Annotated in this window: 38 protein-coding genes, 3 tRNA genes and 3 pseudogenes; 21 read left to right on the top strand and 23 right to left on the bottom strand. The window is 35.4% G+C overall.

The genetic code is table 11. The features are described 5' to 3' along the window. From SK642_RS09685 to SK642_RS09610, 16 genes are all read right to left on the bottom strand, one after another. Nucleotides 1–394: sigma-70 family RNA polymerase sigma factor (locus SK642_RS09685; protein ID WP_033684587.1), on the bottom strand; the 394-nt coding region annotated here is incomplete at its 3' end. Between the two features lie 120 nt (nt 395–514). Then, nucleotides 515–2,473, bottom strand: a complete 1,959-nt coding sequence (gene ftsH, locus SK642_RS09680; protein ID WP_033684586.1) for an ATP-dependent zinc metalloprotease FtsH — start codon at nt 2,471–2,473, stop codon at nt 515–517. A gap of 15 nt (nt 2,474–2,488) precedes the next feature. Next, nucleotides 2,489–3,031, bottom strand: a complete 543-nt coding sequence (gene hpt / locus SK642_RS09675; protein ID WP_033684585.1) for a hypoxanthine phosphoribosyltransferase — start codon at nt 3,029–3,031, stop codon at nt 2,489–2,491. Nucleotides 3,032–3,035: 4 nt separating this feature from the next. Then, nucleotides 3,036–4,313, bottom strand: a complete 1,278-nt coding sequence (gene tilS / locus SK642_RS09670; protein WP_033684584.1) for a tRNA lysidine(34) synthetase TilS — start codon at nt 4,311–4,313, stop codon at nt 3,036–3,038. Beyond that, nucleotides 4,310–5,578 carry a serine hydrolase gene (locus SK642_RS09665; protein ID WP_033684583.1) on the bottom strand — a complete coding sequence of 423 codons (1,269 nt, stop codon included), beginning with the start codon at nt 5,576–5,578 and terminating at the stop codon, nt 4,310–4,312. Before SK642_RS09665 ends, tilS begins: the two co-directional genes overlap by 4 nt. After that, nucleotides 5,571–5,693, bottom strand: a complete 123-nt coding sequence (locus SK642_RS11075) for an SP_0009 family protein (RefSeq protein WP_000429334.1) — start codon at nt 5,691–5,693, stop codon at nt 5,571–5,573. Before SK642_RS11075 ends, SK642_RS09665 begins: the two co-directional genes overlap by 8 nt. Before the next feature lie 4 nt (nt 5,694–5,697). Then, entirely contained in the window at nt 5,698–6,066 is a 369-nt protein-coding gene (locus tag SK642_RS09655; protein ID WP_033684582.1) for a septum formation initiator family protein, read from the bottom strand. Beyond that, nucleotides 6,059–6,325: an RNA-binding S4 domain-containing protein gene (locus SK642_RS09650; protein ID WP_001234978.1), complete on the bottom strand. Its 267-nt coding sequence runs from the start codon at nt 6,323–6,325 to the stop codon at nt 6,059–6,061. Before SK642_RS09650 ends, SK642_RS09655 begins: the two co-directional genes overlap by 8 nt. Before the next feature lie 56 nt (nt 6,326–6,381). Further along, a complete protein-coding gene (mfd, locus tag SK642_RS09645; RefSeq protein WP_033684581.1) occupies nt 6,382–9,885 on the bottom strand; it encodes a transcription-repair coupling factor in 3,504 nt (1,167 codons plus the stop codon). Beyond that, on the bottom strand, nt 9,886–10,455 hold the full coding sequence (pth, locus tag SK642_RS09640) for an aminoacyl-tRNA hydrolase (protein WP_033684580.1): 570 nt from the start codon (nt 10,453–10,455) through the stop codon (nt 9,886–9,888). It lies immediately after the preceding gene. Between the two features lie 72 nt (nt 10,456–10,527). Next, entirely contained in the window at nt 10,528–11,643 is a 1,116-nt protein-coding gene (ychF, locus tag SK642_RS09635) for a redox-regulated ATPase YchF (RefSeq protein ID WP_033684579.1), read from the bottom strand. 84 nt (nt 11,644–11,727) lie between these two features. Further along, nucleotides 11,728–11,922: a DUF951 domain-containing protein gene (locus SK642_RS09630; protein WP_000285186.1), complete on the bottom strand. Its 195-nt coding sequence runs from the start codon at nt 11,920–11,922 to the stop codon at nt 11,728–11,730. Nucleotides 11,923–11,987: 65 nt separating this feature from the next. After that, a complete protein-coding gene (gene dnaN, locus SK642_RS09625) occupies nt 11,988–13,124 on the bottom strand; it encodes a DNA polymerase III subunit beta (RefSeq protein WP_033684578.1) in 1,137 nt (378 codons plus the stop codon). A gap of 158 nt (nt 13,125–13,282) precedes the next feature. Then, entirely contained in the window at nt 13,283–14,644 is a 1,362-nt protein-coding gene (gene dnaA, locus SK642_RS09620) for a chromosomal replication initiator protein DnaA (RefSeq protein WP_033684577.1), read from the bottom strand. Nucleotides 14,645–14,860: 216 nt separating this feature from the next. Next, complete coding sequence (locus SK642_RS09615; protein ID WP_033684576.1) at nt 14,861–15,619, bottom strand: ParB/RepB/Spo0J family partition protein; 759 nt, start codon at nt 15,617–15,619, stop codon at nt 14,861–14,863. 57 nt (nt 15,620–15,676) lie between these two features. Next, nucleotides 15,677–16,858, bottom strand: coding sequence for a S1C family serine protease (locus SK642_RS09610; protein WP_033684575.1), 1,182 nt, complete (start codon nt 16,856–16,858; stop codon nt 15,677–15,679). 184 nt (nt 16,859–17,042) lie between these two features. On the opposite strand from SK642_RS09610, the gene rlmH reads away from it, so the two are divergent. The 7 genes from rlmH to SK642_RS09575 all read left to right on the top strand — a co-directional run bounded on the left by rlmH (nt 17,043) and on the right by SK642_RS09575 (nt 20,215). Further along, nucleotides 17,043–17,522, top strand: coding sequence for a 23S rRNA (pseudouridine(1915)-N(3))-methyltransferase RlmH (rlmH, locus tag SK642_RS09605; protein WP_033684574.1), 480 nt, complete (start codon nt 17,043–17,045; stop codon nt 17,520–17,522). A 43-nt stretch (nt 17,523–17,565) separates the two neighbouring features. Then, a tRNA-Arg gene (locus SK642_RS09600) sits at nt 17,566–17,639 on the top strand. A gap of 164 nt (nt 17,640–17,803) precedes the next feature. Further along, nucleotides 17,804–17,926, top strand: a complete 123-nt coding sequence (comC, locus tag SK642_RS09595; protein WP_033684573.1) for a competence-stimulating peptide ComC — start codon at nt 17,804–17,806, stop codon at nt 17,924–17,926. Nucleotides 17,927–17,938: 12 nt separating this feature from the next. Beyond that, on the top strand, nt 17,939–19,264 hold the full coding sequence (gene comD / locus SK642_RS09590; protein WP_033684572.1) for a competence system sensor histidine kinase ComD: 1,326 nt from the start codon (nt 17,939–17,941) through the stop codon (nt 19,262–19,264). After that, a complete protein-coding gene (comE, locus tag SK642_RS09585; RefSeq protein ID WP_033684571.1) occupies nt 19,261–20,013 on the top strand; it encodes a competence system response regulator transcription factor ComE in 753 nt (250 codons plus the stop codon). Before comD ends, comE begins: the two co-directional genes overlap by 4 nt. Before the next feature lie 51 nt (nt 20,014–20,064). Beyond that, nucleotides 20,065–20,136: transfer RNA gene (locus SK642_RS09580), tRNA-Glu, on the top strand. Nucleotides 20,137–20,141: 5 nt separating this feature from the next. Then, nucleotides 20,142–20,215, top strand: a tRNA-Asn gene (locus SK642_RS09575). A 41-nt stretch (nt 20,216–20,256) separates the two neighbouring features. Here SK642_RS09575 and SK642_RS09570 read toward each other — a convergent pair. Continuing rightward, nucleotides 20,257–20,799 carry a TetR/AcrR family transcriptional regulator gene (locus SK642_RS09570; RefSeq protein WP_033684570.1) on the bottom strand — a complete coding sequence of 181 codons (543 nt, stop codon included), beginning with the start codon at nt 20,797–20,799 and terminating at the stop codon, nt 20,257–20,259. Nucleotides 20,800–20,926: 127 nt separating this feature from the next. Here SK642_RS09570 and SK642_RS09565 point away from each other — a divergent pair, with 127 nt between their 5' ends. Next, nucleotides 20,927–23,569 carry a YhgE/Pip domain-containing protein gene (locus SK642_RS09565; protein WP_033684569.1) on the top strand — a complete coding sequence of 881 codons (2,643 nt, stop codon included), beginning with the start codon at nt 20,927–20,929 and terminating at the stop codon, nt 23,567–23,569. Here SK642_RS09565 and SK642_RS11230 read toward each other — a convergent pair. Next, nucleotides 23,534–23,735, bottom strand: a pseudogene (locus SK642_RS11230) (hypothetical protein). The gene SK642_RS09565 and the pseudogene SK642_RS11230 sit on opposite strands and share 36 nt — an antisense overlap. On the opposite strand from SK642_RS11230, the pseudogene SK642_RS10655 reads away from it, so the two are divergent. Beyond that, nucleotides 23,702–25,222 (top strand): annotated as a pseudogene (locus SK642_RS10655) (IS1182 family transposase). The pseudogenes SK642_RS11230 and SK642_RS10655 sit on opposite strands and share 34 nt — an antisense overlap. Before the next feature lie 71 nt (nt 25,223–25,293). Here the strand turns inward: SK642_RS10655 and SK642_RS09545 are convergent. Continuing rightward, the gene (locus SK642_RS09545) at nt 25,294–27,837 is read right to left on the bottom strand and encodes a YfhO family protein (protein ID WP_033684568.1); all 2,544 of its coding nucleotides are present in this window, start codon (nt 27,835–27,837) and stop codon (nt 25,294–25,296) included. Between the two features lie 61 nt (nt 27,838–27,898). Next, nucleotides 27,899–29,521, bottom strand: a complete 1,623-nt coding sequence (locus tag SK642_RS09540) for an ATP-binding cassette domain-containing protein (protein WP_033684567.1) — start codon at nt 29,519–29,521, stop codon at nt 27,899–27,901. Between the two features lie 205 nt (nt 29,522–29,726). On the opposite strand from SK642_RS09540, the gene trpS reads away from it, so the two are divergent. Both trpS and guaB read left to right on the top strand, forming a co-directional pair. Continuing rightward, on the top strand, nt 29,727–30,752 hold the full coding sequence (trpS, locus tag SK642_RS09535) for a tryptophan--tRNA ligase (RefSeq protein ID WP_000165457.1): 1,026 nt from the start codon (nt 29,727–29,729) through the stop codon (nt 30,750–30,752). Nucleotides 30,753–30,904: 152 nt separating this feature from the next. Further along, nucleotides 30,905–32,383, top strand: coding sequence for an IMP dehydrogenase (gene guaB / locus SK642_RS09530; RefSeq protein ID WP_033684566.1), 1,479 nt, complete (start codon nt 30,905–30,907; stop codon nt 32,381–32,383). A 48-nt stretch (nt 32,384–32,431) separates the two neighbouring features. Here guaB and recF read toward each other — a convergent pair whose 3' ends face one another. Together recF and yaaA are read right to left on the bottom strand one after the other, a co-directional pair. Continuing rightward, nucleotides 32,432–33,529, bottom strand: a complete 1,098-nt coding sequence (gene recF, locus SK642_RS09525; protein ID WP_033684565.1) for a DNA replication/repair protein RecF — start codon at nt 33,527–33,529, stop codon at nt 32,432–32,434. A gap of 2 nt (nt 33,530–33,531) precedes the next feature. Beyond that, on the bottom strand, nt 33,532–33,900 hold the full coding sequence (gene yaaA, locus SK642_RS09520; protein ID WP_033684564.1) for a S4 domain-containing protein YaaA: 369 nt from the start codon (nt 33,898–33,900) through the stop codon (nt 33,532–33,534). Nucleotides 33,901–34,058: 158 nt separating this feature from the next. Here yaaA and yfmF point away from each other — a divergent pair, with 158 nt between their 5' ends. The 10 genes from yfmF to pcsB all read left to right on the top strand — a co-directional run bounded on the left by yfmF (nt 34,059) and on the right by pcsB (nt 43,082). Then, on the top strand, nt 34,059–35,309 hold the full coding sequence (yfmF, locus tag SK642_RS09515) for an EF-P 5-aminopentanol modification-associated protein YfmF (RefSeq protein ID WP_033684563.1): 1,251 nt from the start codon (nt 34,059–34,061) through the stop codon (nt 35,307–35,309). Beyond that, nucleotides 35,306–36,589, top strand: coding sequence for an EF-P 5-aminopentanol modification-associated protein YfmH (gene yfmH, locus SK642_RS09510; protein WP_033684562.1), 1,284 nt, complete (start codon nt 35,306–35,308; stop codon nt 36,587–36,589). Before yfmF ends, yfmH begins: the two co-directional genes overlap by 4 nt. Nucleotides 36,590–36,630: 41 nt before the next feature. After that, nucleotides 36,631–37,443, top strand: coding sequence for a cytoskeleton protein RodZ (rodZ, locus tag SK642_RS09505; protein WP_033684561.1), 813 nt, complete (start codon nt 36,631–36,633; stop codon nt 37,441–37,443). A 10-nt stretch (nt 37,444–37,453) separates the two neighbouring features. Next, on the top strand, nt 37,454–37,999 hold the full coding sequence (pgsA, locus tag SK642_RS09500; RefSeq protein ID WP_020900979.1) for a CDP-diacylglycerol--glycerol-3-phosphate 3-phosphatidyltransferase: 546 nt from the start codon (nt 37,454–37,456) through the stop codon (nt 37,997–37,999). Next, nucleotides 37,996–38,823: an energy-coupling factor ABC transporter ATP-binding protein gene (locus SK642_RS09495; protein ID WP_033684560.1), complete on the top strand. Its 828-nt coding sequence runs from the start codon at nt 37,996–37,998 to the stop codon at nt 38,821–38,823. Before pgsA ends, SK642_RS09495 begins: the two co-directional genes overlap by 4 nt. Beyond that, the gene (locus tag SK642_RS09490; RefSeq protein ID WP_033684559.1) at nt 38,808–39,647 is read left to right on the top strand and encodes an energy-coupling factor transporter ATPase; all 840 of its coding nucleotides are present in this window, start codon (nt 38,808–38,810) and stop codon (nt 39,645–39,647) included. The genes SK642_RS09495 and SK642_RS09490 overlap by 16 nt, the downstream gene beginning before the upstream one ends. Then, entirely contained in the window at nt 39,640–40,434 is a 795-nt protein-coding gene (locus tag SK642_RS09485) for an energy-coupling factor transporter transmembrane component T family protein (RefSeq protein WP_033684558.1), read from the top strand. The genes SK642_RS09490 and SK642_RS09485 overlap by 8 nt, the downstream gene beginning before the upstream one ends. A 57-nt stretch (nt 40,435–40,491) precedes the next feature. Further along, nucleotides 40,492–41,310, top strand: a complete 819-nt coding sequence (gene mreC / locus SK642_RS09480; protein ID WP_033684557.1) for a rod shape-determining protein MreC — start codon at nt 40,492–40,494, stop codon at nt 41,308–41,310. Next, nucleotides 41,310–41,804, top strand: a complete 495-nt coding sequence (gene mreD / locus SK642_RS09475; RefSeq protein WP_033684556.1) for a rod shape-determining protein MreD — start codon at nt 41,310–41,312, stop codon at nt 41,802–41,804. The genes mreC and mreD overlap by 1 nt, the downstream gene beginning before the upstream one ends. 93 nt (nt 41,805–41,897) lie before the next feature. Beyond that, nucleotides 41,898–43,082 carry a peptidoglycan hydrolase PcsB gene (gene pcsB / locus SK642_RS09470; RefSeq protein WP_033684555.1) on the top strand — a complete coding sequence of 395 codons (1,185 nt, stop codon included), beginning with the start codon at nt 41,898–41,900 and terminating at the stop codon, nt 43,080–43,082. Between the two features lie 45 nt (nt 43,083–43,127). Here the strand turns inward: pcsB and SK642_RS09465 are convergent. Then, nucleotides 43,128–43,452, bottom strand: a pseudogene (locus SK642_RS09465) (ISL3 family transposase); the annotation flags it as partial.

Raw genomic sequence — 43,452 nt, 5'->3', positions numbered from 1 at the left:
AAACGCGATCTAACTCTTCTTGGTGCTCTTTAGTTTGTTTGTTTCTATAATCTCTTAGCGTTTCATGAAAGAGATAATAATCGTCTAGCCAGAGACCTCCCTCGCTTATACGATGACTAATCTCGCCCACTTCTTCATAGGGTTCTTTATCATATCTACGCTTCTGACTTTCTTGTTTACGGAGATAGTCTAGAATTCGATTTCGAAACTTGGTTTTGAAATATTTACGTAAGCGTGGAATATCTTCTATTAATCCTTCTTCTTTACTAATCAATTCATGTAGACATATCATTCCCTCTTGATCCCAATCCGATAGCTCCCACAAATGAAGGTAATATTCATTTCTACACTTATACACAATTCCCTGGACTTCTTCATACAATTCTTTAAGCATAATCTTCCCCTTTCTGTGTACAGTCTAACAGATTCAGAAACACTTTTGGCACATTTCATCCATTCTGCACCCTTTAGCTCCTCAACTGCACAAAAAAGAGAGGGCTTGCCTCTCTTTGGGTTATTTCTCATCATTCATTTTTGACTTTACTTCATCATAGGATAATGCATGAGATTCCTCCTCGACTGTTTCAGGCATCTTTCCTGTTTCGTAAAGAGATTTAATTTGTGTACTATCCAATGTTTCGTATTTCAATAATGATTCTGCAATCAACTTGTGAGTTTCACGATTTGACTGAATAATTTCAGCGGCTTTATTTCGTGCCTCATTCAATAATGAACGAACCTCTTCGTCAATTTCATAAGCTGTTTGTTCTGAAATTGATTTTTGAGGGCTTTGTGCACCAAACATAGCATGATTTCCTTCATATTGTACTGGGCCAAGTTTTTCACTCATACCGTACTCTGTAACCATTGCACGCGCCATTTGAGTCGCTTGTTCAAAGTCGTTTGAAGCTCCTGTAGTCTGGACATTAAAGATAATTTCTTCAGCTACACGTCCCCCCATCAAGCCAGCCAATTGCTCTTTCATATCTTCTTTAGATAGAAGCATTTGATCCTCTTTAGGAAGTGCAATCATATAACCACCTGCACGACCACGTGGTACAATTGTGACCTTATGGACAACACGGGCATTCGACAAGACTAGACCAACAATAGTATGACCTGCCTCATGGTAGGCAACCAATTCACGTTCTTTTTGTGAAACTGTCTTATCTTTCTTAGAAGGTCCAGCAATAACTCTATCTTCTGCTTCATCAATATCTGAGGCATCAATGATTGATTTATTGCGACGAGCAGCAACTAGAGCCGCTTCATTCAATACATTCTCTAAATCAGCACCAACAAAACCTGGAGTTTGTTGAGCAACTAATTTCAAATCAACATCTTCTGCTAAAGGCTTATTCTTAGCATGAACTTTCAAGATTGCTTCGCGACCCTTAACATCAGGGCGGCCAACCAATACTTTTCTATCAAAACGTCCTGGACGCAGAAGGGCAGGGTCTAGTACATCTGAACGGTTCGTTGCAGCAATGACAATAATTCCTTCATTTCCCTCAAAACCATCCATCTCAATCAAGAGTTGGTTCAAGGTTTGTTCACGTTCGTCATTACCTCCGCCAAGACCGACTCCACGTTGACGTCCAACAGCATCAATTTCATCGATAAAGATGATAGCTGGTGCTGCTTTTTTGGCATCCTCAAAAAGAGAACGAACACGACTAGCTCCAACTCCGACAAACATTTCTACAAAGTCAGAACCTGAGATACTAAAGAATGGAACACCTGCTTCTCCGGCTACTGCCTTAGCAAGCAAAGTTTTACCTGTTCCTGGAGGTCCCTCCAAAAGAACACCTGCTGGAATACGGGCTCCAAGTTTTGTAAATCGTTTTGGATCTTTTAAGAATTCAACAACTTCAACTAGTTCTTGTTTTTCTTCCTCAGCTCCAGCAACATCTGAAAATCTTACTTTAATATCTTCTTTATTTGCGGCTTTAGCCTTACTACGTCCAAAACTCATTGGGTTACGGCTATTATTTCCTCCCATATTTCCCATCATAGAGAATAGGAAGAAGAAAAGAATACCGAATGGCACAATGGATACAAGAATATTAATCCACATACCACTTGAACTTTCATGCTTAACAGTTACTTCCGCTTTATGGTCAGAAGCAAGTTTTTGCAATTCGGATACTGTAGTATCTGAAGGAAGAATAATACTTGAAAATTTCTCTACTGTTGTGGCAGAAGGAGAAAAGAACTGGATACCTGTTTCTTCTTTACTTGTTTTAGGATTTTTATAAACACCTGAAACTTCGATAACACTGCCATTTGGTTGGTAAGTTAATTTTTTTACATTGTCATCAGTAATTTCTTTTACCAATTCTGTATAATTAATTTGCTCACTTTTCCCTGCAACACTACCTGTACTAAAATACTGATAACCTGTAACTAGGAGAAAAATAAGTAATAACCATAGAAAAGGATTTTTAATTAAACCATTATTTTGTTTTTTCATTAAAAATTGTTCTTTCTAATTTGAATACACTTCTTCTTTCAATACTCCAACATAAGGAAGGTTACGATAATTTTCTTTGTAATCTAAACCATAACCTACTACAAACTCATTTGGAATAGTAAAGCAGGTATAGTCTGCCTCAATTTCTACAATACGTCCCTCTGGTTTATCCAACAAGGTGGCAATTTTAACAGAAGCAGCTTCTCTTTCAATAAACATATCTCGCAAATTCTTCAAAGTTTGGCCTGTATCAATAATATCTTCTACAAATAGAATATGTCTTCCTTTAATGTCTTGAGTCACATCTTGTTTAATATTAATGACACCGCTACTTGCTGTTCCACCATGATAGCTAGAAACCATCATGAAGTCCATTTCAATATGTGTGTCGATATGTTTAATCAATTCAGCCATAAAAGGAATAGATCCTTTTAAAATCCCAACTAAAATTAGATTTTTTCCTGCATAGTCTTTAGTGAGTTGAGCACCTAATTTTTTAGCAGCTTCTGTAATTTCATCGTGTGAAACGAGGATTTTTTTGATATCGTTTTCTAACATTTTTTTACCTATCTATTTTTTCTATATAAAGTACAGTGTTCATTATATCATTTTTCGTGTTTTTACTCAAATTACTGGTCGCAATTCCCAAAATTGAGACAATTTCACCAAATTGCTCAATAATCAGAGCAGATTTTCTCTTTTCCATAGGGATTTTCAAATCAATAAATAGACGTCTGAGTTTTTTTCTATGCCCATTTTGAATCAAAACATCTCCTGTTTTTCGATGACGAATGTATATAGATGTTTCGCGTGAAACAGGTATTTGTTGAATTGATTCACCTTCTAATGGAATTCCAAAGGAAAATGTGTATCCTTGATAAGCTACCTGATTTTGATAGTGTAACACAAGTTCATCTTCCTTTTCATCAGCCTGCGGACCGATTTTACAAATCTGAAACTGTTGGTACTCTTTTATCAATTTATAGCCATTTTTAAGCGGATGACGATACTGGCTTTTAGATTTTAAAATCTGCCGAACTTCATCAAACTGAGCTTTTGTAAGATTCAAATCTGGAAAATGATTCAGATAAGTTTGAAGTAAAACTCTTTGTGTCGACTCAGAATAAGACAATAGCTGCTGTAAATTTTCTACATCAATATTGTTAGATAATTCAGCTATAGCTAAGTCATAATCTAAAATTTCATTTCCGATACTTAAGATTGCATCTCTAAATCTAGGATTTTCTTTTTCTAATTCTGGTAAATAAGAATTTCGAATACGATTACGAAAATAATGATTTTCCTTATTTGATGTATCTTCAAAGTGGAAAATTGGTGGAAAATCTTTTTTCTGAAAATGCAAGAAGGGTCGAATCATTTCTATATCCCCAACTACTTGCTTCTCCTTAATTCCTGATAGATAGCGCAAGCGAGTACCTCGAATCAAGCGCATCAAAATCGTTTCCACCTGGTCATCCGCATGGTGAGCAGTGACTAAAGCTGACGCACCTGTCTTTTTCATGACCTCTTGAAAAAAATCATAACGAAAATGTCGAGCACGCGCTTCTGAAAATTCTCCTGAAAAATTGCTGACATAAATAGGAAGCTCTGCTTCAGCAGCCAACTTCCTTAATTCTTTTTCTTCCCAATCTGATTCAATTCTCTGCTTATGATTCACATGAGCCAGAATCAATTCAATTTCTAACTCTTTTTGATAAGTAGACAATACCTTAAATAGAAACATAGAATCTAATCCACCAGAAAGAGCTAGTAATACCTTTGCATGTTTTTTGAAATATCTCTTCTTGAGAAAATGATTTAAAAAATCCTGTTCCCTCATTTTAGAACCTCATAAACATCTTTAGCTATCTGAGAAATCGTATCATAATCAGAATTTTTAGTGAAAATAGAAAGAACAAATGGAGAATCTGCATAGACAACACCCGTATCATGCTCAAATTCGTCCGCATCCCCAATTTTATGAGCTACCTTCACAGAGACACCTTTGGCAATTCGCTGATTATCAAAATCTGTTTTAGTCAAAGATTCCAATACAAATCCATTTTGGTTATAAATAGCCTCCATGACTTTCCCAGCCATTTTAGAAGAAATCAATTTTTCTTTTAGATCCCAATTATCTCCCATAATAGCAGACATTTTGGATTTAAATGTTTCATCAGATTGGTTTGAAAGGTAATATCCCAATATGTTATGAGCTACATTATCAGATTCTTTTGATACTTTCGTAATTAAATCTTTTAGAGAATATTCTTTATTATCCTCTTTTTTAGGAAGACTCCCACTTCCCTCTGGTTTATAAGAACCTGAAAAATCATTAACTGCTGATACGTATTTTACAGTCGTATCTAACTGATAAAGACCCTCATTTATTTTTTCTTGCGTATAATAAAGATAAGGGAGTTTTAAAACACTGGCCGCATACATCTTTTCATCTTGATTGATACCAGCTTCTTTTCCAGTAGTCAGTTGCTTAACATAAATAGAGAAAGAATCTTTCTGATATTTTTCCGATAACATTTCTTGGACTTTACTCATCCGATTATCTTCTTCAGAAGTTGATTCTTTAGCTACCCATCCAGCCTGATTAATATGTAGAAATTCTCTTCCTTCTACAAACATGGTCTTATCAATTGACACCTGAGAATAAGCTGATAAGGATGATTTCACTTCTTTTAAATCATAAGGACTATTATACAGTTTAAAATCAGATTCTAACCATACTTTTTTTATTGTAGGAGTTACCTCTGACTGATCGTATAAAAATCGTTTGTCCGCAGCAATAAATTGATGGTTGGATAACTTAAATACTGGAATTCCTTGTTTATTTAAGCGCCACTCAGTTATTTGGAAACTTGTTTTTGGAGTTAATTTTCCAGATTCTACAACTAAATCTTCATTCGCATAAACAGGAACTTCTCCATAAACCATAGGAGAATTTAGCTTTTCTCTAAAATAAATACCAAAGTCAGATTGTGAAAGGTAATAAATTTCTTTCGAAGTATAGACGACTTCTTTTTCTGTGCTAACAACTTTTGAAATGGTCAAAAAACTCGGTAGCAACAAAATAATTAAGAATTTACGCATTCTTCCTTTCCTTTTCTTCTTGTAAACGCAATAATTGATTTTTATCAGCTAGCTCTTCCAGCTTTTCATCAGATAAACTCAAAAATTGCTCTATTACATCTAATAAATTTTCCATTTTATCACCTTGGGAGCAAGTCAGGAATCGTATAAACAGCTTCCCGATTCTTAGAATAATAATATTTTGCACGCATGTATTTAGCAGCGTAATCTTCATCTTTCAGCTTTGTTGCAAAAGCTGTCTCCTTATCCTTTTCATCACTCAAGGTTTGATACTGAGTTTGCAAGTCTGATAATTGTTGACGTCTTTGGAGTAATTGCTGATAGCTTTGAGCAAGATTATAAGTTGGTAAAATGAACAACAAAATCATCAAAATGAGAACCCAACCCATGAAACGATTACGTTTTTGCCTTTCCTTCATCAGATAGCGACGACGTTGGTGTTCATTTTGAATAAAAGAATTATTCAATTGTACGATATTTTTAGACATTTTCTTCTACCCGTGTTTCGCTGATAATTTCATACATGCCCGCTGCATCTTCTTTTTTTGTGCTATCTTTCATCTCCAGTACTTTTACAAGTAGCAACTTATTACCAAAACGAATTTCAACTTGGTCATTAACTTTCAAATCCGTTGAACTTTTGGCCAAGATCCCATTTACCTTGATTCTGCCTTTATCTGCTACTTCCTTTGCGACTGTACGACGCTTGATAATTCGTGATACTTTTAAATATTTGTCTAATCTCATCTTTATTACCTCAAATTATTATTGTACCATTTTTATCTATTTTATAGAAAAAAATGTTATAGGGAATTACCGTCTTTCAACTCTTTTATCTCTAATAAACTTTCTCCAAAAATCAGCAGACCTTCTAAAATTTCATAGTCTTTCTTATTTCGGACATAAAATACAAGCTCCATTAATCCTTCATTCTCAGCCATAGCTGCTTTTAAGTTTGTTGCCGATAAAGCTTTAAAATAATCTTGAGCCAAGAACAGTCGCTGAGTGACTTTTTCAAATTGAACTGTAATCTTGTTCTCTTTTCTTTCCACACGTTGAACAAATACCTTATCAAGATAAGACTTAACCAAACCAATCTCTAAAAGATAGGCAACAACATCTGGGTATTCTCCAAAGCGGTCCATCAACTCTTCTTGTAACTCTTCATAATTGACACAGTTGTCAATTTGACGAATTTTTTTATAAATTTCAATCTTATGTCGTTGGTCTGAAATATAAGTATCAGGAAGATAAGCATCAATTTGTAAAATCAACTCAGCATTTCCTTTGGTTCTTGTGTTAGCATTCCCGTTTCGTTTAGCAATAGCTTCCTCTAGTAACTGCGAATACAATTCAAAACCAACAGAATCAATGAAACCAGACTGGGATTTTCCTAGGAGATTTCCTGCTCCACGAATAGAAAGATCTCGCATAGCAATCTTAAATCCTGAGCCCAATTCTGTAAATCCTTTGATTGCTTCTAATCTCTTTTCAGAGACTTCACTAATTGATTTTTCTGGACGATACATGAGATAGGCATAAGCAATACGATTACTACGACCTACTCTTCCTCTTAATTGATACAAGGTTGACAAGCCCATATGGTCCGCATTTTCAATAAATAAGGTATTGGCATTTGGAATGTCCACCCCTGTCTCAATAATGGTAGTCGTCACCAAGATATCATACTGTCCCTCAATAAAGTCTAATAGAGTATTTTCCAACTGGATTTCACTCATGCGACCATGAACATAACCAATCGAAGCCTCTGGAATTAACTCCTGTAATTCTGAAACCTTCTGATCAATTGTGTCAACTTTGTTGTAAAGATAGTAAACTTGACCTCCACGCTCCATTTCACGCAAGACCGCATCACGAATAACACTACCATTCTTTTCTAAAACATAGGTTTGAACAGGATAGCGATTGGTTGGAGGAGTTTCAATAACAGATAAATCTCTTATTCCCAGCATAGACATATGAAGCGTACGAGGAATTGGCGTTGCTGTCAAGGTTAGGACATCCACTTGTTTTTTCAATTCTTTCAAGGTTTCCTTATGCTTGACACCAAATCGTTGTTCCTCATCAATAATCATCAAGCCCAAATCAGCAAACACAACATCTTTTGACAAAACCCGATGGGTTCCAATCAAAATATCAACTTGACCGTTTTTCAATTTTTCAAGTGTTTCAGTCTGCTCTTTTTTACTTCTAAAGCGACTCAACACATCAATATTAACAGCAAAATTTTGGAACCGTTCCTTAAAATTCGTGTAGTGCTGTTGCGCTAAAACTGTCGTAGGAACTAGAACGACCACCTGTTTGTGATCATTGACAGCCTTAAAGGCTGCACGCATTGCAACTTCAGTCTTTCCAAAACCAACATCCCCAACTAAAAGTCGATCCATTGGTTGAGAATTCTGCATATCTCTCTTGATTTCCTCGATACTACGAAGTTGATCATCTGTTTCAACATAAGGAAAAGCATCATCAAAAGCATCTTGCTCTTCATCATCAGCTGAAAAAGCATAACCTTTCAACTGACTACGCTCAGAATAGAGTTTGATTAAATCGTCTGCTATATCCTCTACCTGATTCTTAACTTTTTGCTTAGCCTTCTTAAAATGACCATCATTTAATTTATTAAGTTTTGGCGCTTTACCATCACTTGAAACATATTTAGACAGTAGATGAATCTGTTCTACTGGGATAGAGATTTGATCACCATTTTGATATTGAACACTGACATAATCGCGGTGAAGTCCCTTGATTTCAATTGTTTCAATCCCTAGATATTGACCAATTCCATGGATATGGTGAACAACGTAATCGCCTTTTTCAAGTTCATTATAATCTTTTAAGCGCTCCGCATTTGAAACATGTTGTCTTCGAAAACGACGTTTTAATTTCTTTTGAAAAATCTCATGTTCAGTTATAAATAAAATCTTTTCATCTACAAAATGAAAACCATGTCTGAGATTGCCCTCTATTAAGTTTACAGATTCTTTACAGATACTTGACTTATCTCTGGAATCCAATTTAATCTGGTAGTCCTCTAAAACATCCTCCAATGTTTTACTTCCCATTGAATTACTAGACTGCAAGATAATAGTGTAGTCCATTTTTTTATATCGTTCAATTTCTTCTTTTAGAAAAGAAAATTGATTGAAAAACTCTTGCATGGAATATTGATTAAATTGATAAATGTGATCAAACTTGAGATTTCCTAACCCCTTTTGCAGATTAGAGAAAAAGGTCACTGGACTTTGTTTTTTATAGATTTGCTCAGTATCTGCAAAATAGTGCATTTCAGAAAATGCTTTACTATTCTGTAACTCTTCTGTAAAGTATTGCGCTAATTCTCTTTCAAAGACTTCATACTGATTCATCAATTTTTGATAATCATCAAAGAATATTGGAGTATCTTTTTTAATATAATCAAAGACAGTCCATGTCTTGTCATAGCATAAAGATAAAAACTTCCTAGAATCTAAATGCACTTGTTTTTGATGAAAACTTGACAAAATTTCTTCTAGATAGGATTTTAAAATCGGTGATAGAGTCTTTGAAATTTGCTTTTCTAAAACTGACTGTCCTCGTTGATAATCCTTTTCTCTCAAAAACATATCACTAGCTGGAAAGATGGTAAATTCTGACTGATTTTCTTTTGATAATTGTGTTTCGACTTCAAAAGTACGAATTCCATCTACTTCATCACCAAAAAACTCAATTCGGCAAGGTTCTAACTGGAATATTTCAAAAATATCTAAAATATCTCCTCGAAGACTAAATTCTCCTTGAGTTTGTACTTGTGTAACCTTTCGATAACCGATTTCTTTTAACTGATGGATAAGTGCGTTTTGGTCATATTCTTCACCCACTGATATTTTTACAATACTATCTTTAAATACATTGGGAGAAGGTAAAAACAATCGACTTGCTGCAATATTACAAACTAAAATCCCTTTTTTAGATGGATCATTCAAAAAACGTAAGGCTTCAACCCGTGAGATAATTTTTTCTTGTGAAGACATCAAAAACTCTACCATAGGAGAATCATCTACCAAAAATGGATAGACAAGTTCCTCACCTAAGATAGAAATAAGATCACTAATAAGCCCTTCTGCTTCTCCATAAGTTGATGTCAATAAAACAATCTTATCTTCTTTCTTCAAACTACTGGCGATTGCTAAAGCTTTTGTAGAAGTTGACAAGCCTAACATTAATTGTCTTCTTTTATCTGTCAGATTTTGATGCCATTTTTTTATTTGATCATTTTCTGAGAATAAATCTAATAAGGTCACCATTTATCCGTTATACCTCTGCATAGTTTTTTCAAAATTTTTCTCTTGTAAATAGTAGTTTACAGAATCGTCAACTTTGTCAATAGACTGTAAAATACCAATATAATCATCCTTGTCAAAGGTACTCAAAACATGGTTAACAACTAACATGCCATTTTTAGGTCTTCCGATTCCAATCTTAACACGATTAAAGGTCTGAGTCCCTATATGTTGAATAATAGACTTGATACCATTATGACCACCTGCTGAGCCCTTTGCTCTTAAACGAATTTTCCCAACTTCCATGTCAAGGTCGTCGTAAATGACGAGTAAATCTTTAATATCCAAACCATAGTAAGCCAATAAAGCATGAACTGCTTTTCCACTTTCATTCATAAAGGTCGTTGGTTTGACTAGATAAATTTTTTCTCCATTGAAGAAAAAAGATGCTAGATCAGCTTGAAATATCTTATCATTTGTAAAAGTGACATTCTGTTTTTTCGCTAGTTGGTCAATCAACATAAAACCAACATTGTGTTTTGTTTCAAAATATTTATCACCTGGATTTCCCAAGCCTACAAGTAATTTGGTCATTTATTTTTCCTTTCAAAAGCCAAAAGGGCTGGAATTTTTTTCCAACCTAATTGATGCTATTCATTAAATTCTTTAAACATTAAAGCGGAATTCCATGATATCGCCATCTTGAACGATATATTCTTTTCCTTCTTCACGCAAGCGCCCAGCTTCTTTTACAGCCTTTTCAGATCCGTATTTCACTAGATCCTCATATGACATAGTTACTGCACGAATAAATCCTTTTTCAAAGTCTGAGTGGATAATACCAGCTGCTTGAGGAGCTTTTATACCACGTTTAAAGGTCCAAGCACGAACTTCTTTTTCACCAGCTGTGAAGTAAGTTCCAAGTCCAAGTAAGTGATAAGCTGCGCGAGTTAATTTGTCAACGCCTGATTCTGTCAACCCAAGTGCTTCAAGAAACTCTTGCTTATCTTCATCGTCTAACTCAGAAATTTCTTCCTCAGCACGCGCAGAAATAACTACCACTTCAGCATTTTCTGTCGCTGCAAATTCTCGAATTTGTTTGACATAGTCGATAGAATCTGGATCTGAAACTACATCCTCATCTACATTGGCAACATAAAGAACTGGTTTAGTTGTCAAAAGGAAGAGACCTTTGACAACTTTTTGTTCTTCATCTGTAAACTCGATTGTACGAGCTGATTTCCCATCTTCAAGAACAGGTTTAATCTTTTGAAGAACATTAAATTCTGCTACTGATTCTTTATCTTTTTGCGTACGTGCCATCTTTTCTACACGCGCGTAACGCTTATTGACTGATTCTAAGTCAGCAAGAATCAATTCCAGATTAATTGTATCAATATCTGCAAGTGGATCCACAAAGGCATCTTCACGTCCTTGCTCGCGCATCACATTTTCATCATCAAAAGCACGAACTACGTGAACGATCGCATCTACTTCACGAATATTGGCCAAGAATTTATTCCCTAGCCCTTCTCCTTTTGAAGCTCCTTTTACAATCCCTGCAATATCTGTAAATTCAAATGTTGTTGGCACTGTCTTTTTAGGTGTGATCATTTCCGTTAGTTTTTGTAGACGTTCATCTGGAACTTCCACCATTCCAACATTTGGATCAATAGTCGCAAATGGGTAGTTTGCTGCCTCTGCTCCTGCTTTTGTAATTGCATTAAATAGTGTTGATTTACCAACGTTTGGCAAACCAACGATACCTGCTGTTAAAGCCATATTTTCTTATTCTCCATTTTCATTTCAATCCCTAATATTATAACACAAAAAGGGAAAACTTGCTAACCCTCTAACTAAGGCTTCTTAGTCAATAATTTTATTCATTTTTCGATCAAAATCATAGCGCCCCATCATGACAACATGGTCACAATTACTACATTTGATTTTGATATCTGCTCCTACACGTGTAATTTCCCAACGATTAGCCTTTTTACCTGTTGACTTGATGGTACAAGCGTGTGGTTTTTTCATTTCAACAAAATTTCCAACTTGATACATAGCTACTCTCCTTTTCTTTTTCGATTATATCATAAAAGAGGCGAGCTAGGCTCAACCTCTTTCACTTAATTTGTACGAACTGGGGTGATAAGTTGCATGAAGTCCTCATCAGTATCTGCTGGCACAAGAGTAAATGGACGAACAGCTGAGATAAAACTAATGGTCACCTTTTCGCTATTTAAAGCCTTAAGAGAATCAATCAAATAAGTTGGGTTGAAACTAATAGTCAAATCTTCACCAGTCACCTGATCAGTATCGATTTCTTCGTTTACTTTACCAACTTCTGGAGAGTGAACATGAGCACTAACAACCCCACCTTTAATTTCAAGTTTCACAGTACCATTTTGAGTCGCACTTGATAAAAGACGAGCACGTTCCATTGACTGACGCAAGTTTACCACATCAAAAGTGATTGTAGTATTAAAGTCTGTTGGAATCAAGCGATCTGTATCAGGATAGTTACCTTCTAACAAACGAGTATAGAAGCTAATATTTTCACTTCTAAAGAGGATTTGATTGTTGGCAAAGAAAATCTCTACAGTTTCAATATCATCTGTAAATACCGCTGAAAATTCGCGTAGAGAACGACTAGGAATCACTACATCAAAATCATCACTATTTTTCTCAAGCGTTAATTTCTTCTGACTTAGACGATGAGAGTCTGTTGCAACTGTTTTTAACTCTTTGTGTTGGCTCAATACAAAATGAACACCTGTCAAAATTGGACGACTCTCTTGTGTACTTGCAGCAAAAGCTGTTTCATTGATAATTTTCTTGAGTAATTTTGTTTCAAGAATCAAAGGAGTGCTTGCTGAAATTTCTTGGATTCGTGGATATTGTTCGCTATCTTTTCCTTTTAGGGTAATTTCTGATTTGCCGCTAGTTAAAACAATTTGATTTTGTTCAATTTCTTTAAAATCAAGAGTCACATCTGGAAGACTAGATACAACATTGATAAAGAAAGAAGCTTCAAGAAGGATCGAACCTAAAGAAGTAATTAACAAACCAGCATCTTCATTTTTTTGAGAAATAAAATTTTCAATTGAAATTTGACCATTTGATCCAATTAAAGTAACACCTTCATTGGTCACGTCAATTTTAACAGTTGATAAAATAGGAATAGCATTTTTAGAACTAATAGCTCTCTTAGTAGTATTTAAGGCTTGTAGAAATAAATTTTTATTAATTGAAAAATGAATCATGGATTCTCCTTTATTTATTTTTAGTATTAGAAGGATAATAGTAATAATAGAGTCTGTGAAATCTGTGGAAAACAGACTAAAAGTAAGTTATAGCAAGTTTTTTGGCTTGTTTAAAAAATGTGGATAAAAAAGATAGAAAAGCGAAAGTTATCCACAAGTTATTTGATTTTCTTTCTGATTGATTCAATTTCTAAACGTAAATTATCGTCTTCATCAATCAAAGATTTAATTTTTGCATGGGCATGAATGACTGTTGTATGATCTTTTCCACCAAATTCTTTCCCAATTTTTGGAAGACTATTATCTGTTAGTTCTCTAGATAAATACATAGCTACTTGACGGGCTAAAACAATATTTTGAAGGCGCCTGCTTCCCTTCATTTCTTTGACACTAACTCCATAGAAGTTACCTACTTCAGCTTGAATTTTATCAATTGGAATGACGAGGATTTGGCTAACATCTTGTTTTCGAGCTCTAATAGCTTCTGCAGCAACATCAATCGTAATATCTTTGATTTTCTTTACTCTAGCAACTAAGGTGATGTCATTAATTGCTCCCTCAAGGTCTCGAACATTTGAATCAAATTGACCTGCTAAGTATTCTAAAGTATCGTTTTGGAAATTATAGCCTAAATGTTCTGTCTTACTTTGTAAAATGGCAATACGAGTTTCAAATTCAGGAGGTGTAATATGCTGGGTTAATCCCCAACTAAAGCGCGTGACAAGTCTTTCTTCAAGGCCTTCCAGATGTTTTGGACTTCTGTCACTGGTTAGAACAATTTGTTTTTGCTTGTCGTGAAGGGCATTAAAGGTATTAAAAAATTCTTCTTGTGTTGCGACTTTTTTACCACTTAAAGATTGAATATCATCAATCAGTAAAAGATCAAGGCTACGGTAAGTTTTTTTAAACTTTTCCATTTCTCCTAGTCTTAAGTGATCTAGGAAGTCGTTAATAAAGCTTTCAGCAGGGATATATTTAACACGCGCATCAGGAATGTTTTTTAGAATTTCATTACCAATAGCATTTAATAGGTGAGTCTTACCAAGGCCTGGTCCTCCATAGATAAAAAGAGGGTTATAGGTCAAAGCAAGATCCTCTGAAACAGCTAAAGCAGCAGATTTTGCCCAAACATTTCCATCTCCTTGGATAAAATTATCAAAGGTATACTTCTCTTTTAATCCAGTCTCCGAATAAGGAATAGATGCTAACTTTGGACTATAGTCATAAAGAGTTGAATTTGTAGCTTCTTCAACTTGTGAGATAGTCGTATCTTGAGGTTTAGTGAAAATATAGTGGGGAGTTATTTCAGCATCATAAATTTCAAAACCAGCTACTACAATAATATCTTTTAGTTGTTTTTCCCAGACCATTTCCATTTCAGATCGGGGTAAAAATATAGTAGCAACATTTTCTTCTACCTTGATGAGTTCAGCTTGAATAGCATAGAAATCATACATGGATCGAGTCAGTCTTTCTTGTGCAAATTCTAAGATACGATTCCAAAATTGTCTTTCTCTCAATCCGTTCTCCTCCTTTACTACTTGTTTAAAAGTTTAATACTAGACTTATTTTACCATAGATAGCAAGAATTTTCCACAAGCTGTGAAAAATAATCCACAATGTTATCAAGTTTTATCCACAAGTTGGGGATAAGATTAAAAACTATTGATTTATTAGGCTTTTTATTGAAAAAAATAGTGGATAACTTTGTGAGATAAAAAAATAAAAGAACAGCCTTATTTCAGGCTGTTGATAATTCTACTGTATTCTTCTTGATTTGAAAAAGAAATAATGATTTTTCCACTGTCTTTTTTAGACAGTTTGATTTCTACATCTAATCCGAGTAGTTTTTTTAACTGTTCTTCTTCATTTTGTATGAAATGATCATTTTTTTGCAGTTTCTTTTGTTTTTTCTCTGTCAGAAGAGCTTCTAACTTCCTTACAGAAATATCTTCCTCCATAATTCGTTGAAAGAAATAGTCTTGTTGTTCCTTATTCAACCCAACTAGCGAACGCGCATGGGCTTGTGATAGTTTGCCATTTTCTACTTCTGAGATAATCTGTTCTGGTAAGGAAAGCAAACGAATCGAGTTGCTGATATAAGGACGAGACTTGCCCATTTTATCTGCAATTTCAGTATGGGTAAATCCTTTCTCTACAAGAGATTCATAGGCGCGTGCTTCTTCTATTGGATTTAAATTTTCTCTCTGTAAATTTTCAATGATGGACTGGACCATCATCTCCTGGTCTGAAAGTTGTTTAACAACAGCTGGGATAGACGTCAGACCAGCTAAAAGTGAAGCACGATAGCGTCTCTCTCCTGCAAGGATTTCATAACCAATCACAGGAGATTGACGAACAATAATCGGTTGAATGACTCCATTTTCTTTGATAGACTGTGCTAGTTCATGTAGTTTTTCTCTATCAAATTCTTTTCGAGGTTGATAGGGATTTTTTTGTATATCTGTGATAGAAATTATTTCAAATTTTTCCATGATTCTACACTAACACATCTTTTCTCTTATGTAAAGTTTTCTTTACATAGATGTCAATTAAGATTCTAAATCACCTGAACTCTTGTCAAGTTTAATAGATGTAGTTTCTTCTTTACCGTTACGATAGTAAGTTATCTTAATGGTGTCTCCGATAGAATGATTGTAAAGAGCACTTTGTAAGTCTGTTGATGAAGCAATCTCTTTGTCATCTACTTTTGTAATAACATCGTATTTTTCAAGGTGACCATTGGCAGGCATATTACTTTGTACAGAACGAACAACTACACCAGATGTTACACTGCTTGGAATATTGAGTCTTCTAATATCACTTGTATTAATATTTGAGAGATTGACCATTTGAATGCCCAAAGCTGGACGCGTCACTTTTCCGTTCTTTTCCAACTGTTCAATAATATTGATAGCGTCATTTGCAGGAATTGCGAAACCAAGACCTTCTACAGAGGTTCCTCCATTTGTGGCAATTTTGCTTGATGTAATTCCTATAACCTGTCCTTGGATATTGATCAGTGGGCCGCCAGAGTTACCTGGGTTAATAGCAGTATCAGTTTGGATGGCTTTTGTAGAAATGGCTTGTCCATCTTCAGATTTTAAGGATACATTTCGATTGAGACTAGATACAATACCTTGAGTGACAGTATTTGCATATTCAGAACCTAGCGGGCTACCAATAGCAATAGCAGTTTCTCCTACATTTAACTTACTAGAATCACCAAACTCAGCTACTGTTGTCACTTTTTCTGAAGAGATTTTGACGACAGCAATATCAGAGAAAGTATCAGCTCCGACGATTTCTCCAGGTACTTTAGTTCCATCTGACAAACGAATATCTACTTTGCTGGCGCCATTTATAACGTGATTGTTGGTGACAATGTAAGCTTCTTTGTCATTTTTTTTATAAATGACTCCAGATCCTTCACTAGAAATTTGCTGAGAATCTGTATTAGTATCATCATTACCAAATACGCTATTTTGTCTATTTGCTGAATAAGTAATAACAGAAACAACAGCATCTTTTACTTTGTTAACAGCCTGAGTTGTTGAATTTTCGTTTTTATAGGCTGTCTGTGTGATAGTGCTATTGTTGTTGGAGTTACTTACACCACTTTTTTGAGTTAGTTGAGTTATTGAAAAACTACCCAAAGCCCCACTAAAAAAGCTAATGACGATAACGATTAATAATTGAAACCATTTTTTATAAAATGTTTTTAAATGTTTCATATTTGCCTCCATATGTTTGAAATTACTGAAAGTATAAACTGACTAACTTAATTATAACTTAAACACAAAAGTTTTTCACAGATTGTGGATAACTTTTGAAAATCTGTGGTTTTCTAGGTGAAAATTAACTTTTTGTTTTGTGAATAAGATGTGAAAAAAATCGAGAATATGTTAGAATAGAGTCATGAAAATTAAAGTTGTAACAGTTGGGAAACTGAAAGAAAAGTATTTAAAAGATGGTATCGCAGAGTATTCAAAACGAATTTCTCGATTTGCTAAGCTTGAAATGATTGAGCTGGCAGATGAAAAAACACCAGATAGGGCTAGTGAGTCAGAAAATCAAAAGATTTTAGAAATAGAAGGTCAGAGAATTTTATCAAAAGTTGGTGATCGTGATTTTGTTATTGTGTTGGCTATAGAAGGGAAAACTTTCTCCTCGGAAGAATTTAGTAAGCAGTTAGAAGAAGCTTCTATAAAAGGATTTTCTACTCTTACCTTTATTATTGGGGGGAGTTTAGGATTAGCACAGGATGTAAAAAAGAGAGCTAATCTTTCTGTTAGTTTTGGCCGTCTAACTTTACCACATCAGTTAATGAGACTAGTCCTTGTTGAACAAATCTATCGCGCTTTTACGATTCAGCAGGGCTCCCCCTATCATAAATAGAAAATTGACTTTTAATTGAATTTTTGGTAGAATGATTGTGTTAGGTCTCATAGCTCAGCTGGATAGAGCATTCGCCTTCTAAGCGAACGGTCGCAGGTTCGAATCCTGCTGGGATCAATATAGTAGCAAAGCTGGGAATTTTCCCGGCTTTTTTCTTAAAAAAGTACACTTGGGGAGAAAAAAATGACAGTTGAGAGAATTTTATCTAAAACGAAATTCCATTTTGTATAATGGTTTTTGTAAGTTAGCTTACAAGAAAAAAACATTGAGGAGATTTTATTATGAAAAACACAGTTAAATTGGAACAGTTTGTAGCCTTGAAGGAAAAAGACTTGCAAAAAATTCAAGGTGGGGAGATGAGGAGAATAGATAAAATGTTCATTAATTTTCTTAAAAGAAGATAAGGGAGTGTTAGAATGAATTTTTTCTTAGTAGTAGATTTTATATTATATTTTTTTATTATTAGTCACAGTTACAGTTTAATTTGCAAAGGTAAAATAAAAACAAAGGAACTATACGTTTTTGGTGCTTATACATTACTAGTAGAAATAGTACTTAGCCTTCCCTTTTATCTTCTACATTTAGATGAATTAGGGATTGTAACATTTTTATTTCCTTTGATGCTATATTCCTATTTTAAATGGATTAAACAGTATGAGAGGGATAGAGGACTATTCCTAAGTTTACTACTATCTCTTTTATATGAGAGCACTCATACCTTTCTGTCTGTAACTTTTTCCTCTATAACAGGAGACAATTTTGTTTTACAATATTATGACCTATTCTTTTTAGTTGTAACGGTGTTGACTTATGTCGTTATCGTAACAATCATTCGTTATTTCCATTTAGAACTAACCTATTTTGACAAGGACTATCTCTATCCTTTCTTGAAAAAAGTATTTTTTGCCTTACTACTGCTACATATTGCATCTTTTGTTTCAGATATGGTAAGTACGATTAAACATTTGAATAGTTTTGGAAGTATTTTGTCATCTATCGTCTTTATCTCTCTATTTTTGACATTATTTGCAATGAATTCTTATAAAGAACAAAAGGAGAAAGAGATTGCTTTGAAGCAGAAGAAATTTGAACAGAAACATTTACAAAATTACACAGATGAAATTGTCGGACTGTATAATGAAATTCGTGGTTTTCGACATGACTATGCTGGAATGCTTGTCAGCATGCAGATGGCAATTGACAGTGGTGATTTACAGGAAATTGACAGAGTTTACAATGAAGTTTTGGTTAAAGCTAATCATAAACTGCGTTCAGATAAGTACACTTACTTTGATTTGAACAACATAGAAGATTCAGCTTTACGAAGTTTGATTGCTCAGTCCATTGTCTATGCTCGAAATAATGGTGTAGAGTTTACATTGGAAGTAAAAGATACTATTACTAAGCTCCCAATTGAACTATTGGATTTGGTTCGTATCATGAGCGTTTTATTGAACAATGCTGTCGAAGGATCGGCTGATAGCTATAAAAAGCAAATGGAAGTAGCAGTTATTAAGATGGAAACTGAAACAGTTATTGTGATTCAGAATTCATGTAAAATGACGATGGCTCCTTCAGGAGATCTATTTGCTTTAGGATTCTCCACTAAGGGAAGAAATCGCGGAGTAGGATTAAATAATGTGAAAGAACTACTAGATAAGTACAACAATATTATTTTAGAAACAGAGATGGAAGGCAGTACATTTAGACAAATCATTAGATTTAAGAGGGAATTTGAATGAAAGTTTTAATTTTAGAGGATGTTATTGAACATCAAGTGAGACTAGAGAGAATATTGGATGAAATTTCGAAAGAATCGAATATTCCAATATCATACAAGACAACGGGAAAAGTCCGTGAATTTGAAGAATACATTGAAAACGATGAAGTAAATCAGCTTTATTTTCTAGATATCGATATTCATGGAATTGAGAAAAAGGGATTTGAAGTGGCTCAACTCATTCGTCATTACAATCCTTACGCTATTATCGTCTTTATCACCAGTCGATCAGAGTTTGCGACTCTGACCTATAAATACCAGGTATCAGCCCTAGATTTTGTTGATAAGGATATCAATGATGAGATGTTTAAGAAGAGAATTGAGCAAAATATCTTCTACACGAAGAGTATGTTACTTGAAAATGAAGATGTTGTAGATTATTTTGATTACAATTACAAGGGAAATGATTTAAAAATTCCTTACCATGATATTTTGTATATTGAAACGACAGGTGTCTCTCATAAATTACGCATTATTGGTAAGAATTTTGCCAAAGAGTTTTATGGTACCATGACAGATATTCAGGAAAAGGACAAACATACCCAACGATTTTATTCTCCTCATAAGTCATTTTTGGTAAATATAGGCAATATCAGAGAAATTGACCGAAAGAATCTAGAAGTCGTTTTCTATGAAGACCATCGCTGTCCTATTTCAAGGTTAAAAATTAGAAAATTGAAAGATATTCTAGAGAAAAAATCTAAAAAGTGATTGACAATTAGTAAGAAATTGATATAATGGTTATATCTGCTACAGATAGAAGGTCCGTTGGTCAAGGGGTTAAGACACCGCCTTTTCACGGCGGTAACACGGGTTCGAATCCCGTACGGACTATTTTATCCGCCATAGCTCAGTTGGTAGTAGCGCATGACTGTTAATCATGATGTCGTAGGTTCGAGTCCTACTGGCGGAGTATAGATAAAAGAGGAACACAACTGTGTTCCTCTTTTTATATCAATTTGCATCACCAAGCATCTTCATAAGGAAGTCTGTTATTTCTTGAGGACTTTCTTTTTTTCCATGTGCAATCCAAGTTTGACAGACACCAAAAAGTGCATGAGTTAGATAGATGCTACTATATTCTAATTCAGTGGTATTGAGATTTAGTTGCATAAAGCGTTTTTGTAAATCCGTACTAAGCATGATATGAAGTTTATTTCGTAAGAAATTTTGGATTTCTTTAGTCCCATTTTCAGAAAGAAGGGCAGCCAGAAGTGGTTCTGATTCTAGATATTCAAATACTTCTAAAATAGCGTCTCTTTTGTGATGAGCATGTTTTTGAAAAATATATTCAAATGTATGGAATAGCTTGCTTTGATAGTGCTCAATCATATCATACTTATCCTTATAGTGAGTATAGAAGCTGGAACGACTAATTCCGGCTTTGTCTGCTAACTTGACAGTAGAAATTTGATCAAATGGTTGTTCCATCAGTAGTTGTACCATAGCATTTTCAATAGTTCGCTTTGTTTTTAAGCGTTTGTTACTTTCTTGCATATTTCCTCCTTGTAAACAAATTAGACTATCTGTCTAAAAATGGATTTTTTATCTTGTAATTTAGATTTTTTAATGTATAATCTATTATATCAAAATTTTAGACAATATGTTTAAAAAAGGAGAAGATATGTTTAAAGAATGGAAAGCAATTTTTAAAAAACCAACCTTTATTATTGTTATGATAGGGATTTCTCTTATTCCAGCTCTGTACAATATCATATTTTTGTCATCAATGTGGGATCCATATGGTCAGTTATCTGATTTACCTGTGGCAGTTGTCAATCATGATAAAGAAGCTTCCTATAACGGTAATACCATGGCTATAGGAAAAGACATGGTGTCCAATTTAAAAGAAAATAAAACCTTGGATTTTCATTTTGTAGATGAAGAGGAAGGAAATAAGGGATTGGAAGATGGCGATTACTATATGGTAGTGACTTTACCAAGTGATTTATCTGAAAAAGCAGCTTCTATTTTAACGAATCATCCAGAGCAAATGCAAATCGATTATCAGACTTCAAGTGGTCATAGTTTTATTGCTAGCAAGATGAGCGATTCTGCGATGACACAATTAAAGCAGAATGTGTCTACAAATGTAACTGAGACCTATACTAAAGCTTTATTTAACAAGATGGTCGAATTAAAAGATGGTATGAGTCAAGCAGCTTCTGGTAGTAAAAAATTAACTGATGGAGCGAATCAATTAGTGACAGGAAGTCAAACATTAACTACCAACCTGCACTCTTTAGCAGATTCAAGTTTAACATTTTCAAATGGAACGGAGCAGTTTACTAAAGGATTATCTGCTTATGTTTCTGGTGTTGAACAACTTCATCTTGGCTTAGGGACTTTTAATAGTGGTTTGGTTACATATACTGGTGCAGTGAGTAAATTAGATAGCGGATTAGGTCAATTAGCTTCTAAAAGTCCTGAATTAGTAGGGGGAATCAATCAGTTATATACTGGTGTAGAGGCCTATACTGGAGGTGTTTCTCAGCTTAATACTGGTCTTAACCAATTTTCATCTGGTGTTAGTGCCTATACAAATGGAGTGGGAAATCTTGCAACAGGTGCGAATCAGTTATCTAGTCAATCAGCTACACTTCGAATGGGTGTGGAGCAATTAAGTGAAGGGATTCAACAACTTTCTAGTAAGTTAGATGCTTCATCTGGGCAAAAAGATCAAATTAATCAATTATCTTCTGGTCTAAATCAGTTAAATCAAGCTATTCAAAATATTGATGTTGGAGATACAAAACAATTGTCTTCTGTTTTATCAAGTATAGTTTCTCTTTCTAATCAAATGTTAGCAAGTGCTCAGTCTGAAAAAGCAACTACATTAGCCAATATTCAATCAACAGCAGTTTATCAATCATTGACAAGTGAGCAACAAGCTGAGATAAGCGCTTCTGTATCTCAAAATTCGACTGATAGTATTCAATCGGCTCAGTCAATTATAGCTTTAGTACAAGGTTTACAGGGAAGTTTAGAAAACTTACAAAATCAATCTTCAAATCTTTCGACGTTAAAAAATCAAGCTAATCAAGTATTACCTATTGCTTCTACTTCTTTGACAGAATTGTCAAGTGGATTAACAGAAATACAGGGAGCAGTGACGAGTAAATTAGTTCCTGCTAGTCAGTCGATTGCATCAGGTGTAAATGCATATACTGCAGGTGTTGATAAAGTTTCTCAGGGCGCAAGTCAACTAAGTGAAAAGAATTCCACCTTGACAGGTAGTTTGGATCAACTAGTTTCAGGCTCAAATACCTTGACACAAAAATCTTCTAGCTTGACAGCAGGAGTTGGTCAATTAGTTGAAAGAACTCCAGAATTAGTATCTGGTATTGAAAAATTATCAACTGGCTCTAACCAATTGAATCAAAAGAGTCAAGAATTAATGGCAGGAGTTGATAAATTACAATCAGGATCTGGTCAATTAGCAGACAAATCCAGTCAGTTAATTTCAGGTGCTTCTCAATTAGAAAGCGGAGCTAATAAATTGGCAGATGGAGCTGGGAAACTAGCAGAAGGTGGAACAAAGTTAACTTCTGGATTGGAAGGTTTACAGATAGGAGTTGTTTCTTTGGGACAAGGATTAAGTAATGCTAGTGATCAACTTAAATCAGCATCAACGGAATCTAAAAATGCAGAGATTTTGTCAAATCCACTCAATCTTTCCAAAACAGACAATGACCAAGTTTCTGTAAATGGAATCGCAATGGCTCCGTATATGATATCAGTTGCTCTTTTTGTTGCAGCAATATCAACGAATATGATCTTTGCGAAATTGCCTTCAGGACGTCATCCAGAGAGCCGTTGGGCTTGGTTGAAGTCTCGAGCTGAAATAAATGGTATTATAGCTGTTTTAGCAGGAATTTTGGTATATGGAGGAGTTCATCTTATTGGTTTAACTGCTAATCATGAAATGAGAACATTTATTCTCATTATCCTAACAAGTTTAGCATTCATGTCCATGGTGACCGCTTTAACAACATGGAATAGCCGTATAGGAGCTTTCTTCTCTCTTATTTTGCTTTTATTACAGTTAGCATCAAGTGCTGGTACTTATCCACTTGCCTTGACAAATGATTTCTTTAGAGCTATTAATCCTTGGTTGCCAATGAGTTATTCAGTTTCTGGATTACGACAAACAATCTCTATGACAGGAAATATTCATCATCAAGTCATTTTCCTAGCTGTGATATTAGCCCTATTTACTGGTTTAGGTATGCTAGCCTATCAACCTAAGAAAATGGAAGAAGATTAAAAGAGTCTGGGACAATAGTCCCTTATCTCCAAAAAAAAGCAACGGATTTGCCGTTGCTTTTTTGCATGGTTACGATAGTCTTGGTAAAATAGAATTGCTTAATAAACCATTTAGAAAGGCTATCTCATACATATTCACTATAACACAAATCAAACAACTTTACCACTAGAAATCAGTTCTTTCTTGCCACAAGACCATCTCGTCTTTACTATTGAAAAAGTGGTGAATACCTTGGAGGATTGTCATTTCCACGCCTTCTATCATGCCTTTGGTCGCCCGTCTTATCACCCTAAAATGCTTGTATCTGCTCTTCTATTTGCCTATTCACAAGGGATTTTCTCTGGTCGAAAAATTGAAAAAATGATGGTTGAAAATCTGGCTATGCAGTACCTAACAGGACAGTTGGTTGTCAGCTACCGCACCATCAATCGTTTTCGTGTCGCTGAAGAGATGGAAGAACTCATTCGCAATCTTTTCATCGACCTCAATCTTCGTTTAAAAATGGAAGAGTTAGTGACCTTAGATTGCTTGTTTATTGATGGGACTAAGATTGAAGCCAATGCCAACAAGTATAGTTTCGTGTGGAAGAAAGCAACGGACAAGTTTTCTGTCAAACTTCAAGAACAGATACAGGTCTATTTTCAAGAAGAAATCACTCCCCTTATCCATCAAGCTATCGAACTGGATACACAAGAGCCTATCTCCTCAGAGCAGTTGCTTGAATTCGCTCAAGTCCTTGAAGAAGAATTGGAAAAACTGAACTAGGACATTGAGGAGACACCCGTTAAAGGAAAGGATAAACGTAAAACCCAACGTCGTAAACTCAAGAAAGTCTTGCGTAAAGTCAAGGAGGATTTTTCAGTACGTGCTGAAAAATATGAGAGTTATCAGGAGACATTTGAAGGTCGCAACAGCTTTTCCAAAACCGATCCAGATGCCACTTTTATGAGAATGAAAGAAGACCATATGAAAAATGGCCAACTCAAGGCTGCATATAATCTTCAGATCGCTACTGAAAACCAATTTGTTCTTCACTATGATGTCTTTGCAAATCCGACAGATACCAAGACTCTTCTGCCATTCCTTGAAACCTATCCGCATGACTTGAAGACAGTTGTCGCAGATGCTGGATATGGAAGTGAAGAGAACCTCCTTCGTTTAGATGAAAAGCAGGTAAACCATCTGATTAAATATGCCATGTTTGATAAGGAACAAAAGAGAGGGTATAAACAATCAGCTAAAAACTTAGCGAATTGGCACTATAATGACAAGGAGGATAGCTACACACATCCTAATGGTTGGTGCTATCGTTTTCACCATATCAAACATCAGAAAACACAGACGGACTTTCAACAGGAAATCAAGGTTTACTACGCAGATGAACCTGAATCAGCCCCTCAAAAGGGACTGTATATGAACGAACGCTATCAGCACTTAAAAACGAAAGAATGCCAGGCGCTTTTATCTCCCGAGGGTAGACAGATTTTCGCTCAACGCAAGATTGATGTGGAACCTGTCTTTGGGCAGATAAAGGCTTGTTTGGGGTACAAGAGATGTAATCTGAGAGGGAAGCGTCAAGTGAGAATTGACATGGGATTGGTACTTATGGCCAATAACCTCCTAAAATACAATAAGAGAACGACTCAAAATTAAAAAGCTAGAGTTCTGCTATTGGAAATCTCTAGCTTTTTTGTGGCTGAGAACTATTTTGTCCCAGGCTCTTTTTATGTCTTAGATGACTTTCGTTTGTGATTATAGATCCCAAATAGTAAAAGAGAAGTAAAGGAACAGATTGCTCCAACAACAAACCCATTAGGAATAAAGGAAAGTGTAATAGTTCCTTTTCCCTTAGGAACGTCAACTTTTATAAAACCAGTTTGAGCTTGTTTAATTTCTATTTTTTTACCATCTTGGTAGGCAGACCAGCCTTTGTCATAAGGAATGGTGAAGAAAATGGATGTATCTTGTTTGATATCATATGTAGCAAAGACCTTATTTTTAGAAGTTGATACTGTGACAGGTTGCTCTTTAATTTTTTGAATTGCCTCGGTGAAAGTTTTGGTATCTAAACGATAGAAGGTAGGAGATTCAAATGATACTTGTGAATTTCCAGGGAAACTAACATTAATATTGAAAGTTTTTTTCTCTTTTGTATAGCCTAGATTAAAGAAGGAGAAGACATTATCAGTTGTAAAAGTTTTCTTTTCCCCATTGACAAGGATGTCAACTTTCTTTTGTTTATCATTAGAAAAGTGAAGGTTTGTGAAAGAAAGATAAACTTGGCTGTTTTCTGGCACTTCAATTTGATATTGGATTGCTGCATCCTCATTTGAAGAACTTGTAACACTAGTTAAATCATCAGTATTCTCTGTTTTTTCATAGGGGATTGGAGAAAAATAATCAAAATTGACGTCAGCAAGTTGATTTAAAAACGAGGCCTGATTATCTAGAGTGTGTTCAGTGAACTTGACATCATTGTAAACAGATTGACTAGCAAAGGCAATCGGAAGAGAGTATTGATTTTCATATAGGGTGAGATTATCTTTTTGATATACATCTTGGAATCCATACTTATCAATAGGACTGTCTGAGATATTGTACTGGATACCAAATAAACTATCAGCCAAAATACTATTATTTGCATAGCGGAGATTGAGATTAGTCCCAGAGGATTTAAATCCAAGTTTATCCAAAGTAGAGCTTGCTGAACGATTTCGAACAGATGAAAATTGAGAGATTCCATTGTAGTTAAATTTCATACTGTCATTTCCTGTCTGAGTTTGTAGTTTCTCAGTACGAGTAAATGGATCCTCAATATATGTTGAGAAAGATTCCATAGCTGGGATATCTCTACTATATGCACTTCGAGAAGCAAATCCCCATTCCTTAGCAATTCCGTCTATTTGAGATGAAGCATTTAAACTTATTTCAACCATTATAAATAAAGAGATTAGAATGGCAAATAGATTTACAGAGATAAACTTTTTGATAACTGCAAGGAGTAAAAGAGAATAGACAATCAAAAATTCAAGAGTCAGTAGAATATTCAAATCTGTTAAAAAAGAATAATGTGATTTTAGATAGATGGTAGCTAAAAATCCTGTTACTATAAGAAGAAGCGAAACTAAAAAATTCCAGATTTTAATTTCTTTCAGACGATTTAAGACTTCAGCTGCTGTGTAAATTAACAAGGTAGAGAAAATCCAAGCATAGCGATGTAAAAACATGTTTGGAGTATGCATGCCTTGCCAAAATAAATCAAGCGCTTCTATATAAAAGCTTGCAATTAGAAATATAAAGAAGATTGCATAGATCAGTTTCACGTGAAACTTAATAGATTTCAGCGTAAAAAATAAAATGGTCAAAATAAAGGGAAGTAGTCCAACAAAAATCATTGGGATAGCCCCATACTTTGTTGTGTCAAAGGAACCAATGAATTGCTTAGCAAAGAGATCAAGATACCAGCTACTTTCAGTTTGAAACTTTGTAACTTCAGTTAATTTTTCCCCATGTGTCTGTAAATCAAACAGAGTGGGAAGAGTCACAATCAAGCTAGCTATACCAGCTAAAAAGGAGGTGATTATGAAATCAAGAAAAGATGATTTTCGAGTTTTAAAGTCCCAAGAAATTTGACAGATATACCAGAAAATAAGAAACAATGCTGTCATATAGCCAAAATAATAGTTTTGGATAAATAATATTGACAGGCTTGTAAAGTATAATGAGAATTTCTTTTCAGTTATAAGTAGGTGTAAACCAGTTATAATTAAAGGAATCAAGATAAAAACGTCTAGCCAGGTTTTTATCTCTAATTGACTGACAGTGAAACTCATCAGAGCGTAAGAAGTGGATAAGGCTAGTTTTAAAGGCTTAGGAATCGATTGAAATAATTTATTTAAACTAAAGTAAGTTGACAGACCAATCAATCCAAATTTTAAGAGAGTTGTCAGATAAACAGCATCAGGCATACTCGATAGATTAAAAAAGTAAACCAGAGGTGAAAGGAAACTACCCAAGTAATAACTAGATAGGGCATAGAAATTCAATCCGAGGCCACTTGTAAAGGTGTAAAACAAACTACCATTTCCATGTAGGATATTTCGTAAAGTTATATCAAAAATAACGTATTGATGAAAGCCATCTCCTAATAGAGGAGAGTTGTCACTATTCCAGTAGATACCTTGAGATAGGTATACTCCTGTCATAATCAATACAGGAATGATGAAAGAAACAAAATAGGTCCAATATGTTTTAAAAAATAATTTCATGTTACCTCATAAAATGTTAGAAAACTCAGCTGGTTAACCCAACTGAGTTTTGAAGTTTTATTTAGTCTTTCCAAAGTTCTTTAACTTTTGCTTGTACTTCTGCATTTTCTAGGAATTCATCATAGGTTTCATCGATACGGTCAATGACGCCATTTTTTGACAAGACAATGATATGGTTGGCTAGAGTTTGAATAAACTCGTGGTCATGGCTGGCAAAGATGATTGATTCTTTAAAGTTTTTCAATCCATCATTCAAGCTTGAGATAGATTCCAAGTCTAAGTGATTGGTTGGATCATCGAGGACAAGGACATTTGATTTCAAGAGCATGAGTTTTGAAAGCATGACACGGACTTTTTCTCCCCCTGACAAGACGTTGACAGGTTTGTTAACCTCATCTCCAGAGAAGAGCATACGGCCAAGGAAACCGCGTAGGAAAGTATTATCATCTTCTTCTTTACTTGCGAATTGACGCAACCAGTCAAGAATTGATTCTCCCCCTGCGAAATCAGCTGAGTTATCTTTTGGAAGGTAAGATTGACTAGTTGTAACTCCCCACTTGACAGTTCCTTCATAGTCAATATCTCCCATGATTGCACGAATTAATGCAGTCGTTTGGATGTCATTTTGTCCAATAAGAGCTGTCTTATCACCTGGACGCAAGATGAAACTGATATTATCTAAAATAGTTTCACCATCAATCTTTACAGTTAGATTTTCTACTGTCAAGAGATCATTACCAATTTCACGCTCAGCTTTAAAGTTGATAAATGGATATTTACGACTAGATGGTACAATCTCTTCTAGTTCAATCTTATCAAGCATTTTTTTACGTGATGTTGCTTGTCTTGACTTAGAAGCATTAGCAGAGAAACGAGCAACGAACTCTTGTAATTGTTTAATTTTTTCTTCTGCTTTGGCATTACGGTCTGCTAGCAATTTAGCAGCGAGTTCAGAAGATTCCTTCCAGAAGTCATAGTTTCCGACATAGAGTTTGATTTTTCCGAAGTCAAGGTCGGCCATGTGGGTACATACTTTATTCAAGAAGTGACGGTCGTGGGATACTACGATAACGGTGTTATCAAAATCAATCAAGAAGTCTTCTAGCCAAGTAATAGATTGGATATCCAAACCATTGGTCGGCTCGTCCAAAAGAAGAACATCTGGTTTACCAAAAAGTGCTTTGGCGAGGAGAACCTTTACTTTCTCACCATTAGCCAATTCGCTCATATTTTGGTAGTGGAATTCTTCTGGAATGTTTAGGTTTTGAAGTAGTTGAGAGGCTTCACTTTCTGCTTCCCAGCCTCCAAGCTCGGCAAACTCACCTTCAAGTTCGGCAGCACGCACTCCATCCTCATCTGAGAAATCTTCCTTCATGTAGATAGCATCTTTTTCCTTCATGATGCTATAAAGTTTTTCATTTCCCATGATAACGACATCAATAGCACGTTCATCTTCATAGTCAAAGTGATTTTGACGAAGAACAGAGAGACGTTCATCTGGACCAAGAGAGATGTGACCAGTAGTAGGTTCGATATCTCCAGCTAAAATTTTTAAAAAGGTTGATTTTCCGGCACCATTAGCACCGATTAATCCATAGGTATTTCCTTCTGTAAATTTGATATTGACATCATCAAAAAGTTTGCGATCACTAAAACGTAGTGAAACATCAGATACTGTAAGCAATGTTTTTCTCCTATATGTGTAATATATTTATTCTACTAGAAAATACGGAAATATTCAAATTTTTATCTGTCAATTTTGTGTAAATTATATTTACAATTCCCTTTACACAAAAACATAAATAGCAAGGTCGATTTATTTTGATAAATTGCGGTTATTTCATTAAAAAAATGCTATAATTGAAGGGACTATATCGAAGGAGAACAAAATGACTAAACCCATTATTTTAACAGGAGACCGTCCAACAGGGAAGTTGCATATTGGACATTATGTTGGAAGTCTCAAAAATCGAGTATTATTACAGGAAGAGGATAAGTATGACATGTTTGTGTTCTTGGCTGACCAACAAGCCTTGACAGATCACGCCAAAGATCCTCAAACCATTGTAGAGTCTATTGGAAATGTGGCTTTGGATTACCTTGCAGTTGGATTGGACCCAAGTAAATCGACTATCTTTATTCAAAGCCAGATTCCAGAGCTGGCTGAACTATCTATGTACTATATGAATCTAGTTTCATTAGCACGTCTGGAGCGAAATCCAACTGTCAAGACAGAGATTGCTCAAAAAGGATTTGGAGAAAGCATTCCAACAGGATTTTTGGTTTATCCAATTGCACAAGCAGCTGACATCACAGCCTTTAAGGCCAATTATGTTCCTGTTGGGACAGATCAGAAACCAATGATTGAACAAACCCGTGAAATTGTTCGTTCTTTTAACAATGCATATAACTGTGATGTTTTGGTGGAACCAGAAGGTATTTATCCAGAAAATGAGAGAGCAGGGCGTTTGCCTGGTTTAGATGGAAATGCTAAAATGTCTAAATCACTTAATAACGGTATTTATTTAGCTGATGATGCGGATACTTTGCGTAAAAAAGTAATGAGTATGTATACAGATCCAGATCATATCCGCGTTGAGGATCCAGGTAAGATTGAAGGAAATATGGTTTTCCATTACCTAGATGTTTTTGGTCGTCCAGAAGATGCTCAAGAAATTGCTGACATGAAAGAACATTATCAACGAGGTGGTCTTGGTGATGTGAAAACCAAACGTTATCTACTTGAAATATTAGAACGTGAACTGGGTCCTATTCGTGAGCGCCGTATCGAATTCGCTAAGGATATGGGAGAAGTTTATAATATGCTTCAAAAAGGTAGTGAAAGAGCGCGTGAAGTTGCAGGTCAAACCCTATCTGAGGTTAAAGGAGCAATGGGACTTCATTACTTTAACTAAGTTTATTTTTACAAGAAACTATCATTTCTATCTCAAAGAAAAGATAGTTTTTTATTTACCCCTGTAACATTTGACAAATTTTTATAGAATGGTATGATAGATACAATATAAAAAGAGTCAAGCTCAAAAATAAAGAAAAGAGGAAACTTCGAATGTCTAATTGGGACACTAAATTTTTGAAAAAAGGTTTTACCTTTGATGATGTATTGCTTATTCCAGCTGAAAGTCATGTGTTGCCTAACGATGCAGATTTAACAACTAAATTGGCAGATAATTTGACTTTAAATATCCCAATTATTACCGCTGCTATGGACACAGTAACAGAGAGTCAAATGGCCATTGCTATTGCTCGTGCAGGCGGTCTCGGAGTTATCCATAAAAACATGCCAATTGCTCAACAAGCAGAAGAGGTTCGTAAGGTAAAACGTTCTGAAAATGGAGTTATTATTGATCCCTTCTTCTTGACGCCTGAACACACAATTGCTGAAGCAGATGAGCTTATGGGTCGTTACCGCATCAGTGGTGTTCCAGTTGTTGAAACACTTGAAAATCGTAAATTGGTTGGTATTTTGACAAACCGAGATCTTCGTTTTATTTCAGACTATAACCAACCAATCTCAAATCATATGACTAGTGAAAATCTTGTTACTGCTCCTGTGGGTACAGATCTTGCAACTGCTGAGAGTATTCTTCAAGAACACCGTATTGAAAAACTTCCTTTGGTAGATGAAGAAGGTCGTCTTTCTGGTTTGATTACTATAAAAGATATTGAAAAAGTTATTGAATTTCCAAATGCTGCTAAAGATGAGTTTGGTCGTCTTCTAGTTGCAGGTGCAGTAGGTGTTACTTCAGATACATTTGAACGTGCAGAGGCACTTTTTGAGGCAGGAGCGGATGCGATTGTTATTGATACTGCACATGGTCATTCTGCAGGTGTCTTGCGTAAAATTGCTGAGATTCGCGCTCACTTCCCAGATCGTACTTTGATTGCTGGAAATATTGCTACTGCTGAGGGAGCGCGCGCACTTTACGAAGCAGGCGTGGACGTTGTCAAGGTTGGGATTGGACCAGGTTCTATCTGTACTACTCGTGTGATTGCTGGTGTTGGTGTTCCACAAGTAACAGCTATCTATGATGCTGCAGCTGTTGCGCGTGAATATGGAAAAACAATCATTGCTGATGGTGGAATAAAGTATTCTGGAGATATTGTAAAAGCTCTTGCTGCTGGTGGAAATGCAGTTATGCTTGGATCAATGTTTGCTGGAACTGATGAAGCTCCAGGAGAAACTGAAATCTTCCAAGGACGTAAGTTCAAGACTTACCGTGGTATGGGATCAATCGCAGCAATGAAGAAAGGTTCAAGCGATCGTTACTTCCAAGGTTCTGTCAATGAAGCAAACAAACTCGTTCCAGAAGGAATTGAAGGTCGTGTTGCTTATAAAGGAGCGGCAGCTGATATTGTCTTCCAAATGATTGGTGGGATTCGCTCTGGTATGGGTTATTGTGGTGCAGCTAACCTTAAAGAGTTGCATGATAATGCTCAATTTATCGAAATGTCTGGTGCTGGTTTGAAAGAAAGTCATCCTCATGATGTACAAATTACTAATGAAGCACCAAATTATTCTATGTAAAAGAAATAAAAAGAACTCCTGAAAAACAGGAGTTCTTTTACAAAGTTGTCAAGTTTCATTTACAATAACTTGACCATCTTGAATAGTGAAAATACTTAGATTTTCTGGTAGATTTTGAAGATGATCTAAGCTTGTTGTTGTAATAAAAGTTTGGATTGAATGAGAAATCGTTTCTAATAATTTTAATTGTCTAGTGTTGTCAAGTTCACTCATAACATCGTCAAGCAATAATATCGGAGATTCTGTAGTAATACTTTCCATTAACTCGATTTCTGCTAATTTTATAGAGAGGACGAGACTACGATGTTGGCCTTGACTTCCAAAACTAGCGTCCATCCCATTTATATAAAAAGAAATATCATCTCGATGAGGACCGACGCCAGTGTTCTTTTTAAATAAATCTCTGGACCTACTTTTTTCTAAAGCAATTTTGAAAGATTCTGATAAGTCTTCTTTGTCAGTTATCTTGACAGAGGATTGATAGGATATTGATAACTCTTCAATCTGATTAGAGAGTTCAAAATGTTTCTTACGACCAAATGATTCTAGTTTTTTTATGAAATCTAAGCGGTGATTCATTACACGACATCCATAATCAATTAGCTGATCATCTAAGACTGAAAGGAAGGTTTCATCTATTTTTTGAGCTGATTTTAGATAAGTGTTTCTTTGTTTTAGGATGTGGTTATAATTGGTTAAGTCTGATAGATAGATGGGCTTCATTTGTCCAAGCTCCATATCAATGAATTTTCGTCTAACTGAAGGTGCTCCTTTAATTAGTTGTAAATCTTCAGGAGCAAATAAGACAACATTCATGTGTCCGACATAATCTGAAAGTCGTGCCTGTTTTAAATGATTAACTTTTGTAACACGGCCTTTTTGTGTTAGTTCGATTTCTAGGGGAATGGATCCAGTTTTTTTCTGAACGAGACCTGAAAGATGAAGTTGTTCCTCATCAAAATGAATGAGATTTTTATCTGTTCGAGTTCGATGACTACGCGTTAAGGCTAAAAAATAGATGGCCTCTAACATATTTGTTTTACCTTGTGCATTGCGTCCTAAAAAGACGTTTAATTTAGGATTGAAGTCTATTTTTGTTTCTTTATAATTACGAAAAGTTTTGAGAGATATGTTTTGTAGCCACATGATTATCTACCAGGGAATCGCGGAGCTTGTTTGTTTTTAGGTGCTGAAGTAGGTTTCGATTTGTCTTTTTTAACTTCCTTATTCATCTCTTTTACAAGTTTAGCGATTCGTTCTTTTTCAACTTTATCAGCTTTGTATTCCTCTTGTTCTTCAGAAGTAGGTTGTGTCAATAAGATGTCAATGTTCATGTCAGGTATGTCAATTTTATCACCAATGCGAAGTTTTTTACCACGACGACTCTCTAATTCCCCATTAAAGTAAACAGAATGTTCAGAGAGAAATGATTTGATAGCTCCTCCGCTATGTGTAATTCCAAGTTCTTTGAGTAGTGCTTGGAGGGTAATAAATTCTTCAAATAATTTGTATTCCATAATTCACCTCAATCTTTGGTATTATACCATATTTTCTTAAAAATAGTGAGAGAAACAGGGAGAAATGTAAGCGATTTTTATTTCAAAACTGTTACAGGGAACAAGAAAATTTCAGGTTTTCGTGATATAATAGAAGTCTGTATATAAGGAGGTAAATCATGGAGTTAGTGCATGGAATTTCAACACATTTTATCCAATCAAAGAAGTTTAAAACAAACAAAATCACCGTGCGTTTTACCGCTCCATTATCTCTTGATACGATTGCAGGTCGCATGTTGAGTGCGAGTATGCTAGAGACTGCTAACCAGATGTATCCTACTTCTCAAGCTTTGAGAAGACACTTGGCCAGTCTATACGGTACAGATATGTCAACCAATTGTTTCAGAAGAGGGCAAAGTCACATTGTAGAATTGACATTTACTTATGTTCGTGATGAGTTTTTAAGTAGGAAAAATGTGCTAACTTCTCAGGTTTTGGAACTTGTAAAAGAAACTCTTTTTTCACCCGTAGTAGTTGATAATGGCTTTGATTCGGCCTTATTTGAAATTGAGAAAAAACAATTGCTAGCAAGTTTAGCAGCTGATATGGATGATTCTTTTTATTTCGCACATAAAGAATTAGATAAATTATTTTTTCATGATGAACGTCTCCAATTGGAATACAGTGATTTACGAAATCGTATTTTAGCTGAAACTCCACAAAGTTCTTATTCTTGTTTCCAAGAATTTTTGGCCAATAATCGAATAGATTTCTTTTTCCTGGGTGATTTTAATGAGGTTGAAATTCTAAATGTATTAGAATCATTTGGTTTTATAGGTCGAGAAGGTAATGTGAAGGTTCAGTATTGTCAACCTTATTCCAATATCCTTCAGGAAGGCATGGTTCGGAAAAATGTGGGACAATCTATTTTAGAGTTGGGTTATCATTGCCCTTCTGAATATGGAGATGAGCAACATTTACCCATGATTGTAATGAATGGTTTACTTGGTGGATTTGCTCATTCTAAACTATTTACAAATGTCCGTGAAAATGCTGGATTAGCTTATACTATTTCAAGTCAGCTCGATTTATTTAGTGGATTCTTGAGGATGTATGCTGGTATCGATCGAGAAAATCGGAACCAGGCTCGTAAAATGATGAATAATCAACTGCTTGATTTAAAAAAAGGTTATTTTACAGAGCTTGAGTTAGAGCAGACCAAGGAAATGATTCGTCGGTCTTTGTTACTTTCTCAAGATAATCAAAGTTCATTGATTGAACGTGCTTATCAAAATGCCTTACTTGGAAAATCTTCAGCAGATTTTAAAAGTTGGATTGAAAAACTTGAACAAATTGACAAAGATGCTATTTGTAGAGCAGCTAATAATGTGAAACTACAGGCGATTTACTTTATGGAAGGAATAGAATGACAAAGGTTGTTTTTGAAGAAAAATACTATCCAGCTGTAAAAGAAATGGTTTATCGAACTCGTTTGTCAAATGGATTGACAGTAGCTCTTCTACCTAAAAAGGAATTTAAAGAGGTTTACGGGAGTGTAACTGTACAGTTTGGCTCGGTAGATACGCTTGTCACAGAAGTTGACGGAGATGTAAAACAATATCCTGCGGGAATTGCTCATTTTCTTGAGCATAAATTATTTGAGAGAGAAGATTCTAGCGATTTGATGTCGGCTTTTACGAGTCTAGGTGCAGATAGTAATGCTTTTACAAGCTTTACAAAGACAAACTATCTTTTTTCATCGACGGATTATCTATTAGAGAATTTAGATTTACTTGATGAATTGGTAACATCGGCACATTTTACTGAAGATTCCATTCTGAGAGAGCAGGATATTATCCAGCAAGAACGAGAAATGTATCAAGATGATCCAGATTCGTGTTTATTCTTTTTAACTTTAGCGAATTTGTATCCTGGTACACCTTTAGCAACTGATATAGTTGGAAGTGAGGAGTCCATTTCCCAAATCAATCTAACTAATTTGCAAGAAAATTTCACAAGGTTTTACAAGCCTGTAAATATGTCTCTGTTTTTAGTTGGTAATTTTGATGTGGAGCAAGTACAGGACTATTTTGAAAGCAAAGAATTGAAAGATTCAGATATTAAGGAAGTAGTAAGAGAAAAGTTGCTTTTACAAGATGTAAAACAAACAGACAGTATGAGAATGGAAGTATCTTCTCCCAAACTAGCGATTGGGATTAGAGGTAAGCGAGAAGTTGCTGGGGCAGATTGCTATCGACATCATATTTTATTAAAATTATTGTTTGCAATGATGTTTGGTTGGACTTCGGATCGTTTTCAAAAATTATATGAATCAGGTAAGATAGATGCTTCCTTATCTCTTGAAATTGAAGTAACAAGTCGTTTTCATTTTGTTATGTTGACAATGGACACAAAAGAGCCAGTTGCTTTATCTCATCAGTTTAGGAAGGCTATTCGTAATTTTACAAAGGATTTAGATATTACAGAGGATCATTTAGATATTATCAAAAGAGAGATGTTTGGAGAATTTTTCAGTAGCATGAACTCTCTTGAATTTATTGCAACGCAATATGATGCTTTTGAACATGGTGAGACAATTTTTGATTTACCAAAAATTTTACAGGAAATCACTTTAGAGGATGTTATTGATGCTGGACATCATTTAATAGATGATGGTGATATAGTTGATTTTACAATATTTCCATCATAGCAACCTATCATAATTGATACTAGAAAGAAGGAATGACAAGTATGAGGAAAAAAACAATTGGTGAGGTTTTACGTTTAGCTAGAACCAACCAAGGGTTGACTTTAGAAGAATTACATAAAAAAACAGAAATTCAGTTGGATATGTTGGAAGCGATGGAAGCTGATGATTTTGATCAACTTCCTAGTCCATTTTATACTCGTTCTTTTTTGCGAAAATATGCGTGGGCAGTTGAGCTAGATGAGAGAATTGTCTTGGATGCCTATGATTCTGGGAGCATGATTACTTATGAGGAAGTAGATGTTGACGAAGACGATTTAACAGGCAGGAGACGTTCAAGTAAGAAAAATAAGACATCATTTTTACCTTTATTTTATTTTATACTCTTTGCACTATCGATTGTAATTTTTGTGACTTATTATGTTTGGAATTATGTCCAGACTCAACCGGAGCGTTCATCTGCGTCTAGTTATAGTGTAGTCCAAGAAACAAGCTCGACTAGTTCTGTAACTCAATCCTCAAGTAGTTCTTCGAATATTGAACCAGCTATAATGGTATCGGGTGAAGGAAATCGAGTAGAAGTTGCTTATAAAACGAGCAAGGAAACTGCAAAATTACAATTATCAGTCTCAGATGCTAGAAGTTGGGTTAGTGTTTCAGAAAGTGAGCTTGAGGGTGGTGTGACCTTATCTCCAGAGAAGAAAAGTGCGGAAACAACAGTTTCAACAAAAAATTCTGTGACCATTACATTAGGTGTTGTCAAAGGTGTCTCTTTAACAGTAGATAATCAGACTGTTGATTTATCGAAATTAACAGCTCAGACTGGAAAAATTGCTGTAACCTTTACTAAAAATTAAGGAAAAACGAATGAAAAAAGAACAAATTCCAAATCTCTTAACAATAGGTCGAATTCTCTTTATACCTATTTTTATCTTTATTTTAACAGTAGGAAATTCGATAGAGAGTCATATAGTGGCAGCTATTATCTTTGCTATTGCTAGTATTACAGACTACTTAGATGGATATTTAGCTCGCAAATGGAATGTGGTTAGTAATTTTGGTAAATTTGCAGATCCTATGGCGGATAAGTTACTAGTTATGTCGGCTTTTATTATGCTGATTGAGTTAGGTATGGCTCCAGCTTGGATTGTTGCAGTGATTATCTGTCGTGAGTTGGCTGTGACAGGTTTGAGGCTTTTATTGGTTGAAACTGGTGGAACAGTTTTAGCAGCAGCAATGCCTGGAAAAATTAAAACTTTCAGTCAGATGTTTGCGATTATTTTCTTGCTATTACATTGGACTTTGATTGGACAAGTCCTACTTTATGTAGCTTTGTTTTTCACTATCTACTCTGGCTATGATTATTTCAAGGGTAGTGCCTATGTATTTAAAGGGACATTTGGTTCGAAATGAAATCAATAATTGATGTAAAAAATCTTTCTTTTCGCTATAAGGAAAGTCAGGAATACTATGATGTGAAGGATATTACGTTTCACGTGAAACGTGGAGAATGGCTCTCTATTGTAGGGCATAATGGTAGTGGTAAATCAACGACTGTACGGTTAATTGATGGTTTACTGGAAGCAGAATCTGGAGAGATTGTAATCGATGGCCAACGGCTGACTGAGGAAAATATTTGGAATATACGTCGTCAAATCGGTATGGTTTTTCAAAATCCAGACAATCAATTTGTTGGAGCGACTGTTGAAGATGATGTAGCCTTTGGTTTGGAAAATCAGGGTCTTTCTCGTCAAGAAATGAAAAAGAGAGTGGAAGAAGCTCTGGATTTGGTTGGCATGTTGGACTTTAAAAAGAGAGAGCCAGCGCGTCTATCAGGTGGACAAAAGCAACGTGTGGCCATTGCAGGTGTTGTAGCTCTAAGACCAGCTATTTTAATCCTAGATGAAGCAACGAGTATGTTAGATCCTGAGGGTCGTAGAGAACTGATTGAGACAGTAAAAGGAATTCGAAAAGACTATGATATGACGGTCATTTCCATTACACATGATTTGGAAGAAGTTGCCATGAGTGATCGCGTATTGGTCATGAAAAGAGGGGAAATTGAATCAACCAGTAGTCCAAGGGAGCTTTTCTCTCGAAATGATTTAGATCAAATTGGATTAGACGATCCTTTTGCCAATCAATTAAAATATTCTCTGAGTCAGAATGGCTATGATTTACCTGAAAATTATTTGACAGAAAGTGAGCTAGAGGATAAGCTATGGGAATTGCTCTAGAAAATGTGAGTTTTACGTATCAAGAAGGGACTCCCTTAGCTTCAACAGCTTTGTCGGATGTTTCTTTGACGATTGAAGATGGTTCTTATACGGCTTTAATTGGGCATACAGGTAGTGGCAAATCAACTATTTTACAACTATTAAATGGTTTATTGGTGCCAAGTCAAGGGAGTGTGCGGGTTTTTGATACCTTAATCACCTCGACTTCTAAAAACAAAGACATTCGTCAAATTAGAAAACAGGTTGGCTTGGTATTTCAGTTTGCTGAAAATCAGATTTTTGAAGAAACGGTTTTGAAAGACGTTGCTTTTGGACCGCAAAATTTTGGAGTTTCTGAAGAAGATGCGGAGCAGATTGCGCGTGAGAAACTGGCTCTGGTTGGAATTGATGAATCACTTTTTAATCGTAGCCCGTTTGAGCTATCAGGCGGACAAATGAGACGTGTTGCGATTGCAGGCATACTTGCCATGGAACCAGCCATATTAGTCTTAGATGAGCCCACAGCAGGCCTAGATCCCCTGGGAAGAAAAGAGCTGATGAATTTGTTCAAAAAACTCCACCAGTCAGGGATGACCATTGTCTTGGTAACTCATTTGATGGATGATGTAGCTGAATATGCGAACCAAGTCTATGTGATGGAAAAGGGATGTTTAGTTAAGTTTGGTAAACCGAGTGATGTCTTTCAAGATGTTGTCTTTATGGAAGAAGTACAGTTGGGAGTACCTAAAATTACGGCCTTTTGTAAACGATTGGCTGATAGAGGCGTGTCATTTAAACGATTACCGATTAAGATAGAGGAGTTCAAGGAGTCGCTAAATGGATAGTATGATTTTGGGACGTTATATCCCAGGGGATTCGATTGTTCACCGATTGGATCCACGTAGCAAATTACTGGCTATGATGCTACTGATTTTGATCGTTTTTTGGGCTAATAATTCCTTGACGAATCTGATTCTTTTTATAGCGACAGGGATATTTATTGCCTTGTCAGGAGTATCTCTTTCATTTTTTATTCAGGGCTTGAAGTCTATGTTTTTCTTGATTGCCTTCACAACTATTTTTCAACTATTTTTCATTTCTAATGGGAATGTTTTATTTGAGTTTTCGTTTGTGAGAATCACAGATTATGCTTTGCAACAAGCTGGAATTATTTTTTGTCGCTTTGTATTAATTATTTTCTTTTCAACTTTGTTAACCTTAACAACAATGCCCTTAAGTTTGGCCTCAGCTGTCGAAGCTTTGTTAGCGCCTTTAAAGCGTGTGAAAGTTCCAGTTCATGAAATTGGATTGATGTTGTCCATGAGTCTACGTTTTGTCCCAACCTTGATGGATGATACGACGCGGATTATGAATGCACAGAAAGCGCGCGGAGTGGATTTTGGAGAAGGAAGTATTGTTCAAAAAGTAAAGGCGATGATTCCTATTTTGATTCCTCTTTTTGCGACAAGTTTAAAACGTGCGGATTCCTTGGCTATCGCCATGGAAGCGCGTGGTTATCAGGGTGGGAAAGGTAGAAGTCAATACAGACAACTGAAATGGACTCGAAAGGATACGCTAACCCTTCTTGTTATTCTCGTACTTGGTTGTTGCTTATTTTTCTTAAAATCTTAGTAGCTTTCAGGAATTGATAAAAGTTACTGTAACAGTTTTTGATATAAAGGTAGGGATATGAACCGTTTTAAAAAATCAAAATATGTCATTATTGTTTTTGTCATTGTTCTGCTTGTGTCGGCTCTCTTAGCGACGACTTATTCAAGTACAATTGTGACAAAATTAGGAGATGGAATCTCATTGGTTGATAGAGTTGTACAAAAACCTTTTCAGTGGTTTGATTCTGTCAAATCAGATTTGGCACATTTGACACGAACATATAATGAAAATGAAAGTTTGAAGAAACAGATTTACCAATTAGAAGTTAAATCAAATGAGGCGGAAAGTTTAAAGACAGAAAATGAACAATTGCGCCAATTGCTTGATATGAAGTCCAAGTTGCAAGCTACAAAGACTTTAGCAGCAGATGTTATTATGCGTTCTCCAGTATCTTGGAAGCAGGAATTGACCCTGGATGCAGGTAAATCAAAAGGGGCTTCTGAGAACATGTTAGCTATTGCAAACGGTGGCTTGATTGGGAGTGTTTCAAAAGTAGAGGACAACTCTACTATGGTCAACCTTCTGACAAATACGGAAAATTCTGATAAGATTTCTGTTAAAATTCAACATGGTACTGCCACAATTTATGGGATTATTGTTGGCTACGATAAGGAAAATGATGTTCTTAAAATTAGCCAATTAAATAGTAATAGTGAGATTAGTGCAGGAGATAAGGTGACCACTGGTGGATTAGGAAACTTTAACGTTGCTGATATTCCTGTTGGTGAAGTGGTTGCCACAACGCATAGTACAGACTATTTGACACGAGAAGTAACTGTTAAATTGAGTGCAGATACTCATAATGTAGATGTGATAGAATTAGTGGGGAATTCATAATGAGACAGTTGAAACGGGTTGGAGTGTTTTTATTGCTTCCTTTCTTTGTTCTAATTGACGCCCATATTAGCCAGATTCTGGGTTCATTTTTTCCCCACGTACAGTTGGCTAGTCATTTTCTGTTTTTATTTCTCTTATTTGAGACGATTGAAGTATCAGAATATCTCTATTTAGCTTATTGTTTTGTAGTTGGTTTAGTTTATGATATTTACTTTTTCCACTTGATTGGAATTGCGACTCTGTTGTTCGTCTTGTTGGGGGTATTTCTCCATAAATTTAATAGTGTTATTTTATTGAATCGTTGGACGAGAATGTTAGCAATTATTGTCATGACTTTTCTATTTGAAATGGGAGCTTACATACTTGCGATAGCGATAGGTTTAACTGTGGATAGTATGTCTTTATTCATAGTTTATAGTTTAGTGCCATCAATGATTTTGAACCTTATATGGATGATTGTTTTTCAGTTTATTTTTGAAAAATTTTATCTATGAGAAAGAAATACAAATGTAATAAAGGCGTAATATTTATTATGTCTTTTTTTGGTATACTAGTATTGTCTTAAATAGAAGGAGTATCTACGTAATATGAAGAAAAAAATCTTAGCGTCACTTTTACTAAGTACAGTAATGGTTTCTCAAGTTGCTGTTTTAACAACCGCGCATGCAGAAACTACTGATGACAAAATTGCTGCTCAAGATAATAAAATTAGTAATTTAACAGCACAACAACAAGAAGCTCAAAAACAAGTTGATCAAATTCAGGAGCAAGTATCTGCTATTCAAACAGAGCAATCAAACTTGCAATCTGAAAATGATAGATTACAAGCAGAATCTAAAAAGCTTGAGGGTGAAATTACAGAACTTTCTAAGAATATTGTATCTCGTAATGATTCTTTGCAAAAACAAGCCCGTAGTGCTCAAACAAATGGAGCTGCAACTAGCTACATTAATACAATTGTAAACTCAAAATCAATTACAGAAGCTATTTCACGTGTAGCTGCAATGAGTGAAATCGTATCTGCAAACAACAAAATGTTGGAACAACAAAAAGCAGATAAAAAAGCTATTTCTGAGAAACAAGTAGCAAACAATGACGCAATCAATACAGTTATTGCAAATCAGCAAAAACTAGCTGATGATGCTCAAACATTAACTACAAAACAAGCTGAGTTGAAAGCTGCAGAATTGAATCTTGCTGCTGAAAAGGCTACTGCAGAGGATGAAAAAGCAAGTTTACTTGAGAAAAAAGCTGCAGCGGAAGCAGAAGCTAAAGCAGCTGCAGAAGCAGAAGCTGCTTATAAAGCTAAACAAGCAAGTCAACAACAAACAGTTGTTGCTTCTGGGAATACAACTTTTACAGCAGAAGTTCAAGCAGTATCTGAATCATCTTCAAGCTACAGTCCTGTAGCAGTGAAACATCATCCAACATATAGCACAAATGCGTCAAGTTATCCAGTTGGTGAGTGTACATGGGGAGCTAAAACGTTGGCACCTTGGGCTGGAGACTACTGGGGTAATGGCGCACAGTGGGCTACAAGTGCAGCTGCCGCAGGCTTCCGTACAGGATCTACACCTCAAGTTGGTGCGATTGCATGTTGGAATGATGGTGGATATGGACACGTAGCTGTAGTTACAGCTGTTTCATCATCAACAAGTATCCAAGTATCTGAATCAAACTATGGTGGAAACCGTACAATCGGAAATAAACGTGGTTGGTTTAATCCTACTACAACTTCAGAAGGTTTTGTAACATACATCTATCCAAACTAATGAATAAAACGGGCTCTTTGTCAACTGTAGTGGGTTGAAGAAAAGCTAAGATCGAGAAAGGACGGAATTTGTCCTTTCTTTTTTGATATTCAGAGCGATAAAAATCCGTTTTTTGAAGTTTTCAAAGTTCCGAAATCCAAATGCATTTCGTTTGATGAGTTTAATGAGATTATTTGTCGCTTCTAATTTGGCGTTGGAATAGTGTAATTGAAGAGCGTTGACAATCTTCTCTTTATCCTTGAGGAAGGTTTTAAAGACAGTCTGAAAAAGAGGATGAACCTGCTTAAGATTGTTCTCAATGAGTCCGAAAAAATTTGTCGTGTTCCTTGTTCTGAAAGTGAAAAAGCAAGAGTTGATAGACATTGTAGTG

This window comes from Streptococcus mitis (assembly GCF_000722705.1).
Taxonomy (GTDB): domain Bacteria; phylum Bacillota; class Bacilli; order Lactobacillales; family Streptococcaceae; genus Streptococcus; species Streptococcus mitis_P.
Note: the sequence above shows the minus strand (reverse complement) of the source record. Positions and strands in the feature narration are given on the sequence as shown.

Excerpts from the sequence above, each read along its gene's own strand:
- mreD (WP_033684556.1), top strand. The coding sequence starts at position 41,310 with ATGAGACAGTTGAAACGGGTTGGAGTGTTTTTATTGCTTCCTTTCTTT.
- mfd (WP_033684581.1), bottom strand. The coding sequence starts at position 9,885 with ATGGTGACCTTATTAGATTTATTCTCAGAAAATGATCAAATAAAAAAA.
- comD (WP_033684572.1), top strand. The coding sequence starts at position 17,939 with ATGAATTTTTTCTTAGTAGTAGATTTTATATTATATTTTTTTATTATT.
- SK642_RS09665 (WP_033684583.1), bottom strand. The coding sequence starts at position 5,578 with ATGCGTAAATTCTTAATTATTTTGTTGCTACCGAGTTTTTTGACCATT.
- SK642_RS09615 (WP_033684576.1), bottom strand. The coding sequence starts at position 15,619 with ATGGAAAAATTTGAAATAATTTCTATCACAGATATACAAAAAAATCCC.
- yfmH (WP_033684562.1), top strand. The coding sequence starts at position 35,306 with ATGACAAAGGTTGTTTTTGAAGAAAAATACTATCCAGCTGTAAAAGAA.
- rlmH (WP_033684574.1), top strand. The coding sequence starts at position 17,043 with ATGAAAATTAAAGTTGTAACAGTTGGGAAACTGAAAGAAAAGTATTTA.
- SK642_RS09545 (WP_033684568.1), bottom strand. The coding sequence starts at position 27,837 with ATGAAATTATTTTTTAAAACATATTGGACCTATTTTGTTTCTTTCATC.
- SK642_RS09485 (WP_033684558.1), top strand. The coding sequence starts at position 39,640 with ATGGATAGTATGATTTTGGGACGTTATATCCCAGGGGATTCGATTGTT.
- hpt (WP_033684585.1), bottom strand. The coding sequence starts at position 3,031 with ATGTTAGAAAACGATATCAAAAAAATCCTCGTTTCACACGATGAAATT.
- ftsH (WP_033684586.1), bottom strand. The coding sequence starts at position 2,473 with ATGAAAAAACAAAATAATGGTTTAATTAAAAATCCTTTTCTATGGTTA.
- comC (WP_033684573.1), top strand. The coding sequence starts at position 17,804 with ATGAAAAACACAGTTAAATTGGAACAGTTTGTAGCCTTGAAGGAAAAA.
- tilS (WP_033684584.1), bottom strand. The coding sequence starts at position 4,313 with ATGAGGGAACAGGATTTTTTAAATCATTTTCTCAAGAAGAGATATTTC.
- ychF (WP_033684579.1), bottom strand. The coding sequence starts at position 11,643 with ATGGCTTTAACAGCAGGTATCGTTGGTTTGCCAAACGTTGGTAAATCA.
- pcsB (WP_033684555.1), top strand. The coding sequence starts at position 41,898 with ATGAAGAAAAAAATCTTAGCGTCACTTTTACTAAGTACAGTAATGGTT.
- trpS (WP_000165457.1), top strand. The coding sequence starts at position 29,727 with ATGACTAAACCCATTATTTTAACAGGAGACCGTCCAACAGGGAAGTTG.
- pth (WP_033684580.1), bottom strand. The coding sequence starts at position 10,455 with ATGACCAAATTACTTGTAGGCTTGGGAAATCCAGGTGATAAATATTTT.
- rodZ (WP_033684561.1), top strand. The coding sequence starts at position 36,631 with ATGAGGAAAAAAACAATTGGTGAGGTTTTACGTTTAGCTAGAACCAAC.
- yfmF (WP_033684563.1), top strand. The coding sequence starts at position 34,059 with ATGGAGTTAGTGCATGGAATTTCAACACATTTTATCCAATCAAAGAAG.
- SK642_RS09610 (WP_033684575.1), bottom strand. The coding sequence starts at position 16,858 with ATGAAACATTTAAAAACATTTTATAAAAAATGGTTTCAATTATTAATC.
- SK642_RS09650 (WP_001234978.1), bottom strand. The coding sequence starts at position 6,325 with ATGAGATTAGACAAATATTTAAAAGTATCACGAATTATCAAGCGTCGT.
- pgsA (WP_020900979.1), top strand. The coding sequence starts at position 37,454 with ATGAAAAAAGAACAAATTCCAAATCTCTTAACAATAGGTCGAATTCTC.
- SK642_RS09565 (WP_033684569.1), top strand. The coding sequence starts at position 20,927 with ATGTTTAAAGAATGGAAAGCAATTTTTAAAAAACCAACCTTTATTATT.
- yaaA (WP_033684564.1), bottom strand. The coding sequence starts at position 33,900 with ATGGAATACAAATTATTTGAAGAATTTATTACCCTCCAAGCACTACTC.
- SK642_RS09495 (WP_033684560.1), top strand. The coding sequence starts at position 37,996 with ATGAAATCAATAATTGATGTAAAAAATCTTTCTTTTCGCTATAAGGAA.
- dnaN (WP_033684578.1), bottom strand. The coding sequence starts at position 13,124 with ATGATTCATTTTTCAATTAATAAAAATTTATTTCTACAAGCCTTAAAT.
- SK642_RS09490 (WP_033684559.1), top strand. The coding sequence starts at position 38,808 with ATGGGAATTGCTCTAGAAAATGTGAGTTTTACGTATCAAGAAGGGACT.
- SK642_RS09630 (WP_000285186.1), bottom strand. The coding sequence starts at position 11,922 with ATGTATCAAGTTGGAAATTTTGTTGAAATGAAAAAACCACACGCTTGT.
- SK642_RS09655 (WP_033684582.1), bottom strand. The coding sequence starts at position 6,066 with ATGTCTAAAAATATCGTACAATTGAATAATTCTTTTATTCAAAATGAA.
- recF (WP_033684565.1), bottom strand. The coding sequence starts at position 33,529 with ATGTGGCTACAAAACATATCTCTCAAAACTTTTCGTAATTATAAAGAA.
- guaB (WP_033684566.1), top strand. The coding sequence starts at position 30,905 with ATGTCTAATTGGGACACTAAATTTTTGAAAAAAGGTTTTACCTTTGAT.
- SK642_RS11075 (WP_000429334.1), bottom strand. The coding sequence starts at position 5,693 with ATGGAAAATTTATTAGATGTAATAGAGCAATTTTTGAGTTTATCTGAT.
- comE (WP_033684571.1), top strand. The coding sequence starts at position 19,261 with ATGAAAGTTTTAATTTTAGAGGATGTTATTGAACATCAAGTGAGACTA.
- mreC (WP_033684557.1), top strand. The coding sequence starts at position 40,492 with ATGAACCGTTTTAAAAAATCAAAATATGTCATTATTGTTTTTGTCATT.
- SK642_RS09570 (WP_033684570.1), bottom strand. The coding sequence starts at position 20,799 with ATGCAAGAAAGTAACAAACGCTTAAAAACAAAGCGAACTATTGAAAAT.